General features: G+C 42.3%; 35 protein-coding genes, 6 tRNA genes and 2 pseudogenes. 11 read left to right on the forward strand and 32 right to left on the reverse strand.

What is annotated here, in order from left to right; genetic code table 11:
- Nucleotides 1-346 precede the first annotated feature (346 nt).
- Nucleotides 347-3196, forward strand: coding sequence for an alpha-amylase family glycosyl hydrolase (locus ABIA61_RS26110; RefSeq protein ID WP_283653431.1), 2850 nt, complete (start codon nucleotides 347-349; stop codon nucleotides 3194-3196).
- A gap of 402 nt (nucleotides 3197-3598) precedes the next feature.
- Here the strand turns inward: ABIA61_RS26110 and ABIA61_RS26115 are convergent, their stop codons facing one another.
- Nucleotides 3599-3958: a hypothetical protein gene (locus ABIA61_RS26115; protein ID WP_404581469.1), complete on the reverse strand. Its 360-nt coding sequence runs from the start codon at nucleotides 3956-3958 to the stop codon at nucleotides 3599-3601.
- Between the two features lie 85 nt (nucleotides 3959-4043).
- Nucleotides 4044-4445 (reverse strand): VOC family protein, encoded by a 402-nt coding sequence (locus ABIA61_RS26120; protein ID WP_028541752.1) that lies wholly within the window; start codon nucleotides 4443-4445, stop codon nucleotides 4044-4046.
- Nucleotides 4446-5811: 1366 nt separating this feature from the next.
- On the opposite strand from ABIA61_RS26120, the gene mprF reads away from it, so the two are divergent.
- Complete coding sequence (gene mprF, locus ABIA61_RS26125; RefSeq protein WP_283653432.1) at nucleotides 5812-8457, forward strand: bifunctional lysylphosphatidylglycerol flippase/synthetase MprF; 2646 nt, start codon at nucleotides 5812-5814, stop codon at nucleotides 8455-8457.
- Nucleotides 8458-8867: 410 nt separating this feature from the next.
- Here mprF and ABIA61_RS26130 read toward each other — a convergent pair.
- The 7 genes from ABIA61_RS26130 to ABIA61_RS26160 form a co-directional block, all read right to left on the reverse strand.
- Nucleotides 8868-9631, reverse strand: a protein-coding gene (locus tag ABIA61_RS26130; RefSeq protein ID WP_283653433.1) for an IS5 family transposase whose coding sequence is annotated in 2 segments (ribosomal slippage) — nucleotides 8868-9292 and nucleotides 9292-9631 — 765 coding nt in all. Because the reading frame shifts where the segments join, the coding sequence is not laid out codon by codon here.
- Between the two features lie 184 nt (nucleotides 9632-9815).
- Nucleotides 9816-10292 (reverse strand): RNA polymerase sigma factor, encoded by a 477-nt coding sequence (locus tag ABIA61_RS26135; RefSeq protein ID WP_283653434.1) that lies wholly within the window; start codon nucleotides 10290-10292, stop codon nucleotides 9816-9818.
- Nucleotides 10293-10385: 93 nt separating this feature from the next.
- The gene (locus tag ABIA61_RS26140; RefSeq protein WP_283653435.1) at nucleotides 10386-11600 is read right to left on the reverse strand and encodes an ABC transporter permease; all 1215 of its coding nucleotides are present in this window, start codon (nucleotides 11598-11600) and stop codon (nucleotides 10386-10388) included.
- Nucleotides 11597-12334 (reverse strand): ABC transporter ATP-binding protein, encoded by a 738-nt coding sequence (locus ABIA61_RS26145; RefSeq protein WP_283653436.1) that lies wholly within the window; start codon nucleotides 12332-12334, stop codon nucleotides 11597-11599. The genes ABIA61_RS26140 and ABIA61_RS26145 overlap by 4 nt, the downstream gene beginning before the upstream one ends.
- Nucleotides 12331-13785: an efflux RND transporter periplasmic adaptor subunit gene (locus ABIA61_RS26150; protein WP_404580126.1), complete on the reverse strand. Its 1455-nt coding sequence runs from the start codon at nucleotides 13783-13785 to the stop codon at nucleotides 12331-12333. Before ABIA61_RS26150 ends, ABIA61_RS26145 begins: the two co-directional genes overlap by 4 nt.
- A 33-nt stretch (nucleotides 13786-13818) precedes the next feature.
- Nucleotides 13819-14925: a TolC family protein gene (locus ABIA61_RS26155; protein ID WP_404580125.1), complete on the reverse strand. Its 1107-nt coding sequence runs from the start codon at nucleotides 14923-14925 to the stop codon at nucleotides 13819-13821.
- A gap of 210 nt (nucleotides 14926-15135) precedes the next feature.
- Complete coding sequence (locus ABIA61_RS26160; protein WP_283653439.1) at nucleotides 15136-15810, reverse strand: phosphatase PAP2 family protein; 675 nt, start codon at nucleotides 15808-15810, stop codon at nucleotides 15136-15138.
- 454 nt (nucleotides 15811-16264) lie between these two features.
- Between ABIA61_RS26160 and ABIA61_RS26165 the strand changes: the two genes are divergently transcribed.
- The 3 genes from ABIA61_RS26165 (at nucleotide 16265) to ABIA61_RS26175 (ending at nucleotide 18765) form a co-directional block, all read left to right on the forward strand.
- A complete protein-coding gene (locus ABIA61_RS26165; RefSeq protein ID WP_283653440.1) occupies nucleotides 16265-16855 on the forward strand; it encodes a class I SAM-dependent methyltransferase in 591 nt (196 codons plus the stop codon).
- Between the two features lie 88 nt (nucleotides 16856-16943).
- The gene (locus tag ABIA61_RS26170; RefSeq protein ID WP_404581470.1) at nucleotides 16944-17624 is read left to right on the forward strand and encodes a winged helix-turn-helix domain-containing protein; all 681 of its coding nucleotides are present in this window, start codon (nucleotides 16944-16946) and stop codon (nucleotides 17622-17624) included.
- Nucleotides 17617-18765 carry a sensor histidine kinase gene (locus ABIA61_RS26175; protein WP_404580124.1) on the forward strand — a complete coding sequence of 383 codons (1149 nt, stop codon included), beginning with the start codon at nucleotides 17617-17619 and terminating at the stop codon, nucleotides 18763-18765. Before ABIA61_RS26170 ends, ABIA61_RS26175 begins: the two co-directional genes overlap by 8 nt.
- Nucleotides 18766-18958: 193 nt before the next feature.
- Here ABIA61_RS26175 and ABIA61_RS26180 read toward each other — a convergent pair whose 3' ends face one another.
- The 7 genes and pseudogenes from ABIA61_RS26180 to ABIA61_RS26210 form a co-directional block, all read right to left on the reverse strand.
- A complete protein-coding gene (locus ABIA61_RS26180; RefSeq protein WP_283653443.1) occupies nucleotides 18959-19657 on the reverse strand; it encodes a polysaccharide deacetylase family protein in 699 nt (232 codons plus the stop codon).
- Nucleotides 19658-19703: 46 nt separating this feature from the next.
- Nucleotides 19704-20873 (reverse strand): MGDG synthase family glycosyltransferase, encoded by a 1170-nt coding sequence (locus ABIA61_RS26185; protein ID WP_023990452.1) that lies wholly within the window; start codon nucleotides 20871-20873, stop codon nucleotides 19704-19706.
- Between the two features lie 549 nt (nucleotides 20874-21422).
- Nucleotides 21423-21548, reverse strand: a pseudogene (locus tag ABIA61_RS26190) (winged helix-turn-helix domain-containing protein); the annotation flags it as partial.
- 1 nt (nucleotide 21549) lies between these two features.
- The gene (locus ABIA61_RS26195; protein ID WP_068938306.1) at nucleotides 21550-22146 is read right to left on the reverse strand and encodes a DedA family protein; all 597 of its coding nucleotides are present in this window, start codon (nucleotides 22144-22146) and stop codon (nucleotides 21550-21552) included.
- Nucleotides 22147-22692: a class I SAM-dependent methyltransferase gene (locus ABIA61_RS26200; protein WP_404580128.1), complete on the reverse strand. Its 546-nt coding sequence runs from the start codon at nucleotides 22690-22692 to the stop codon at nucleotides 22147-22149.
- Nucleotides 22693-22757: 65 nt separating this feature from the next.
- A complete protein-coding gene (locus ABIA61_RS26205; RefSeq protein ID WP_404581471.1) occupies nucleotides 22758-23195 on the reverse strand; it encodes a DedA family protein in 438 nt (145 codons plus the stop codon).
- Nucleotides 23102-23347 (reverse strand): hypothetical protein, encoded by a 246-nt coding sequence (locus ABIA61_RS26210; protein WP_404581473.1) that lies wholly within the window; start codon nucleotides 23345-23347, stop codon nucleotides 23102-23104. The genes ABIA61_RS26205 and ABIA61_RS26210 overlap by 94 nt, the downstream gene beginning before the upstream one ends.
- A 941-nt stretch (nucleotides 23348-24288) precedes the next feature.
- On the opposite strand from ABIA61_RS26210, the gene ABIA61_RS26215 reads away from it, so the two are divergent.
- The 3 genes from ABIA61_RS26215 to ABIA61_RS26225 all read left to right on the forward strand — a co-directional run bounded on the left by ABIA61_RS26215 (nucleotide 24289) and on the right by ABIA61_RS26225 (nucleotide 26796).
- Nucleotides 24289-24855 carry a class I SAM-dependent methyltransferase gene (locus ABIA61_RS26215; RefSeq protein WP_283653446.1) on the forward strand — a complete coding sequence of 189 codons (567 nt, stop codon included), beginning with the start codon at nucleotides 24289-24291 and terminating at the stop codon, nucleotides 24853-24855.
- 164 nt (nucleotides 24856-25019) lie between these two features.
- The gene (locus ABIA61_RS26220) at nucleotides 25020-25700 is read left to right on the forward strand and encodes a response regulator transcription factor (RefSeq protein ID WP_023990458.1); all 681 of its coding nucleotides are present in this window, start codon (nucleotides 25020-25022) and stop codon (nucleotides 25698-25700) included.
- Nucleotides 25693-26796: a sensor histidine kinase gene (locus ABIA61_RS26225; protein ID WP_283653447.1), complete on the forward strand. Its 1104-nt coding sequence runs from the start codon at nucleotides 25693-25695 to the stop codon at nucleotides 26794-26796. The genes ABIA61_RS26220 and ABIA61_RS26225 overlap by 8 nt, the downstream gene beginning before the upstream one ends.
- Nucleotides 26797-27286: 490 nt before the next feature.
- Here ABIA61_RS26225 and ABIA61_RS26230 read toward each other — a convergent pair whose 3' ends face one another.
- Nucleotides 27287-27634 (reverse strand): helix-turn-helix domain-containing protein, encoded by a 348-nt coding sequence (locus tag ABIA61_RS26230; RefSeq protein WP_283653448.1) that lies wholly within the window; start codon nucleotides 27632-27634, stop codon nucleotides 27287-27289.
- Between the two features lie 728 nt (nucleotides 27635-28362).
- The gene (locus ABIA61_RS26235; RefSeq protein WP_283653449.1) at nucleotides 28363-29304 is read right to left on the reverse strand and encodes a zinc-binding dehydrogenase; all 942 of its coding nucleotides are present in this window, start codon (nucleotides 29302-29304) and stop codon (nucleotides 28363-28365) included.
- Nucleotides 29305-29430: 126 nt separating this feature from the next.
- Here ABIA61_RS26235 and ABIA61_RS26240 point away from each other — a divergent pair, with 126 nt between their 5' ends.
- Nucleotides 29431-30309: a hypothetical protein gene (locus tag ABIA61_RS26240; protein WP_283653450.1), complete on the forward strand. Its 879-nt coding sequence runs from the start codon at nucleotides 29431-29433 to the stop codon at nucleotides 30307-30309.
- Nucleotides 30310-30409: 100 nt separating this feature from the next.
- Here the strand turns inward: ABIA61_RS26240 and ABIA61_RS26245 are convergent.
- Nucleotides 30410-31189 (reverse strand): annotated as a pseudogene (locus ABIA61_RS26245) (transposase); the annotation flags it as partial.
- Nucleotides 31190-31498: 309 nt separating this feature from the next.
- Here ABIA61_RS26245 and ABIA61_RS26250 point away from each other — a divergent pair.
- Both ABIA61_RS26250 and ABIA61_RS26255 read left to right on the forward strand, forming a co-directional pair.
- Nucleotides 31499-32500, forward strand: a complete 1002-nt coding sequence (locus ABIA61_RS26250) for an IS110 family RNA-guided transposase (protein WP_283653452.1) — start codon at nucleotides 31499-31501, stop codon at nucleotides 32498-32500.
- Nucleotide 32501: 1 nt separating this feature from the next.
- A complete protein-coding gene (locus ABIA61_RS26255) occupies nucleotides 32502-32642 on the forward strand; it encodes a hypothetical protein (RefSeq protein WP_283657359.1) in 141 nt (46 codons plus the stop codon).
- 569 nt (nucleotides 32643-33211) lie between these two features.
- On the opposite strand, the gene glmS is transcribed toward ABIA61_RS26255, so the two are convergent.
- The 13 genes from glmS to ABIA61_RS26320 all read right to left on the reverse strand — a co-directional run bounded on the left by glmS (nucleotide 33212) and on the right by ABIA61_RS26320 (nucleotide 45161).
- A complete protein-coding gene (glmS, locus tag ABIA61_RS26260) occupies nucleotides 33212-35044 on the reverse strand; it encodes a glutamine--fructose-6-phosphate transaminase (isomerizing) (RefSeq protein WP_404581472.1) in 1833 nt (610 codons plus the stop codon).
- Between the two features lie 632 nt (nucleotides 35045-35676).
- On the reverse strand, nucleotides 35677-37017 hold the full coding sequence (glmM, locus tag ABIA61_RS26265) for a phosphoglucosamine mutase (RefSeq protein WP_014278283.1): 1341 nt from the start codon (nucleotides 37015-37017) through the stop codon (nucleotides 35677-35679).
- 58 nt (nucleotides 37018-37075) lie between these two features.
- A complete protein-coding gene (locus ABIA61_RS26270; protein ID WP_283653454.1) occupies nucleotides 37076-38545 on the reverse strand; it encodes a CdaR family protein in 1470 nt (489 codons plus the stop codon).
- Nucleotides 38542-39375 carry a diadenylate cyclase CdaA gene (cdaA, locus tag ABIA61_RS26275; protein WP_283653455.1) on the reverse strand — a complete coding sequence of 278 codons (834 nt, stop codon included), beginning with the start codon at nucleotides 39373-39375 and terminating at the stop codon, nucleotides 38542-38544. The genes ABIA61_RS26270 and cdaA overlap by 4 nt, the downstream gene beginning before the upstream one ends.
- 221 nt (nucleotides 39376-39596) lie before the next feature.
- On the reverse strand, nucleotides 39597-40217 hold the full coding sequence (locus ABIA61_RS26280) for a zf-HC2 domain-containing protein (RefSeq protein WP_283653456.1): 621 nt from the start codon (nucleotides 40215-40217) through the stop codon (nucleotides 39597-39599).
- Nucleotides 40218-40366: 149 nt separating this feature from the next.
- Entirely contained in the window at nucleotides 40367-40933 is a 567-nt protein-coding gene (gene sigW / locus ABIA61_RS26285) for an RNA polymerase sigma factor SigW (RefSeq protein ID WP_149096482.1), read from the reverse strand.
- A 189-nt stretch (nucleotides 40934-41122) separates the two neighbouring features.
- Entirely contained in the window at nucleotides 41123-43915 is a 2793-nt protein-coding gene (ppc, locus tag ABIA61_RS26290; protein WP_283653457.1) for a phosphoenolpyruvate carboxylase, read from the reverse strand.
- 739 nt (nucleotides 43916-44654) lie between these two features.
- Nucleotides 44655-44725, reverse strand: a tRNA-Gly gene (locus ABIA61_RS26295).
- Nucleotides 44726-44734: 9 nt separating this feature from the next.
- Nucleotides 44735-44808 (reverse strand) — tRNA-Pro (locus ABIA61_RS26300).
- A gap of 18 nt (nucleotides 44809-44826) precedes the next feature.
- Nucleotides 44827-44903: transfer RNA gene (locus tag ABIA61_RS26305), tRNA-Arg, on the reverse strand.
- A 5-nt stretch (nucleotides 44904-44908) separates the two neighbouring features.
- Nucleotides 44909-44983, reverse strand: a tRNA-Gly gene (locus ABIA61_RS26310).
- Nucleotides 44984-44993: 10 nt separating this feature from the next.
- Nucleotides 44994-45074 (reverse strand) — tRNA-Leu (locus ABIA61_RS26315).
- Nucleotides 45075-45085: 11 nt separating this feature from the next.
- Nucleotides 45086-45161: transfer RNA gene (locus tag ABIA61_RS26320), tRNA-Lys, on the reverse strand.
- Nucleotides 45162-45176 lie beyond the last annotated feature (15 nt).

The raw sequence follows: 45176 nt of genomic DNA on the forward strand, positions 1-45176 counted from the left end.
AGTTGAATCTCGTATTTTTTGTTCATGTGATCCCCTCCCAATTTTTTCTTATAGGGAGAGTTTAAAAATTAAATCAGAATTGGTCAAGGTACTAGCAATTCATTGACCAGTAAAAGTATGGATGATATAATCATAAAAGGAAAAAATCATTGGTATAGAGCCATGCGTGAATGGGCTTTTCTCATAATTTCTTTTGTAAGCGCGTACAATGATTATTTTCCATATATACCACGGAGGAGGCGATCAAAGAATCCATTTTATCAAAATAAATGTTTTCTTTTTTTTTATTTTTAATGCAACCGGTTGCATTATTTATTCCACTAAATATTATCAGGAGGTTGTTAACTTGCTAGGAAAAAAAACTGGGAGTTTTATTTCTTGGTTGATTATTTTGTCGCTTTGCTTCAACTTCTTCGGTTTACCCGGCGTAGCTTCGGCCAGTAGCACCGATTATACAGCCACCTACACGAATTCCACAGCGACTACCCTTCCCTCTACAACCGCTTCGATCACGTCTACCGTTACCGCAACGTATGCACCTACCACAATACCTAAATCAACTCAAACTGGGTTAACGGTTCACTTTAAGAAACCTTCAAGCTGGAATTCAGCGATTCGAATCCATTACTGGAATCTGAATCCGACAACCGTTCCGATAAGCGGAGCGTGGCCGGGAATCCTGATGAAGTCGGATGGAAACGACTGGTACAGCTACACCATTGCCGAGGCCACAGGCTCAAGTCTCATCTTTAATGACGGTAGCGGCAAACAGACGGCCGACTTGTCCCGCAGTGTGAAAGAGGGCTGGTATTACACAGATAACACATGGTATGATACCAGCCCGGAAATGCCTAAAATTCCGGCGATTTCCGCCTCTCCTGTACCCAAAACATATGATTCGTCCCAATCGGTGACGCTTTCCAGCACCAACAGTGACGATAAGATTTACTATACGATAGACGGCTCGACACCTACGACATCCTCTACCTTGTATACCTCTCCAATCCAAGTTGCTTCCTCTTTGACCATTAAGGCCTTCGGTGTCAACTCAATCGGTCAAACTGGAAATGCATCCTCTTTCGCTTATATGATTGACCTGAATTCAGATCTGCAAGCTCCGACAATCACAGCGAATTTGCCTACCAGACATTCCGATTCCTCGGTGACTGTATCCTTCAACCTAAATGATAACAAGGCGGCAACGACCAAGGCATACTACACGGACGATGGTACGGAACCAACCATAAGCTCGAAAGTATATATCCTCGGCAACGCTATGGCCGGATTGACCGGACCGTCCATCCTTATTTCCAAGACCACGACATTAAAATTTCTCGTTATAGACGGCGCTGGCAATCAAACCAAACAAAGCTTTGTTTATAATATTGGAAATAAAGGTGATTTTCGGGAAGATACTATTTACTTCGTGATTACTTCCCGGTTCTATGACGGTGATCCGAGCAACAACATGCACGCATGGGATGATGCCAAGGCGCGTAATCCGGATTCGGACCCGGCTTGGAGAGGGGACTTTAAGGGGCTGATTCAAAAGCTCGATTATATCAAAGCCCTCGGATTCAGCGCCGTCTGGATTACACCTGTTGTGCAGAATGCCAGCGGTTATGATTATCATGGTTACCATGCAATAAATTTCGCCAAAGTAGACCCAAGATATGAATCGGCGGGAGCTTCTTACCAGGATTTGATCAATGCGGCCCATGCCAAAGGGCTGAAGGTTATTCAAGACATCGTTGTCAATCATACCGGTAATTTCGGTGAAGAGAATCTGTACCCCATGTTCAAGAAAGATCCGGCTAAACCGGATACGGCTAACAACTTGGTGAAAACTACGGATAAGCTGCCGTCAAACTATGATACTATGACACCCGATCAGCAGTATCAGGCAAGGCTCGCTTTAATGAAGAACGCGGAAACGAACAATAACATTTACCATACAGAGAAAAGCCTCTCCTGGGAATCCTATACTGTTCAAACTGGTCAGATAGCGGGAGATTGCGTGGATTTGAACACGGAAAACCCTGCAGTTAACGAATATTTAATTGATACCTACAATCACTATATAGACATGGGTGTTGACGCTTTCCGTGTCGATACGGTGAAGCATGTGAGCCGGTATATTTTCAATAAATACTATATTCCTGCCTGGAAGACAAGAGGCGGCTCGGATTTCTATATTTTTGGAGAAGTAGCCACCCGTTACAGAGATGTCTGGAACAGTGGAATTCCGGCGATCTCGACGCCATTCTATACTTGGAAAAGCTCGAAATCGTATCCGGGCGATGGAAAGAATGATTACGCCTCCAATAAAGTGTCGGTTGAACAAGAGTGGGCGGACAACTCTACTACAGCAGGACAGCCAACCTCGAACAATGCTCTCTTAAACGGAAATACCTATCATACGCCTGACTATTCAATGAAATCGGGCATGGATGTGATTGATTTTCCGATGCATTGGGCATTCAAGACCGCGCAGGAAGCATTCAATATGAGAAGTGGCGATCAATACTATAATGATGCTACCTGGAATGTAACCTATATCGACTCGCATGACTATGCGCCCGACCAGGCTCCGGAAAATCAAAGATTTGCGGGCACACAGGACACTTGGGCCGAGAATCTCGATCTGATGTTCACCTTCCGCGGAATACCCGCTATCTTCTATGGTTCCGAAATCGAATTCCAAAAGGGGGCTGTCATTGATCCGGGTCCAAACGCACCGCTAAGCAAAACGGGACGGGCATATTTCGGCGATCACATGGAAGGCAATGTTACAGTACAAGATTACGGCAAATACACAAATGCTACCGGCACGCTTGCGGAATCGCTCAACCATCCTCTGGCCAAACATATCAGACAGCTTAATTTAATCAGAAGAGCTGTTCCCGCCTTGCAAAAAGGACAGTATTCCACAGAGAATGTAACGGGCAATCTGGCGTTTAAGAGAAGATATACCGACAGCGCCAAAGGCATTGACAGCTTTGCATTGGTCACGATTTCAGGAAACGCCACATTTACCGGAATTCCGAACGGAACCTATGTGGATGCGGTGACTGGTAATTCCAAAACCGTTACTGATGGCAAGATCACCCTGACATGCTCCGGCAAAGGAAACGCAAGGGTATATGTATTGAATGGCAGCGGTGGAATTGGAGAAACGGGAACCTATCTGAAGTAAACGGCAGTATGTCTTAGTTAACTGAAGCAACCTCAGTTCGGTATTGCACCGTGCTAAGGTTGCTTCCAATTAAAAAGTATATCCAAGAGAGAGAGTCAGGATATTGCTCTGGACTAAATTTTTAACGGATGGGAGTGAACCAAGATGCACCAACGACAGCTTCTATGTGCGTACATTCCTCCGTATATTTAATGACCAACAACCATCAAGTATTAACGGGTTCTGGCCGGTCATCCGGATATGTTCTACTGCATACAACGGGTACAAGCGTTAGACCAAAAGTACCTAAAGCATATGATAATTGAGGATGTCCTTCATGAATGTATAATGCTATTGCCATAATAATGATAGGCAAAACTGTAATACAATCATTATAGTTGTTTCCTCCATTTGCATTGTATTTCACACACGTTTCTTTAACAATTTTTTCAGCTGTGTGTTCGGGTCAGCAAAAGACTGAATAATCTCCTTCATACCTTCTAGAACGTTTTTTGAAGTTGTTAGATACAAATCTATTACTTCCGCAGGCCAGCTGTTAAAGTTGGCCGTGATTTTTATAACTTCTGTTCTTAAAGAAAAAGCACTTAAATTATTAGGGTCTAATCCCGCATTATTAAGCAAATGGGTCAATCCATGCACAAGTTCTACTCTTGAGCGAACGAGATTTTCAAAAGGATTGAAAATATCTAATATATCCCTTAGCTTAGGGATAGCCCAGGTGATTTGTATAAATTTAACCCACGAATTTTTCCTTCTAAGCAACGATTTTGATTTGAATTACGGATATGAGATTATAGGGGGTGTAAAAAACACCGGTGACCTTAAGCAGGTGACCGGTGTTTTCATATTAGCGTTTCGGCATTTTGCTCTCATCCATGTACAGCAGGTTCCAGCGGTGACCGTCCAGGTCGGCAAATCCTGCGCCGTACATCCAGCCGTCAATTTCACTCGGTTTGCCAAAGATGTTTCCTCCGGCAAACTCTACTTTTTGAATAAAGGCATCTACTTCTTCTCTGCTTTCAGCGCCAATGGAAAATATTACTTCTGCGGTATGGGAAGTATCTGCGATTTTTGAACCTGTAAATTTCTCAAACGCCGCATCCGGGAACAGCAGAATCGTTGTTTGGCCTATAGCAAGCTTGGCTCTCTCGTTACCAACGCTAGCCGCATGTAATCCAATCTCATTGAAAAAGGCAGTTGACCTCTCAACATCTTTGACCGGCAGATTAATCCAGATCTCCTGTGACATGGCTGTAGCCTCCTGGAATATATTTTCAACTACTCCTACTATACTCTACTTCTGGCAGCAGAAGCGAATCTTATAAAAGAAACCGCAAGGTATGACATTCCTGTCATTCATTCTGCGGTTTCCTTAGTAAACTTATTTACTTGACTGCTCCAGCATCGTCTCCGTCAAGGTATCGATTTTCGCATCAAAGTAATGACTCTCTTACAACAATTCTGCACTCTTCAAGTTCTTCGGGATCCGTATCTAGGTAAAGAAACTTCCAGTCAGTTGGGTATATTGAATGCGCATGCTGATAATGGATAACCAAAGGTGTCACTGAAGCAAAATCATATATTTTCAAAGAATCTGATTTTAGGGGCATCATCGTTCTTCCCTTTAGCTTATAACTATATTTATTGGCAATAAGATTTTTTATATTCAAAAAACAATAAAATATTCGAGTATTAATAAATTGAATACGATTCAGTCAAGAATATATTCAACTCTTCATGCGTAGTTAGAGCTTTCACACTGAATTCCGTCTTTTAACCGAGATGGGGGGCGCTGAAGCTTAATCATGGAGCTTGCAACTGGAGCACTTGCGTAGGAAGCCCTGTTCAACTTTAACGGTGGAGAGTCTTAGCGAAAGAATCTCCATTTCAAGTTATTACTTAGTTATACAAATTCTTTAGATTTTCTTTAGAAATATACTCATTAATTCCTTAGTTTTTTTTATTATGCTTTCTGAAAGAAAAAGAGAGAAGTTCAAAATGGTCAGTAATAACTTAATAAATCTAATTAACACTATGCCTATCTATTCTTATTTCGCCCTCTCTCTGAGTTCTTTTAGAATACAATCCCATATGAAACTACATCTAATATCCTCGTATCTGGCCCACGGTAAGGATGAAGCGTACGTAGCCACAATAATTGAACATAAACCCGCTTGCATACTCCCATCAACAATGCCGATCGTACGGAGTTGTTCATAGAGATTGCGCTAGGTGTAATCATCACACAGTACCCCGCAGGCAGCTTATTCACAGCCACTGCTAACTGAACCAAGTAGTTTGCTTGCTAGGCGGATATGGAAGCTATACTTAACCTGCTAGTTTATTTTGCTGACGCTATTTGTCCTAGCAACGCGGTTTGAATGAAAATGCTAACGGTTTACTGCTGGGTTCCTCCCCAAGAGTACTGATGGCTTGGGTCACGGATGAAGATCTCCTTCATTTACTGGATCTAATTAACCACCGACCCCGAAAATGTCTGGATTGGAGGACCGCTCACGAATCTTTCACAGAAGTCCTGTCGCATTTGGTTTGACAATCCGTCTTGTATTAAAAATATCGATATTATTTTGTCCGAAGGTGGAGTCGACGACACAATGAGAGAATTGCTTCGAAAGCTTAAAATTTTACAGCTATTTATGGCTTTGTACCGTGCTAAAATTATTAGGATACTGATTCCTGTAGCTGTTTTAGTCATTATCTATGTATATGGAAGACACGAAATTCAGAATATTAACTTAGCTAAAATTATTCATGAATTACGCATGATGCCCGTTCATGTCGTTATTCAATTGATCATTGCTTCTTTTATAGCGGTATCTGTAATGAGTACTTATGATTATTTAATACGAAAACAATTTAAGCTTGATATCAATTGGAAAACGACTTATCGATATGCATGGATAGCCAATACATTTAATAATATGATTGGGTTCGCTGGTCTTACCGGTCTAGGACTACGTACATTACTGTATAAGAGAAGTGGCGTTCCTATGAAAACAATGGGAGCTGCTGCACTCTTTTTATCGCCTATCGTATTAGTCGGTCTATCTTTACTTGGCTGTCTTGTACTGGTCGGTGTTTTTCCTGTAGAACCTATTTTTGAACAACTTCCTTGGCTTCGTATCGGTGTATGGGGAGTTTCATTGTACTTACCGTTCTTCCTATTAATGCAACGATCTTCCCTGTTCGCCAAATGGTTTCATAAGGGCGATGGCAAGTTACCTTGGAAAGTAGTCATCGCTTCTCTAGGTTCCTCTGTTCTAGAGTGGGCTTGTGCAGGGGCATTATTTTGGTTATTCACTTTTTATGATCTGAATCATTTACCGTTTGCCCCGGTATTCGGTGTGTATATTGTAGCAGCAATTGCAGGGATTATTAGTATGGCGCCAGGTGGTATTGGAGCATTTGATCTGATCGTGTTGCTTGGACTTCAGACATTAGGTGTTGATCCATCACGTGCACTAACGATTTTGTTATTGTTCCGCATTTTTTACTTTGTAGTTCCTTGGTTGATCGGTCTTGTGCTAGCTACGTTTGAGATGAGTCCGAACAGTAAACAAATGCGTGAAATGATTACAACTAGTCTGGACGCTTCACGTAACACATGGGTCAAATTCTGGGGCTGGCCTTCTCATTTCGGTCTACTTAGTGATCTAGGAGCATGGGCGCTTGGAAAGTTAGTATTCACCAGTGGTATCATATTACTACTTTCTGCGGCTACCCCAGGCCTAATTGCTCGCCTACGTTTTATGGAACATGTGTTATCTTTACCTATTATGCGTTTTTCAGAACAGTTATCTGTGACTATCGGTATTATGCTTATTGTCGTATCACGTGGTATTTCAATGCGTACTCGTCGCGCTTACATATGGACGGGAGCATTGTTGTTAGCAGGTGCTATCTTCACATTTGCCAAAGGGTTCGATTACGAGGAAGCTATTATTTTACTTATTGTTGCATTGGTGCTATGGATATCTCGGGCTCGATTTAACAGTGAAAGTGCTAGTATTTCTTTACGTAGTATCTGGATTTGGGCGTTCCTTGCTTTTATCTCATCGTTATCGTATTACGTTATTGGTACACATATTCATCCAGCTATTTTGCGACATCTACCAATGCGTGCTCAACAATGGTTTTTGAACCCGCATGAATATGCAGTGACGGCTCTTGTTGGATTAATCGGTGCTTTAATTTTAATGGCATCTATATTCACATTACGCCCGCATCGCTACACAGGAATACGTCCAGATGAGGCGGGTATAGAGAAATTAACTCAATTTATTGCCAAAGAAGACGGTAATCTTTTGACTCATCTTCTCTATCTAGGAGACAAAAATTTTTATTGGGCGCAAAATGATCAAATTTTAATTCCCTATTCTCGAATGCGTCACAAATTAATTGTACTTGGCGACCCAGTTGGTAATAAAAATCTTGTCTCTGCTGCGATTCAAGAATTTCAGAGGTATGCGGATCAGTATGCATTAACCGTTGTTTTTTATCAAGCAACACCTGAATATCTATCGATCTATCATGAGAATGGTTACAAATTCTTCAAACTAGGCGAAGAAGCTTTGGTTCCTCTAACTACATTCACATTAAGTGGGAAAAGTAAGCAGAACTTGCGAACTGCTAAAAATAAATCAGATCGTGAAGGTCAAATATTTGAAGTGCTTGCCCCACCCTATCATTCAGAATTACTGTCTGAATTACGTCAGATTTCGAATGAGTGGCTAGGCGATCGTAAAGAAAAAGCTTATTCTTTAGGTTGGTTCAACGAAGCGTATATTCAACGCTCTCCCTTAACCTTGCTTCGTAATGCTGAGGGTCACATTTTGGCTTTTGCAACATTAGCTCCAGCTTATGACCAAAATAAAGTGATCTCAATTGATCTGATGCGCCATTTGAATGATACACCGAATGGAACGATGGATGTGTTATTTGTACGTATAATTGAATGGGCAAAAGAACAAGGTTATTCTTATTTCAATTTGGGTATGTCTCCGCTCTCCAGTGTGGGTGAAAATCAGAATGCGCATCGTGAAGAAAAATTAGCTCGGCTGGTGTTCCGATATGGTGGGCACTGGTATGGATTTGAGGGATTGCGCCGTTACAAGGAAAAATTCTCACCTGAATGGCAAGCAAGATATTTAGCTTATCCGGCAGGTATGACACTTCCAATGCTTACGCTGGATCTTGTCCGACTGGTATCTCGTCGTCCAGAACAAGTAGAGCTTCTTTAACCTTCAGAATAAATTCTTTGGATAGGCTACAGTTACGTGGACTGAAAAAATGAGGGCAGTAGAATGAAAGCAATAACCAAGGAGAGAATCTCTGGCCCTGGTCGGAACTGAAAGTCCGTATTGCATGCCAACGGTGGAACGATTAGGTTATCTCAACGAGTAAGTAATCGATTTATACATCCATGATCTTTTTTTAATGTCAATGCGGTTTTCTCCCGAAACGTTCTTTGCTCTCCTGGATCTGCAGTAGCCAAGTTAACTTTGTTATCTTTGTTATTTTTCACGGTTAGATATTGGGAAGACTAAGGTGGTCACTTGACCACCTTTTTAATGTTTTGACTTAACTATTCTGCCTTCACTCTTCTAGACATAAAAAATTTGGTTTATTGTATTAGGGCGTGTATTCAAACCTAAGCAAGCCAGATCATAATCGAGGCCAACGTCAAAAAAGCCTTGAAGGTGCATGTCAATTTATCAAAGCGAGTCGCTAGGCGACGGTAGTGTTTGGTTTTGTTGAAAAAGCACTCCACTAAATGCCGTTCTTTGTAGATTGCTTTGTCCCATTTTCGCTGTACTCGACGGTTTTTCTTGCTGGGAATCACTGGAGTCGCCTCTTGCTCTTCTAGGAGTTGGAGAATCCGGTTCGTGTCATATGCCCGATCGGCCAGAACTTGCTTTTGGGTTAAATCCATCGACTTCAGCATTTCATAGCCCATGACCGAGTAGTGACGTTGTCCGGCCGTCAACTCTAAGCGCAACGGGTTGCCTAAAGCATCCACAATAGCGTGAATTTTAGTGGTCAGTCCGCCTCGGGATCTTCCTATGGCCTGGAGATACTGCCCCCTTTTGCCCCGGCTCCATGCTGATGAACACGAACAATAGTCGCATCAATCATTACACTTTCGAAGTCAGGTTCAATCGAAACATGCTCTAAAACTCGATCCCAAATGCCAGCGATTTGCCAGCGGCGGAACCGGGTGTACACTGAGGACCAAGAAGGATAATACTCTGGCATATCGCGCCATGGCGCTCCTGTCCGGGCGACCCACAACATCGCGTTGAGCATCACCCGATTGTCTGTTCCAGGTCGACCTCCTTGTTTTTTTCGTTCCGGTGGCAGCACGTCTTTAATCTTTTTCCACTGATCATCTTGGATTTCGTATCGTCTCTTCATACTTCTTAATTTACCACGATTTAACTTTGTTTTGTAGTTTGAATACACGCCCTAGATAACAGATAAACTAGAGGTATTTGTTGGATCAATAAAAAGAAATTTAAGGATCAGAGCTTGAAAAAAAGCTCTTTCAGCAAAAAGAATACTGTCAGTCCTACTGCTTATTAGGTTCTTCCCAATCAGTTCATGAAATATATCTTAATTTAATATGTTTAGAAGCTCTGTACAGCGACGACTTCACGGCAGCTTCGCTCTTTTTTAAAATTTTTGCTGTTTCTTTTATGGAGTATCCTTGGACTAGGCGCAATTCGAGTACAGTCCTTTGCTCGTCATTACTTATCATCAAAAGAATTCGCTCGACTTCCTCTTGAATTTCAAAATCGATGGTATCACAGTGACAATAAATAAGTTCCCTATGTGTAAAGTATCCTGCCATCTTTTTTCGTTTTCTTAATACATCTATAGCAAGATTTTTGGCAATTCTCAAAAAATAAAATTTGATACGATCTTTTGGCAAGTCAAGGGAAGCTCTTATAAACCGAATAAAGCATTCATGCAACAAATCTTCGGCATCCTGTTTGTTATGCAATATTCTAAAAAGGTATCCAAAGAGTTCTGATTTATAAGATAAATATAGATCCTCCAATTCTTTAATATCCATATCATTACTTTTCCTTCCTGTTTCGATTGCTTTTCAACAAATACTGAACTCTCATCACTACTATTTACGTTTCATGAACACTTTTCAATAAAATTATTCGTATCTCAATGCATCTATCGGCTTCAATCTCGCTGCTTTATAAGCTGGGTATACCCCAAACAAGATACCTATACCTGCAGAGCTGAGAAACGAATATATGATCGGCGAGACCGTGAATTCAATGGTCATACGAGTTGTTGCTTCAATTATTTTAGACGCTCCTATGCCAGCAGCAACCCCAAGTATACCTCCCATTAGACCGAAAATGACTGCTTCGGACAGGAATTGAATCATAATATCTCTAGGCTTGGCACCAATCGCTTTCCGAATACCGATTTCTCTTGTACGCTCTATAACGGAGACCATCATAATATTCATAATTCCTATTCCCCCTACCACGAGCGATATTGCGGCTACACCTCCCAGCAATTTGCTCATGATATTATCTACACCCAAAGCTGCACCTGCTGCTTCGGACAGACTCATAGTTTGAAATTGATCCGGTTCTGAGGGTTTTAGCTGATGCGTCACACGCAAGCTCCCCAATATATCTGAACGAGCTTGATCCATCAGAGCTGGTGACTTGGCGGAGACATCCAGGCTGGTGATATTTCTCTCACCCAGACGGTTCATCATGGTTGTAGCAGGGATGTAAATTTGATCATTCGTACTGCGGCTTAAATTCGTAACGGGCTGAGAATTCAATACTCCGATCACTTTGAAGGGGATCTGTTTAATTTGAAACGTTCGTCCCACCACGTTTTTGGTATCCCCACCAAAAAGACGTACAACCGCTTGGCTTTCCAGAATAGCAACATTCATACGTTTATCCAACTCATCGTTGGTAAATGTCCTGCCTTCAGCAAAGGAAAGCTTTTTAACTTTATAAAATGAAGCGGATGTTCCTATAATAGTTGCATTATAGTTATATCGACCCCATACAACTTTTGAATTACTCGAAATACTGGGCATTAATGCCGCAATCGAACTCTTTTGTTCCATTGCCTTGATATCAGCCCACGTAAAGGAGGGCAAGTTGTCCCCATTGACTTCTTCCTCGGTCATTGGCATGGCTGGAGCAACCATAATCACGTTATTCCCTAGACTATTTATTTCCTCCTTAATACTGGCTTTAGAACCGTTTCCGATTGCCATAATGGCAATAACCGCTGCCACCCCAATAATAATACCGAGTATCGTTAAAAATGAACGCATCTTGTTAGTGGTTAAGCTATTCATGGATACACGGATCGTTTCCATCACATTCATAGGCTTACCATCCTTGATGAAATTCGTCTATTCGTAATTTGCTCATCCCGCTCAATATTACCATCCCGAAAACTAATCAAGCGTTTGGCATATTCAGCGATTTCCAGCTCATGAGTAACCAGAACTATAGTTTTTCCCAGCTCATTCAACCCTTGAAACAGTTCCATAATCTCAATACTCGTTTTCGTATCCAGTGCGCCCGTAGGTTCATCTGCCAGCAGAATAACAGGATTATTTACCAATGCACGTGCAATGGAGACACGCTGCTGCTGACCACCAGAAAGCTCGTTAGGCTTGTTATACATCCGTTCGGCAAGGCCAACGCTTCGTAGCGCCTCCACGGCTCGTTCCCGGCGTTCCTTGGCAGGTATACCTGCATACATCATAGGTAGCTCTACATTGGCTAATGCTGTAGTTCGGGGAAGTAAATAAAATTTTTGAAACACAAAACCTAGTTTCTGATTTCTAATCTCCGAAAGTTCGTTCTCACGAGCATCCAATATGGAATACCCATCCAGGTAGTATTTTCCGGTATCCGGATGATCCAGGCAACCAATGACATTCATCATGGTAGACTTGCCTGAACCAGAGGGTCCCATGATAGCAACAAACTCACCTTCGTTAATAGATAAGTTCACACTACGTAGAGCCTGAATCTCCTGACCGCCTACTTCATACATTTTTTTCAGTTCTTTAATTTCGATCACCGTTTTATTGGATTGAGTTTCGCTCATTGTGCCTGCCCCCCTCCACTGCCATTCGGATCAGCACTGCTGTTCTGAGGAGGAATAACAATAGTTTCTCCTTCCTTGACACCAGACTTGATTTCGGCCTGATCCGCCGTATAGACACCTAGTTTCACCGGTCTAAACCCATAATCAGCAGGATTTGCCGCGTTCTTCGCCACATATACTCCATCTACACCACCTTCAGATCTCAGTGCAAACAATGGCACAGACAGCGCATCTTTGTGTTCAGCTAACAGAAGGGATACATCCATGTTCATCCCTGGTTGCAGCTTTATTTTTTGACTATCTAAAGACAATTCAACTTTGTATGTAGTCACATTGGATTCCACAACTGGCTCTGGAGAAACAAAGAGAACTTCTCCTTTGAATTGCTTGTCCGGGAATGAATTTGTATGCATTGTAGCCTGAAGTCCAGTCTTCAATTTGGCGATATCACTTTCGTTAACCTTGGCACTAACCTTCATGACCCCTGTGTTGGAGTTATTCATTATGATAAAAGGTGTAGTAGGACTGGTACCCACATCGCCGTTGACCTTCAAAATGATCCCGTCCCACGGCGCTGTAACCTGTAATTTGCTCAGGACACTTTTCTTCTGCTCTAATGCCGTTTCAGCCTGCTGTAAAGAAGCCTGTGCAGATTGAATGTTGGAAGCTTCAGGCGGGGACTGTGCTGCCTTTAATTGAATCAAAGCGGTTTTATAGCCCATTTCAGCATCTTCAATAGCCTGGTTTTGTCTGATCTGTGCCTTCTTGTATTGAAGCTCGGCATTACTCATATCCAATTTTGCCTTATCCAAGCTTTGCTTGGCCGTCGCCAGGTCACTTTCTGCGGCCGCATCATTCTGAACTAGATAAGTCTGGTCATCATAATCCTTCTGGGCTTTATCCAAGGTCACCTTGGCAACCTCTTTTTGTGCAGCGGCTTCCTCTAACTCCGTCTCGTCCTTGGCTGTTTTAATCGCCATCTGTGTCTTTAGGACATTTGCCTTCTGGAGCTCAATATCACTTTGCTTTGGTCCACGCTTGGCTTCCTCTAGCTTGGCCCTTGCAATCGCAACATTGGACTGGGCATCTTTAATTTGTAATTTGGCATCTGAATCATCTAAACGAGCTAAAACCTGGCCCGCCTTAACACTATCTCCTGCTTTGACATTGACCGCAATGAGCTTGGCACCCTCGACATTTGTAAAATTAATATTCACTTCCTTGGAAGCCTGAACGGTCCCAGTCACGGCAAGCGATTCGGTTATATTGGTTTTTTTCACCTGAACAATCTGATTCGCAGGACCCTCCACGGGCTTTTCCTGCCCCCTATTCATATAAACAGTACCACCGATTCCCACTATAATGATCAAGGCCAGAATACCTATGATCACTTTTAATCTTCTTTTTTTTCTTAATATTTGCAATGCATCTTTTTTTACTGTTTCCGGCAATGTCATATCCCCTTAAATATATTTTTTTAAATCCTATACACTCCACGGTTTGTTTAAAGCATGTTGTAACTGTGTCATTTGAACAATCAATTCATCCATATTCCGTTCTATTTGCTTCACTTTTAACTGATTAGTAGCGACCTCCGTACCTGTGGCAAATCCCCGTTCCTTTTTTTTACGAGAAATGTTTAATACTTTATTAGCGTTCTGCAGATTACTTTGCAGTTGTTCGTATTGCTCATCATTTTGCTGTAAATTAAAGTACATACTCTTCAATGTTTCTGCCAATTGGTCTTTGGTATTTTCCAGTCCGCCTTGTGCTGAATCTACATCAATCTGTTTAATTTCATAATCATCATTCCCTGAGTTCCACGTGTAATATTTAACTTCCATCTTTGCCAGCTTGACAGCCTCCTCCTGTCTCCATACCGAAGGACTCGCCGAAATGGCACGTGTCACAAGCGTATCCAAATTCGTGCTATCCATTTTTCGGTAAACAGGTCGATCCACCAGTTCATAGACCGTACCTTGCAGTTGCCCCATTTGGGTATTTAGTGAATCCATCGCTTTTTGCAACGCAGCTTTTGCAATCTCTATATTTTTTTGTGCTTCTATACGAGTCTGAATAATGCTGCTTTGATCGCTTGGAGAAATTTTCCCACGGTTGGCTTTTGCCTCAGCAGCTTTTTCCTCCAATAATGCAAGCGAAAGTGCATCCTCACTGCTCTTCACCTTGTTATCAGCCAGAAGTACCTCATAATAGTTCTTCATTGTAGTGTAGTCTGTCTGATCTTGGGCAAGCTCGATTTGCTTCTTGGATTCCAGATAAGAAACCGTCGATGAGGCATACCCCTTCCATGCTGAACTACTGGCCGCATCCTCTTCTCCATTACCTGTACCTGCGGGAATGAAGTCCAGATTCTTACCTGCATTTTTCAAGTTAATCCGATTGCGATCTATCGTTTGCTGGGCCTCCTTCAAGCTAAAGCTATTGGATCGTGCCCATTGCTGGGCTTGACTCAATGTTAGTTGCACACTTGCATTGGAAGCCAATTGCTGCCCCTCTGCTTGAACAAAGGACCCTGAAAAAGAACTGGTTGATAAGGCCAACAGCAATAAAATGAACATACGTTTTTTCATAGAACCCCCTCTTTCTATTTTTAAATAATTGTACAAACACATTCTTATATGAATTATCTATTGTTCTCTTTTGAGCAACTACAAATGAATCATAGACACGTGCAGATTGCTTTCTGCTTTGGCTAAAAGTATTTCGGGATGAAACGATCTAGCAATGTAATCATATGTCAGGGTTTTCTCATAAAATGAGATATGAATGAGCGTCTCTCTTTACTCAGCAGAAACATGACGCTCGCCTCCTTTCAGAGTCAGGCGATTTCTATGTCCCCGTAGGTATGATAAGGCTATGCCCGCAGATCGGTACAACAGCTCTCCGGCTAGAATACCGCCAACGACATCCGCTAGTACATGCTGCTTGACCAGCAAAGTGGACGCTATAATGACAATAGACATCGCGGTGACTGCCCAGCGAATCGTTCTTCCGAATACCCTTGCTCCACGAAGCATCAGGTAGCTGGTTAGCACATGAATGCTCGGGAAACAGTTAAACGGCTGGTCATGGCTGTACACCAACCAGACCAAACGGTTGATGACGCCTGTCTGGGCTAGATTGTCTGGACGGTGAACAGCCGTTTGGAAAAGGGCATAGACGATATAAGAAAGGATCAGCCCTCCACAGAGCGAAAGTAGCGTCCGGTAATAAGCTGTTCTGTCCTTGAACGCAAGTCCGATCAGTACGGCTGCAATGAACGGGTACCAAAGAACATAAGGAATAATAAAGGACGGAACGAATGGCGTTAGGCGATCTAGATCCGTTACGAGGCTATAGACGTGTTCGGTAGGATGGTTAAGTATACCGTAGAAAATATACAATAACGGAACCACTGTAAGCCATAGAAGAGACAGCCAAGTTGAAAGGAAGGATTGTTTTGTAGGGTGAGTCACGTTATCATCTCCTGATTAGGTTTATCTATAGCAATGAACCCATCATAATGATAAACTCTGAAGAACTTTAGAGGATTTTTCTAAAGAATTTCTTAACATTAGTTGGTAAGGGGTATTCCCTCTCGCATCTTATTTATAGGGAATCTTATCAACAATTTACGTAATAAAAAGCCTCGCCAACTTTTTTGTTGGCAAGGCTTTTTGGGTTCTTCAATCAGATCAGCTTTCTGATTTTCATGCACTTCTTGCAGACTTCGAGTCTGAATAGTGTACATATCTTCAGATTTTCTTTAGATATATCCTCGTAAAATCCTTAGATTTTTTCGTTACTATTTTTATATTGATATAAATAACAAAACGAGGAGATATGGCAATATATTTTGGATTATTCCTTCCAGTTGTTCGGTATATCATCCCTTTATTTGTTGGGTACCCAAAAGGGAGAAATTAAATAATGGGGGAAAAACAGTTGAATATCAGTGAATGTCTACTTTTTTTGCAAGGATTTCTCACAAATCCACAACGAGTAGGAAGTGTTATACCTAGCTCCCGATTTCTAGCAGCTAAAATCGTTGAGTCTATACCATGGAATGAGGTAAAGGCAGTCGCAGAACTCGGGTCAGGTACAGGTGCTATTACACGTTTCATGAAGCCACATTTAACCGGATCAACAAAAGTGCTATTGTTCGAAAGGGATAAGAAAATGAGAGCTACTTTGAAGACAAAATACCCGAATTTCGCGTGTCATTCAAACGCTTGCCAATTAATCAAAAAATTGAATCAAGATGACATCGGCCAGCTTGATTGTATTATTAGCGGATTGCCATTTTTTAATTTTACGAGTGAAATGCGAGAAACCTTACTTAATCAGATTATTAAGGCACTAAAACCAGAAGGAATTTTTGTCGCTTATCAGTACTCACTTCAAATGAAAAAAAAATTTGCCGAAGATTTAATCATCGAAAAAATCGAGTTCGTACCTTTCAATTTCCCTCCAGCTTTTGTATATACCTGTCGCAAAAGGGGAGGCAATAATCGGTATTAATAAACTTTTCATAGCAATCATTGGATTTGTCTTAATTATAGAATTTTAGTAGCCGTAATCATAAAAAGTAGGAAAGGGGCATCATGTAATGGATACAATACTTGTTGTAGGTGACGGTACAGAGATTCGAGATGTCATTCACGTTTATTTGCGCAATGAAGGATACTTTGTCATAGAAGCTGCAAATGGTCTGGAAGCGTTAGATTTAATAAGATCAATCTCTTTCGAACTTGTCATCTTAGATATTATGCTGCCACATATGGATGGCATTAATGCTTGCATTAAAATAAGGGAAATATCGAACACCCCCATTATCCTGCTATCGGCCAAGGAAGAAGATATTGATAAAATTGTGGGTCTTACTCCCGGTGCGGACGATTACATGATAAAACCCTTTAATCCGTTAGAATTACTCGCTCGAGTAAAAGCTCATTTGCAGCGACAATCATTAATAGGAAAAGAAGAATTTAATTCTCTTATATTCTTCAAAGATCTTGTTATCGATAAAACTAAATATTCCGTTACATTGAAAGAAAATAACATTTCACTGACCCCTCTTGAGTTTTCAATTCTAGAGTTGCTTGCAAGCCACCCTGGGCAGGTATTTAGCTTTGATAAGATTTACGAAAGTGTGTGGAAAGATCCTATTGGGTATTCCGATAATACCGTGATGGTCCATATTCGTAATTTACGAGAGAAATTAGAGAAATCCCCCAGAGATCCTCAGTATATTAAAACGGTTTGGGGAGTTGGTTATAAAATTGACTGAAAATGTGCAAAAGCCAAAACGAAAAAAAAGGATGATTCAGGTCAATATTTTAATCAGAATGATGCTAAGTCTTATTATCGCCACAACCATAAATAACATGTTCATTTTTACTTTTACTGGAGATTGGCTATGGCATGAAATCCGAGTGGCTCCTCAATTTCATTCCGTATATTTTCCCCCCTTGTTTATGGTTTTCTTTATTATTACTTTCCTCGCTTTGACTCGAAGAATCGTAAGAGACTTAATTTCGTTAGAGCAGGGGCTTCAAATTATATCCGAGGGTAATTTAAACTATCGAGTACCTGTCATGCGAAAAGATGAACTCGGGAGGGTTGCGTTTAATATCAACTTGATGGCGGAACGTCTGCAACAGCAGATCGAAAAGGAACGTAAACTAGAAAACTCCAAGTTGGAGATGATAACAGGCATATCACACGACTTGCGTACGCCACTTACAAGTATTATTGGCTATATAGAACTTTTAAGAACAAATTCATTTCAGAATAAAGATGAATATACGCGGTTTGTTCAAAACACTTATAACAAAGCTATTCATTTAAAAAAATTGCTCGATGATTTGTTTGAATATACCCGACTTACTTCGGTCGATACCCGTCTGGACCTAAATAAGATCGATGTATTCCAGCTTCTAGATCAATTAATTTTTGAATTTGAACCGATCGCTCAAGAGAACGGTATCCATATTATTAAAGACTTAGGTAACTCTCCTATTATAACCGTTATTGACAGTAAAAAAATTGCCAGAGCAATCGATAATCTACTCATGAATGCCCTTAAGTACTCTGTAAAGCCAGGAACCGTTCGTATTTTAATGAAGTTGGATAATAAGCAAATTAGTATTGAGATCGAAAATAAAGGGAATCCCCTCACACAAGAGCAAGAAAATAAACTCTTCAATCGTTTTTATAAAGTAGACCATTCAAGAAGTAGTGAAGGCATTCAAACGGGAGCAGGTCTGGGCCTTTCTATTGCTAAAAACATTATTGAGTTGCATGGAGGAACCTTAACGCTCATTCATATAAATAACATATTTAAATTTACTCTTACTTTGCCTTTCGAAGGAGTTCTGACCAGTTCCATTGGATCAGAAGAAGGCCACTCCGGCAACCTTGATGTATAAGTTAAAAAACTTAAGCCCCGAACAATACTTTGTCCCGGGCTTAAGTTTTGATTTTTAGTATCCAAATTAAACTTACTCTGTTTTTTAAGTATAATCTTCGAGAGTGCTGACAGATAATGTGTTTATGTAAAACAAAAAAGCCGCGCTTATCACGGCCGTACCATAATTAATGCTCATATATTTAGCCTGTTCATTATGCAGCTCTTTTCTCATCTACTCTCTGAAAACAATATCCCGTATATAATGCTTCAATGATAAATTCATTTAATGCCTCCAACATGTATGCAGGTGCATCCCTGTCTGCTCCAAACGTTTGCCCGCTATCATGAAGAACGATAACAGCTCCACCCTTTAGCTTGGACAGCAGCCTTTGCTTAACTTTTTGCTTGCCGCCAGAGCTCTTCCAGTCACCTACAATAACAGACCAAAGAATCATGCGAAATTGCTTCATCAGAAAAAAATCAAATAGGTTAATGACTCCCCACGGGGGCCGATAATAGAAGGCTTTCTCTCCAATAATACGATTAATGACATTGGCCGTTTTGTTTACCTGCTCGCGAACCCTCTTAGGACTCATTAAAGCATTTGACCAATGTACATAATTGTGGATTCCGACAAGATGTCCTTCATTGTGCATCCGTTGGATTAAATCGGGATATTTCTCTGCTTTGCGACCAAGGACAAAAAAGGTACCCTTTATATTATATTTCTTTAATAAATCAAGCAAAAGAGGCGTAAATTCTGGGTCCGGACCGTCATCAAAAGTTAACGCAATGGGCTGCTCGCCCGTTCCCCTTTTATAAACTCCGATTCCAAATAGTCGGATTATAAGGGTCGGGATAATCGTGTAGACGAGTAATGCACTAATGAGAATTATCAATGTCTGCTTCATGATCCTGCTCCTTTTTAACAGTAATAAATCCATGCTTGCCTTTTTTCTAGGAGCATATCTTTATTTCACTGGATCTATTATTCATTGCAATAGTTCCAAAAATAACTTCTAATGAAGCAAACGCGGACTCTTTAGGATGGAACTGTTTAGTATTTTCTATCATATGTTGAAGAAGTTTTGCATCATCTAGTAATTCCGATAGGCGCTCGGTTAGATCCCCAGATGTCTCTGCATGAATGGCTACCCCAGAACGAACTAAAAATTTGGCATTATCCTGTTCTTGACCAGGAATTGGTTTACAAAGTAGCATCGGCAGTTCCATAGCAATCGCCTCAAAAGTCGTGACTCCTCCTGGTTTGGTAATCATAATATCAGATATAGCCATTAACTCATGAACATAGTTAATATAACCTGTTAAATAGATGCGATGTTTGGAAATTTTCAGACTCTCATTCAATTTCATTCGAAGTTTTTCATTATGCCCACAAACAATGATGAATTGTACAGGCTGTGACAATAGATCAAATTTCTGAATAGTAGAGCTTCCATCGCCAATCATGCCGCAACCTCCTCCCATCACAAGCACAGTAGGCATATGAGGATCTAAACCATACTTCTTAGCTGTTTTCTCTCTTTCTATGGACTGAGAAAATTGCGGGCGAATGGGAATTCCCGTATCTGCAATCCGAGTCTCTTCAACACCTAATTGAATTAAAGAATCACGTACACTTCTGGAACCCACAATATATTGATCTGTATATGGATAAATCCATGAACTATGATCCGTGTGATCGGTAATGATAGTAACAGTATGAATATCGATTGAACCATATGATTTCAACTTCGACATCACGCCTGCCGCCAAAGGGAAGGTGCATACTACAATAGCAGGCTGTATTTCATTAATCAATTTCATCATTCGTCCGATTCCTGTAGAAAAAACGGTCTTTATAATATAGGATAGGGTGTTTTGTCTCCGCGTTTTCTGATATAGATATCCATAAACTTGAGGGAATGTTTTTACGGCTTGGAGATAAACATTTCGACTCAAATGATTCATATAAGGATGGACCCATTCCATAAAATCAATAATGACAGGTTCCATATGAGGAAATCGAATTTGCATCGCATCTTGTATCGCTTGGGCTACTTGAATGTGACCATCTCCATAATTTCCGGTAAGAATCAACATTTTTTCTTTCGTTCCTTTTTTCATGGAACACAGCTCTCCTTTTCAAAAAATCAAATCTCAGAAACGGTTAAGAACTTACTTTCCTTTTATGTTAAGAGAAATCGGCATAAACTGAAGGCACAGAAAGGATGCTTTCATATGCCAAAGAAACGATTCTTATTATTGATGATGAAATGAAATTCGGGAGTTGGTGGGGGTATATCTAACTACGACGATTAATATTTTTAAATCAGCATTTCGCCTTATGTGAAAATCGTTTGAGCTGCTAGAATATATAGCAACAGTGAAATCATAACTTTGTTGTATTTCCTTTAAATCTATCAAAAGTGAACTTGCGAACCTTCGGGCAAATCAAAAATGTATTTAAACATGTTTCGGGTCAGTTTAAAAAAAGGGGAAAATAAAGGCTGGTCTAGCTTTAGAAAAAAATATCCCGCTTGTAATCGATTTACAAACAAATTGATACAAGTTATTACAATGGCGAAACTGAGATATGCAATGACGAGACTGAAAACTAACGCCAAAAAAATCTCAAAGCAAACATTTCTTTTGCCGTTTATCAGTTTCAATTTTCTACCCAACTCCCCAAACGGTTTTTATATATCGCGGCTCTCTTGGGAGATCATCTATTTTCTCGTGTAAATTCAGAATTTGAACTACTACCGTATTATCTAAATCTCCTAAAGGTTGATTCCACACATCATGCTTTGCTCCTTTTCCGACTTTTAAGAATCATGAATATGACAATTCCTATGATTAAGGCAAGTCCCACATATATACCGTAGTGATAAATCATTGTCCCGATTGTTTCCACATGACCACCTGCAAATTGGCCAACTACAAAAAAGACAGACGTCCAAACAAGACCGGCTGTATAGGAATAAAGAATATAACGGCGAAATGACATTTTATTAATTCCGACTAAATAGGGAACAATATGCCTTACCACCGGAAAAAAGTAGCTAAAACTCAATGCAATATTTCCATATTTATTTAGAAGGTGTTCTGATGTTTGTATATGCTTCCCCAAATTTTTTTTATGGCGAAGTTTATCCAGCACCGGCGAACCGAAAAACCTGCCTAGAATATAACCAAGAGATAGCCCGGAGATAACTCCTAAATAAGTGATAATAAATGCTGGGAAATAATGGAGTAATCCTACTTTGCTAACGGCTCCGCCGGTCATAACGACAACCTCGTCCGGTATTGGCATTCCAACAATTCCGAGCCATAATGCAAAGAATAAAGCAGCATAACCAAACTGCGCAATCCAATGAATTAGTGTGTCATAACTCACTTAAATCCCCTCCTTCTTACGGCATGTATAAACAAAAGCAGGAGGAAAATTGAGGGGCACAAAATCGATTTTATCAATAATGAATTTCTCAGATAAATGTTTCTTCATCTGAAGGGAGTATTGAAAAGCGATAAATTTGCCCTCTGGTTTTAAGGATTCGGTAATTTGATGGAGTAAAGTTTCTCTTAATTCGCTCTTAAAATTAAAAAAGGGTAATCCGCTAATAATACAGTCCAACGAATCAATACCTTTTTGATTCATTATTTTTGTTAAATGACAAGCGTTTGAATGACATGAGAAGTTTGGGTAGGTTGTTTGCAAAACCCTCCTCATCTTATCGTCCATTTCAAACAATAACACCTTAGCAGATCGATTTACTCGCAGTTCGATAAAGCGTGTGATAGCTCCTGTCCCAGAACCGAATTCTGCAATTGTGCTCACATCATCCCATGACACAGATTGAACCATTTTACTCGCCAGAAACCGTGAACTGGGCAAAACACTTCCAACTCGCTTTGGATTTTTAATAAATCGTTGCAAGAACATTGCATACTGATTTGAAATCAAATAACTCTCCCCCTTTCATCTATTTTTTTCATTTGTCCACCAGCTTATGCAGTAAGGTCGGATAATTTCGACTTGAACCACTTGGTTGTGATAAAGGTGCCAACGGCTATGATTAAAGCAACCACGGCCAATTTAGGATCGATCAAATCTAGCAAATTCAATATATAATGTCCAAGGAACTTGCCAAAGGCAAAGAACGTAGCGGTCCAAACAAACGCGCTGGAATACGAAATCAAAGCAAACTTCTTGTATGAGGTACCGTTTAGACCAACGAATACAGGCAAAATATACCGAATGACTGGTGTGAAATGTCCAAGACACATTGCGATATCTCCGTGTTGTTCAAAAAATTTCTCTGCTTTCTGAAAGTGACGGTTGTTTTGAAACTTTAGTTTAAATTTTTCTCCAAAGATTCTGCCCGCAAAATAAGCAATTGTAATTGCTGTAAATAAGCCAGCGAGAATAACATATATACAATCCACGGGTTTAAAGCTCCGTTGTTACTCAAAATTCCACCTGTTAGTATGGTTATTTCATTTGGAACCGGGACGCCGAATGGGCCTAGACAGAAGGCTAAGAAAAAAAAGAGATATCCATAATGATCGACTAGCTGTAAGACGATATCGCTAATCATGTTCTAACCTCCTCGTTAATGTCGATGAAAGTATATTATTATAAAAATCTTAGGAGCTTATAGGGATATTTCTAAAGAAATTCTGAAGTAATGCAAAAACGCCTTTAATTCTCCCCTCCAAGCCATGGCTTGACATCTTAAACTGTTTTACGCCCAATGTAGGAAAGGTCTGATCAGCTTTTAACCAAGCTAATCAGACCTCAACTTTATCCTAACACTTTGGTAATTCTACTTCTTTAGCACTAATGGAAATTGAAAAAGAGAGAATTCTCTCTCCTATTCCCGCTCGTACTGACATTGAAAGAATGACAATAGCAATTAGTTATCTTCTGATCAAAGTTATTAAGTACTCCACTGAGCCCGGGATCATCACCTTGTAATGAAGTGTAACAAAGGCATCCCATTTTGAGAGTGAAAGCAAAGCTTCACTCTACATATAAGTAGAAGAAAATACACGATCATAAACGATCACAAACATCCTCCTCCCCAACATTATGAAGGGATACAAATTAGAGTAGCGCTTGGCCTTTCTATAGCCATAAATATCATTGAATTGCGTGGCGAAACAGTTTGCCCTTATAAAAAAGCCTTACCGACTTGGTCGGTAAGGCTTTTTGGGTTGGATGATATAGATTTTAAACCTTCTATAGATGAATCTTTAGATTTTCTTTAGAAATATACTCATTAATTCCTTAGTTTTTTTCATTATGATTTCTGTATCGAAATAATAAAGAGGTGCAGAAATAGAGGGGATTGGGCCATGTGCATCGGTGTGTTCTTCCCAATCGTACGACATTTCCTCCTTATGTCTTTTCTTCAATTTTCTCATTTTTAATCGTTTCGGTATCCATCCGTTTCGATAAAAGAAATAATTTTGTTTAATATTTGTACCTTATTCAGCATTGTTCCTGACAATAAAAACAGTAATGGAGGAAAATCAGTTGAAACTTAATGAATACCTTTTATTTTTGCAAAGCTTTATTCGCAGCCCAAAAAATGTAGGCAGTGTTATACCAAGCTCCCGATTTCTAGCGACCAAAATGGTGAAACAAGCCCCCTGGAACGAGTTTAAGGCAGTCGCAGAACTCGGATCGGGTACAGGTGCTATCACCCGTTTTATCAACGCCCAGGTGAGCGAACCCACGAAAGTATTATTGTTTGAGATGAATGAGACTATGAGGAAAAATTTACAGACAGAATACCCAGACTTCTCCTGTCATCCGAACGCTGCTCAGTTAGTAGAAGCAATGAAGCAAGAGAACATTCATCAGTTAGATTGTATTTTTAGCGGACTACCTTTTTTTAATTTTGATCGTGAATTGAGAGATACCTTGGTTGAACAGATCTATAAAGCACTCAAACCTGGAGGCTTGTTTATCGCCTTTCAATATTCGCTTCAAATGAAAAAGCAGCTTTCCGAAAAATTTATCATTGAAAAAATTGATTTAGTGCCTTTCAATATCCCTCCCGCTTTCGTTTACGTCTGTCGCAAAAAGGAAACAATTTAAATGATGATGACACTTTAATTTACTCAATTAAATGTTTTTCTTATGCATATGTAGAAAAAGTGAAGACTTTACCTTATCATCAAGATATCTATACTAGTTGCAGTAATTTCAGGAACCTTAGATACGCTAATTCTACCAAGTCAAAAAAGAAGGAGCAGTCAGTAATGAATACCATTCTTGTTGTGGATGATGATTCCGAGATTCGGGATGTCATTCATGTATATCTTCGTAATGAAGGATACCATGTAATTGAAGCAGCCGATGGTGAAGAAGCCCTGGATGCCATAAAGACAACACCGATTCAACTGGTTATCCTGGATGTCATGATGCCACGAATGGATGGAATCAGAGCATGCCTTAAAATAAGGGAAATATCGAATACTCCGATTATCATGCTGTCAGCCAAGGAAGAAGATATTGATAAAATTAACGGATTGACCACTGGGGCCGATGACTACATGATTAAACCGTTCAATCCATTAGAATTGCTTGCTCGCGTAAAAGCGCAGCTACGTCGTCAAACATTAATAGGAAAAGAAGAATTTAATTCCCTTATTCTTATTAAAGACCTGATCATCGATAAGAGTAAACATTCCGTGAAGTTAAAGGGCAACGAAATTTCGTTGACTCCTCTTGAGTTTGCTATTCTGGTCTTGCTTGCCAGCCATCCTGGGCAGGTTTTTAGTTCGGAGCACATTTACGAAAATGTGTGGAAGGCGCCATACGGATTTTCTGATAATACCGTAATGGTTCATATTCGTAATTTACGAGAAAAATTAGAGCAGTTCCCAAGAGATCCTCAGTATATTAAAACGGTGTGGGGAGTTGGCTATAAAATTGAATGAACATGTACAAAAGTCAAAACAAAAAAAACGAATTCAAGTCAACATTTTAATCAGAATGGTACTAAGTTTTATTATCGCCATTGCTATAAATGATATTCTCATTTTACTTTTCTTGAAAATTAGCAGTGCTATGGAATGGCATTGGTTTCGCAATTTTTTTCCTTATCTTCTTACCCCCTTGTTTATGGTAACGTTTATTTTTACTTTTTTAGTTTTGACACGGCGAATCGTTAGAGACTTAATTACATTGGAGCAAGGGCTTCAGATTATTTCCGAAGGTAATTTAAAATATCGGGTACCTGTTGTTCGGCAAGATGAACTTGGACGGGTTGCGCTCAACATCAATCGAATGACAGAACGTTTAGAGCAACAGATTGTAAAAGAACGTGAAATAGAGAAATCCAAGATGGAGTTGATCACAGGTATTTCACATGACTTGCGCACGCCTCTGACAAGCATTATCGGCTATATCGAGCTTTTAAGAACAGACTCATATCAGGATAAAGATGAATATACGCGCTTTGTTCAAAACACCTATAACAAAGCAATTCATTTGAAGAAGTTGCTCGATGACTTGTTCGAATATACTCGGCTCACTTCTGTCGATACCCACTTAAATCTCAGAAGCATCAATTTATTTCAACTATTGGATCAATTGCTATTCGAGTTCGAACCCATTGCTGAAGAAAACGGTGTATATATCGTGAAAGATATCGGTGACTCCCCGATCGTTACCTCCATTGACAGCGATAAAATTGCTAGAGCAATCGATAATCTTCTCATGAACGCCTTAAAGTATTCCTTGAAGCCGGGAAGCATTTGCATTCGACTGAAAACGAGCCCTGAGCAAATTACGATTGAGGTCGAAAATAAAGGAGCTCCTCTCACGCAAGATCAAGAGGAGAAGCTATTTGATCGTTTTTATAAAGTTGACCATTCAAGAAGTAGCGAAGGTATTCAAACAGGAGCAGGACTGGGCCTTTCCATTGCTAGAAATATTGTTGAGTTACATCAAGGTACCTTAACGCTTAATCATAGTAATAACGTATTTACATTCCAATTGAAATTGCCTTTTGAAATTAGCTCAAGTAGCTAACCGTATCAATTAAAGTTTTTTCTAAAGACTTCTATGGAATGCGGAGAAGCTCCGCTTCCTAAACCTCTTATTTCAATCCCCCATTTCTTACACAATTACTCATAAGTTTTCGTTAAGTTTCTAAGGTACGCCGAGTACATTGCGTTCTCCGTTCCAGTTGTCTGGTATACTGTGCTTTCACTTGTTGAAATACCAATACAGTCCTTAAAGAATAATTATACAGTGGCGGATTATTTTGATTTTACATCTTCATTTTCATAGTCTACAATTTTATTTTCCATATTCCCCTGGTTAATAATATGATATTTCTATAAATTGATTACAAACAAGACCCTCGAAGATTTTAAGTCCATACGACTGATGATCGATAATCATCATCTGCTTCGCCTGTATGATTGTCAACTCGTAATTCAGTTACACCTCAAAGATACTCCCCCGTTATAATCAAATAAATCCATTTGCAGCGACTAAGTATATTCCTAATTTATATTTATTTATATTTATAACGTTTTAGCTTTAAATTTATGATTTCCTGAATTTCATGTTTGTCTCCCACATTTAACTTTCGAAATTCTGAAATTAAATTTGATTCAAGATTATCTAATTGTGTACAAAACAACGTACTATTAGAACTTATATACTCCTCGATTAGCAGCCACTCCAAGTTAACATTAAAGTTTAGTTTTAGGGCAACTATGGTTTCTAATGACGGCTTATATTTATCTTGTTCCAATTCACTCAATGTCCCTTGTGATACGCCAATAATCTGTGAGAACTGAATTTGATTGAGTTTATTCGTTTTCCGAATACTCTTTATTTTTTCTCCTATAGTCTTCATTGTTCCACCTACTTATCTATAAAAATAAAAACAGTCCCGATATAAAAACTTTTCATCGGGACTGTTTGAGTTAATGTACTGTATTTTCTTGTAGGTAATATTTCAAATTAAGAATGGTGTTGTATTTATAATGGCAAAAAAGTCATAAAAGTAACTTCATAACTATAATGTAAACTTCACAACTATAATGTCACTGGACATGAACAATTTGTTCTCTTCGGACAATAAAGTTGTGTACTAGTACCCCTTGGTGTATCAACGTTTTTAGTTTATTATGTGATTCTATATATACAATAAAGTTGTGTACTAGCGAGTCAATTACAAATATTTTCACCTGTGTGATATACAATAAAGTTGTGTACAAAAATCCAATATATGTGATTTATATTTTTTATTAAAATTCTAAAAATATGAACGTTAATTCCTTATAAATATGTTGTCCTGTTGTCCGAAAAAAATAAAGTGTTAGACTGGTGAGCACTTCATTAAGCCAACTGGCAGAATAGTGAGAGAAAATGAACATTCTTAAAGCGGTGCCACTGAGGGTAGAGGAATAACTGTGTTGCTATTAAAGCTGGATGGATTACTATACGAAATATAAAGGTCAAATAGCCGGGTTCATTGAAAGGCAGCGGTACTCCCACTCAAACGAGTAAGGGTGTACTACTGCCGTTTCTTTTTCAGATTCGTTTTTAGATTCCTGGGATTATAGTTACAAACTTATATAATCAATCTAAGTGAAGCACGGCTTTGCCCGAGAATTTCCGTTCCATAAGATTACGGGCAACGGTGTCAATTTCGGTCCAAGGCGCCTCCACTTGGATTCGTGGGATTAACCGCTCATCTGTGACCAGCCGGGCCAGCAAACTCAGATCGTCCGCGGCTGATTGACGAGTGAGTTCCTCACCTAAAAAGAAGCTGTACAAGGTTCTTCCTCCGCTGGTCACCATATTCTTCATATCGATCATTGCGGTATTTGAAGAGGAAAATCCTACCGCAACGCAAATCCCTTGGGGCGCTAGCTGCGGCAGCAACGCCGCCAGTGCATTGCCGCCTACTGAATCGATGATCAGATCGTACGGCCCAAATTTGCTGGCTGATGAAATTGCGGTATATCCAATGATCACTTCGTCGGATCCGACCTCCCGAACAAGCTCAGCCTTCTCTTCCGTGCTTGCCGTACCTACAACGTATGCGCCGGATTGGGCTGCAAGCTGATGGGCGAATAGCCCAACTCCGCCGCTAGAGCCTGTAATGAAAATCCGTTTGCCAAGCAGCATGCCGCCTTTTCGAAGTGCATAAAGAGCCGTGAGCCCTGCTACGGGGAGGGTAGCCGCCTCCGTAAAAGTGAGTTTGTCTGGGATTTCGGCCAACAACGATACGGGAGCAGCCACTCGCTCGCTCCAGGCTCCCATCGGGAGCAAACCAACAACCCTAGCCCCTTTTTGCGGTCCTGCGCCGTTCTCTGCCGGCTCGATGACAATCCCGGCGAAATCCCAGCCAGGACGGCTATATATTTCCTGATTTTTAGCGTCACTCACTTCACCGCGGTTGAGTGAGACGGCCTTCACTTGCACAAGCGCTTCCCATGGCTTAGGCTGCGGGGCGTCAACTTCCTTGAAGGCCAAATGAGACGGGGCATGCGGATCAACAACAATAGTACGAATCATATCGGTTTTCCTCCATATTGGTTATGGTCATTAGATGACCTTCATTTCAATGAGGAGTATACTTTAAATAAAGGTTCGGCCCAAGTGCAGAATTACACTTCATAAGAGAAGGGAAGAGAAGAGAAGATGGATATAGATACGGAGAATTCCAGACATAGAATCGTAATGGGAGAAATTGAAGCCCTGCGGATAAAACGCCAGCAAAAGCTTGTCGATCGACCTCAACCGTCCTTGAAACGATTTACTCAACAAGAGCTGAACGACGAGGCTTTTCCTTCGTATAAAAATCTGCTGGTTGGACGTACCCGCCGCATACCGACCCGCCAGACGATAATAAATATTGCAGAATATCTTGAGTGTACATCCGACGAGCGTAACGATTTGCTTTTGGCAGCCGGCTTTCTTCCAATTCAGACCGAATTGTATGGACGGTCGTTGGAGCGTGCATTAGAGTGGGCTCAGCAAACGATGAGGAGTATTCCTTTTCCCGCCATGGTCGTAACACATACTCAGGACATCAAGGGATTAAATGAGCCGTTTCATCAATTGTTCGAAATCCCTCTCGACCGTTCATATGACGGTTTAATGAATAGGGTCGATTTACATTTTAATTCTGGTTTTCCTATCCGGTCCCGCTCCACGTTTGACAAGACGTCGTTTAAGCAGTGGGAGGAGCACATCATAAACGGAATACAAGCCTTTAAGAGTGAGCACATGCTCTCGCGTTATGATGCGTGGTATCAAAAATTGCTGGATAGAGTTCAGAAATATAACGCGTGCGAATATCTGAGTGTGCCGGATGTAGGGGGAAATGTTGATCAAATACAAACAATTCTAGCCAGAATAGAAAGCTCCGGAGACCTTATTCCCGTACGCTACAAACAGGTTTCGATTTCCGCAGGCGGCCGCTTATATCCGCAAATTGAGGTTTTCCTGCCGGTAGATTCTGCCGCGCGCACAGTTTTCGAGAACCTGGGATGTCCAGCCGATTGTGCATTTGTCTAATCCGATACTTACAAGAGGATGGAATCGAAAAGTTATTGGTAGCTAATAATTCAGAATAGGTGGTTTATTAAACTCCCTCAATATGATTTAGTTTTCTCGCTTTCCACGCCCTACTCTTCTCTTTGTGGTAGCTGCCGTATTTCACGACAGCCTGGATCTCTTCCTTTTCCAGATCGGCATAGTTTTCTTCACTGCCATAACCCGCGTCGGCAATGACCGTCTGTGGAAGTGTCCCCAGGATCTGCCGAACTTTTTCCATGTGTGGCTGTAAGCAGCGGGTATCCGTTGGTCTTTGGTGGACACTGTAGGCTAAAATAAACTGATTCTCCGTTCCGATCTGCACATTGTAACCCGGTTTTAGCTGTCCATTTCGCATGTGGTCTTCTTTCATACGCATGAAAGTCGCATCCGGATCGGTTTTGCTGAAGCTACTGCGGTTCCGGAGCAACTCCTGGTAGTTCTTGTATTTGTACAGTCGGGGAAGCAGATCCTTACGAAGCTTACGAACGGCTTTCTTCAGTGGCTTGCTTTTGGGCTGGTCGGCGAGCTCTGCCTCCAGTTCCTGTGTCAGTTGTTCCAGTTTCTCACTGCGGATTTCGGAAGGCTCGCCAAGTTCAGCGAGATCTTTGCCTTGATGCTCGCGTTCTTCTTGATGCTCTGCGGCTTCAATGCTGGTAAACAGGGTATGTACATTCTCTTGCAATTTGGCCTTGTGTTTAGTTACGGCCTTGCTCCAAACAAAAGTGTAGCGATTGGCATTGGCCTCAATCTTGGTACCATCTACGAAGTAATGCTCCAGGGAGATATATTTTTCGTCTGCGAGAAATTGAAGAACGGCGATAAATACGGTTTCGAGGACATTCCTCATCCGCTCGCTCCTTTTTGAGATGGTTGGTGGTACTTCCATTTTACCAAAAAGGGCGATTTCTTTTTTCGTGTTTTTTAAGTATTGTAGACACTTATTGTGCTCAAAGCAGCGGAGAGAACGGAACGATTGTGGAAAAGCGGCAGCGGTCGCCTTTGTCCCCGGATTTTCACCGCTAAGGAGAATAAATAAAATCTGGGGATAACAGTTATTATGAACGAGACAGACTCCCCGTAATTGCAACTTCTTAGGTTACTTTTGGCAATAATGGTGTAGTGGAGCTATACCAAAAGCAGAGCTAAATTACAAAGGAGAGTCTGTATTATGCAGGATGCCATGAAATACGTAGGATTAGACGTGTCAAAGGAAAAAATTGCGGTAGCCGTTGCTGACGAAGGCAGAGAAAGTGCCCGATATTGGGGCATGGTTCCTCACAACGAGTATCAGATCCTAAAGGTACTCAAAAAATTGGGTCCACCTGAAGAACTAAGCATTTGTTATGAAGCAGGTCCAACGGGATATCCGCTAGTGCGCTTGTTAACAGCACATGGATACCACTGCATCGTTATTGCACCATCCCTTATGCCAAGCCGTCCTGGAGAACGGGTGAAAACAGATCGCCGGGATGCTTTGCGTTTAGCCCAATTACTTCGGGCGGGTGAGTTAACAAGCATCCATGTGCCTACTCCGGAGGAAGAGGCTCTCCGTGAATTGGTTCGGATGCGTGAAGACATAAAGGAAGATCGAACCCGAATTCGGCAGCGGATCGGAAAATTTCTCCTTCGGCACAACATTGTGCCGGAGGAGTCTCTTCGGCGATGGACAGCGAAGTATCGACTATGGCTTGGGCGTATTCCATTGGAGTCTACTTCACGGCGCCTGGTATTGCAGGAAATGCTGTATCAGATGGATGAAAATGAAGAACGACTAAAACGTATCGAGACGGCTATTCACGAAGAAGCGACCAAAGGAAATAATGCTCCGTTAATTCAAGCTCTTCAAACCTTACGTGGAGTTGCTGAAACCACAGCAACAGGCATCGTAGCTGAAGTATGTTCATTCACTCGATTTGGAAATGCGAAAGCATTTATGGGTTACACCGGTTTGGTTCCTCGAGAGTATTCGAGTGGTCAGAGCCGATGGCAAGGAAAAATCACAAAATCCGGTAACACACATCTTCGTCGATTGTTGGTAGAAGCTGCTTGGAGTTATCGCTACAAACCGGCGTTGCAAGGTGAGTTAAGGAAACGTCAGCAAGGTCAGCCAGTCTGGCATTCAATCTATATCTTGGAAGGCTCAACATCGACTGCATCGAAAATACACTAAAATGTTGTCCCAAGGTAAGCCAAGTGGAAAAGCGGTTGTAGCCGTGGCACGTGAATTAAGTGGTTTTATTTGGTCAATTGCCCGGGAGATCGAGGAAAAGAGAGGCATGGATGAGGTAACCTACAAGTTAGACCGTGCCTAAAATTGAGCGTTATTATTTCGAAATAACATGACCTAATAGACAAGTGGTGATTGAAAAGCTGAGTTAGAAGGCAAAGGGAAAAGCCGTAAGAGAGAATCCACGTAATCGCTATGTGCCTACTCCTTCCCTAAAAGGAAAGATGCACGACAACAGTTCGTGGTGCACTCTCTACAGACGGAGAGAAAACATGCGGTATCCAACCCGCGGATATCAGACTGCTCACCGTTGATAGCTTTTGCCTTCTAGTTCAGCTTGTTCAACCCCCGTGTTAAAAAGGGAATGAAGAGGAAACCAGGTGGAGTTTCAACCGCTGATTGACAGGTCTCGTTCATATCAGCGATTGGAACAACGGTCTGTTCGCGGAGCGTCCACCCATGTGCTCACGCGCAGCCTACTCAAAAAACCAAGGGGCGTCCCAAGCAGCCATTTCATGGCTTTTGGGACACCCCCTTTTGATTTTACTAAAAGTGATTCTTTTATTATGTTTCCTTGATATTTAGTACACAACTTTATTGTTTAGTACATAACTTTATTGTCTGTAGACATTTGTGTTTAGAATTTACTAAAGCTTATTCTACAGTAACACTTTTCGCCAAGTTACGTGGTTTGTCAACATCATGACCCAGTGCAAGGGAAGCGTAGTAAGCCAGCAGTTGGAGAGATACAACCGAAATCGCAGCAGACAGGATTGGAAGTGTCTTCGGAATTGCAAATACCTGATCCACGGACTTCAACAACTCAACAGCGTGCTCTTCGTACGTAATCGCAAGAACATCTGCACCACGTGCCTTCACTTCCTTGATATTGCTCACGGTTTTCTCCAACACGGATTCCTGTGTTACCAAAGCGATAACCGGAATACCGTCTTCGATCAATGCCAGTGTACCATGCTTCAACTCACCCGCAGCATAAGCCTCGGAATGAATGTAAGAGATTTCCTTGAGCTTCAGGGAGCCTTCCTGTACTACAGCATAGTCCTGACCGCGACCAATAAAGAACAGGTGCTTGTGGCTGGCGATTTGCTCAGCATAGGCTTTGATCGCATCTGCTTTACCCAGCATTTCTTCCACTTGCTCTGGCAGTGATTCCATAGCAGCCAACACTTGAGCTACTTGCTCATCCGTTTGTGTGCCACGTACTTGAGCCAGATACAGACCAAACAGGTAAAACGCAACCAACTGCGAAGAATATGCCTTGGTGGAAGCTACGGCAATTTCAGGTCCTGCCAGTGTAACCAACACATCATCTGCATCGCGGGCAATGGAGCTGCCAACTACGTTTGTAATCGCCAGTACATGAGCGCCGTTCGCTTGTGCTTCACGCAGTGCTGCCAACGTATCGGCAGTTTCACCGGATTGACTCACTACGATTACCAATGTCTCTGGTGTTACGATTGGCGAACGATAACGATACTCGGAAGCCACGTCGTTTTCCACCGGAATACGAGCCATGCTTTCAATAACCGTACGACCAATCAAACCAGCATTGTAGGCTGTACCACAAGCAACGATTTGAATATTGCGAATATTTTTAATTTGTTCTTCTGTCAGCTTCAACTCAGGAAGAACAACTCTTTTAGTTTCTTTGTCGATTCGGCCCAACATTGTGTCACGGTAAGCCTTAGGCTGTTCGTGGATTTCTTTCAACATGAAATGTTCATAGCCGCCTTTTTCCGCTGTTACAGCATCCCATTCGACATGAATCATTTCCCGAGAAATAAATTGGCCTTCGATTGTCATTAATTCGACGGCATCACTGGTCAAAACAGCCATTTCGCCATCGTTCAAAATAAATACATTGCGTGTATATTTCAGAATAGCCGGAATATCGGAACCGATAAAGTTCTCGCCTTCTCCCACACCAATAACCAGCGGGCTAGCTTGACGAACAGCTACCAGCTTATTAGGCTCGTGCTCTGTCAGCACACCCAGTGCAAAGGCACCGCGCATAAAGGTAATTGCTTTTTGTACCGCTTTGACGATATCTCCTTTATATTCACGCGCAACCAGATGGGAAATAACTTCCGTATCCGTTTCGGAAATAAAGGTATGACCTTCGCTGATCAGCTGTTCTTTCAGCTCCAGATAGTTCTCGATAATCCCGTTATGAACCACGGAGAACTTTTGACTCTCATCCAAATGTGGATGGGAGTTTTCATCTGAAGGCTTACCGTGTGTTGCCCAACGTGTATGCCCGATGCCTGCATGGCCTACCAGCGGCGCACCATCCAGCTTCGCTTCCAGATTCGCCAAACGACCTTTTGCCTTGGCTACTTTCAGTCCTGAATCTGTAAACACGGCAATACCCGCAGAGTCATAACCGCGGTACTCCAGCTTTTTCAACCCGTCAATCAATACCTCTTGCGTATTCTGATCACCAATATATCCTACAATGCCACACATATTCGTTATCCTCCCGATCATCATTTCACAGGGCGACTCATCACAGGACTAACGTGTGCGGTAGATTGCGGAATAAAGTTCATTCATCTATGAAGTTGTCAATGATAACTATAGAAAATTACAGGCATCTCTTCACGAATGTAACGAAATTCCCAAACCGCGCACGCCAATGATGATGGCCGCACATTCATGAAATGAATCTTATAATTTAGGTTATAAAATAAAAGCATCTATCGGTGCGTTGTGTAAACAGTTGCCTGCTTATTTTCCGCTGCCGATTTACGGGTCGATGCCTCACCGGAAGGTCCCCGCCGAATGTTTCGAACACCTTCACCTCGTCAGCTCGCTTTGCCGTGAACCCATCTGTGAGCAACATCATCGAAATTGAATGATCTGCCTCACCAACAAGTTCCCCCGCGCAAAATCAAGCTCTGGCGCTTGTATTACATTACCTTACAACCCTCGCTTTCTCTTTCTGAGTCACAACATCCCTATATTATATTCAGCTCAGCATCATTTGGCAATGACACTTTATTCATATTAGCAAGTTCTGGTAAGTATTCAATTAAAAATAATATCTGCAAACGCGGTTGCCTGCTTACTTTGAACAGGCAACCAACGTTTACAAAATTTTAAACTAATTCTTTTTTTACAACATCTACGATCTGTCCTACAAATTGCTCCAGCTCATCCTTATCTGGCCCTTCAGCCATAACACGAATAAGCGATTCTGTACCGGAAGCACGAACCAATACGCGTCCATTATCACCCAATTGCTGTTCCACCTGCTCAATCGCTTCTGCAATGGCAGGATTGCCCTCGTAATTGCGTTTGTCCTGTACACGCACATTAACTAGCACTTGCGGATACTGCTTCATGAGCGATTTCAGCTCACTCATCTTTTTACCGGAAGCTTTCAGAGTATCCACCAGTTGAATCCCGGTCAACATGCCGTCGCCCGTCGTATTGTAATCGAGGAAAATAACGTGACCAGACTGCTCACCGCCCAGATTAAAGCCGCCCCGGCGCATTTCTTCCATCACATACCGGTCACCAACCGCAGTTTTTGCAGTCTTGAGCGCCAGCTTTTCTGTTGCTTTGTAAAAACCAATATTACTCATCACAGTCGATACAATAGTGCTGTCCTTGAGCTTTCCAGCGCGGTTCAGCGCATCCCCACAGATACAAAGGATATAGTCGCCGTCTACCTCTTCACCGTTTTCATCAATCGCGATCAGACGGTCTGCATCGCCGTCAAAGGCCAGACCAATGTCGGCTTTCAAACGGCGTACTTCCTCTTTCAGCTTTTCAGGATGAGTTGAACCGCAATGATCGTTGATATTCAGCCCGTTTGGCTCCGCACCGATGGTGTGCACTTCGGCTCCCAATTCCGCAAAAAGCTTCGGCGCCAGCTCATAAGCCGCTCCGTTCGCACAATCCAGTACGATTTTGAGCCCTTCAAAAGAATGGCTAATCGTTGTTTTCAAAAACTCCAGATAATCGTAGCGAGAATGCTCGTCTACAACAACCGTACCTAATCCGCCACCAATTGGACGAGGCAATTGATCCTCCTTGGCATCCATCAGCTCTTCGATTCTCAGTTCCGTTTCATCTGTCAGTTTAAACCCGTCGCCGCCAAAAAACTTAATGCCGTTGTCTTCCACCGGATTGTGGGAAGCCGAGATCATTACACCAGCGTCCGCTTTCAATTGACGTGTAAGATAAGCGACTCCCGGCGTTGAAACGATACCCAGACGAACCACATTAGCCCCGATAGACAGCAAACCGGCTACAAGCGCCGATTCCAGCATCAGACCGGACACCCGTGTATCCATACCGATAACAACTGTTGGTTTTTCTACATTCCCTGCTAAAACATATCCGCCGCAACGGCCAATACTATATGCCAGTTCTGCTGTAAGTTCCTGATTAGCAATGCCTCGTACACCATCTGTACCAAAATATTTCCCCATGATAATGACTCCCTTTTTTGTCTAATGAACCTTAAATATTTACTACAGATAAATCATGTTATGGCTGACCGCTCTCCGGGGTTCCATTTGCAGAAGAATCTGCGCCGTTATGAGGATTTGTTTTATCCTCCGCAGCCGCATTGTCCCCGGGTTTCGCATCAGAGGAGCCGCCTTGACCGCTCTGGCCCTCCTGTGGCCTCTCCTGCCCCTTATTACCGCTGCCGGAAGGGGTTGATTCATTCCCACTGCTTGGATTCGTTACAGCCGGCGTTGAAGGGCTCTCAATGTTCACCGTTGCCGTTAGCTGGCTGGCGTTTCCGGATTGCGTAATGTATTTGGGCAAGCCTACCTTCAAAGCAACCTCATGCTGACCAGCCTCCAGACCACTCACGTCTGCAACCAAACTAATATCATCGTTGGTTAAATTGCTGATCATATCCTGCGGCCCCTTCACAGTAACATCCATCGTCTTGTCTGCAGGCGTTGTAATCGTCGCAGTCGTCCCGTCTGCTGCCCCCTGCACAACAATCGGAATGCCTGACAATGTTCGCTCCGCATCGGTCACCTGATTAGATGGCACAACTGTCACCTGAATTTGTATCGAGCCAGGCTCGATTTTATCAGAACCGGCGGGCGCTGCCAAATTAGCTTGAACTGTGTGGGTCCCTGCTTCCGTTAATTGGCTCAGATCGAGTGTAGCCGTAACATAGGAGCTAAGGCTGCTCAAAACATCCTGCGAGGCGTATACGATCGCTTCTTTTACATTTGCATTTACTTTGGAAAGCGCCAAACCGTTCGGCAGCTCTCCGGAATAGACAATTTTCACAGGCACGGACTTCGTTTGCTGGGTTACCGGGATTTCAACAGACACTGTGGAAGGCTCAATAACCGCTCCTGTAAGTTCCTGCCCCTTTTTGTTGTAAGCCTTCAGCTTCACCCGTTTCTGTTCAAACTTCTCCGAGATTCCCTCCGTATCAACAGCCCCCTGCACCGCAGCCACTGTACTCAACTGGCTTTTAGGCAAGGTGACCTTCACCGTTTGAGGGGCAACCACAGGCTCTCCGAGCTGCAAGCCGGTATCCGGTTTACCCTTGGAAACAATAGAAACATCAAATGATTTCGTTTGCTTTTCCTCAATCGTGACTGTCACACGACTAGGAGTCATAGATACCAACTCCACGCCATTGGGCAGATTCGCTACGAGTGGCAAGGTTTTGGTGCCTGCTCCCAACCCACTTAAATCCAATTGGGCCTGGTAATTATCTGCGAAAAAAGAAGTCAGCACGGAACGCTGTCCTCTAACCTCCATCTTCACATGGTCAGTATCCATTGTAGATAATACATATTTTGACTCATCCAGACCGCTGGCCTGAATACCTACATTATCAATCACTTTATTATCATAAGAAACGGTCAGCGTGGACGAAGGCGTACCTGTATCCAGATGAACCATTCCCCACAGCAGGACGGCAACCGCGAGTGCCAATATTTTAGAAATCGTATTGTTGTTAATCCATTTGTCCATCATGAATTTCCACGGCCTCCCCTCCGATTCCAGAATGAGCCGCGTTTTTCCTTCAAAGTCGGTGTCGGCCGCAGCTCCTCATACAGCTTGGATATTAAGGATTCTTCTTTAATATCGCGCACGACCTGCCCATTGATAGCCAAAGAAATTTGCCCTGTCTCCTCTGATACCACCACAGTTACGGCATCCGTTACCTCACTCACCCCAATCGCTGCCCGGTGACGAGTTCCCAGCTCCTTGCTGATAAACGGATTTTCCGACAGTGGTAAGTAACAGGCCGCAGAAGCAATCTGCTTATTTTGAATAATAACTGCACCATCATGCAGAGGCGTATTTGGAATAAAGATGTTGATAAGCAATTCGGAACTGACCACTGCCTGTGTCTTGATACCAGACTCCGTGTATTCGTTTAGCCCCGTTTCGCGTTCAAATACGACCAAAGCCCCTATTTTTCTACGTGATAAATAATTCAGCGCCTTAATCATTTCCCCGATTAACTTGTTTATCTCCTCATCATCCGCAGACGAACGCCCAAACAGCTTGCCTCGCCCCAGTTGTTCCAAGGCACGGCGCAATTCAGGCTGAAAAATAATGAAAATAGCTACCACACCAAAGGTGAACATCTGATTCATCAGCCACTTGAGCGTATACAGATCAAACCACGTGCTAACTGCCCAAATGACGACCAGGAACAGAATTCCTTTAAGCAATTGAACTGCACGCGTTCCGCGAACAAGTAAAATAAGCTGATACATAATATAGGTTACGATCAGGATGTCGATAATATCTTTAATGGACTCTTTCCAAGTCAGGTCCGCGAAATAATCCAACATGCGCATGCCCCCGCAATTTTCTGTAGTGAGTGAGTGTAATATGTACACAGTATGTTCTCTCTATCTAGGTTATAACGATAAGGCCCGCGTTGCAAGCCGCACGACAAAAGAACCACTAAAATCAGTAAAATACAGTACAAATCGCCAGCTTCATATACAAAAAAAGCGCCTTTTCCAGCGGAAGAGGCGCTCGATATCATTCTTGCCAGTTCAAGCTTCTTTTATGGAGAGAACGTATCTCCGAACAAATCAGTAACTTTATACCAAATCCAGTCCAAGGTTTGATCAATACTTTTGACCTGTCCTGCAATGTGTGCTGTAGACGCTTGATAGTAAGAACCGTCAATTACAGTTACATTGCCTTCCACATCGCCATATACCCGAGCCTTGCCATTTTGCACGGTCAAATCTCCAGCAATGGATTTACCCTCAGGCACAATTACAGTATCCCCTTGAATAACAACCTGATCCAGATGGCTTCCCTTGACTACCAATTGATGGTCTGTGGTTGAAAAGCTTGCCATACTTGAGCATATAATAACAAGAAAGAAAGCTGCGGCCGTAACAGCCGGGTGCCTTTTTACCCAAGTCAGCATAGGCACAATTGGCGCTCTTCTATGCGGCGGCAAAGCATTCATAATGCGAAGTGTCAGCTCATCCGATACACACGGCACTTGATGCCGTGTACCATAAAGCATCGCATCCGTCCGCTCCAGCTCTTTAAAACGCATGCGGCATTCCGGGCAGGTGAACAAATGATGCTCTAATTCCTGTTTGTCCTGCTCGGACAGGTCGCCATCCAGATAGTCATGCATAAAAGAGACGGCTTGTTTGCAATCCATATGAGCCAATCCTTTCTAATATTCTTCCGTGTTTCTCTACATAACATGCTCCGGCTTAGAAACTTTGCTCACTTTACATACGCTACAACGAGCAATATGTTTCACAAAAACATCTGTGCGAGCACTTTTCAAGACCCTGAACACATGATTTACAGCTTGTGCTCCAATTTTTTGCGTAGAAAATCCCGGCCCCTGTGAACCCTTGTCTTAATGGTAGTGACCGGAAGATTAAGCACATCGCTAATTTCCTGCAAGGAAAGCTCCTGCAAGTAACGCAAAACCATAATTGTCCTGTATTTGTCTGGAAGGCTGTCAATGGCATTATGAATTAAGGATTGTGTCTCGGACAACAGCGTATGGCCCTCAGGTGTGAGCTCTTCGCTGGCGAGCATTGCATAGCCATCCACACCTTCCTGCTCATTCATCTCAGCATCCAGTGAATATGTAGGCTTTCTCCTTCGCAGACGATCAATGCACAGATTCGTCGCAATCCGGTAAATCCAGGTTGAAAACTTCTGCCCATGATCATATTTTTCCAAATTACGATATACACGCAAAAAAGTTTCCTGCACCAGATCCTCCGCCTCATGGCGATTACCTAGCATCCGGTAGGAAAGATGAAAAATCCGATCTTTATATAACTCGACTAACTCCGCAAAAGCTCGCTGATCACCTTTCTGCACCAGCCTAACCAAGCGGCTTTCCATATTATCCACTCTATACTCCCCCAGACTTGCTGATGGGTTGCTCATTACATTGTTATGATAATTCATCGTAGTTCAATTTTATTGGAAAATCAACTGTAGCGTTGACCCAATAGGACTCCTGCTCCGTCATATGCATGCAGACAGCACAATCGGGCACCCATAAGCGCCCGATTGCCTGTATTCATGCGCCAAGCTGTATCAGCCTGTGTTTCTCAGCCCTGCGGCGATTCCGTTAATGGTTAACAGTACCTCACGCAGCAGCTCCGTATCGTCCCCGTTCTGGTCACGCAGTTCGCGTAGCTCACTAAGCAACTGAACTTGCAAGTAGCTTAACGGATCGACATAAGGATTACGCAGCCGGATGGACTCCTGAATTACCGGCACATCGTCCAGAATTTCCGATTGTCCTGTTATTTTCAAAATCAGCTCGGACGTCAGCTTGAATTCCGCTGAAATTTGTCCGAAAATGCGCTGGCGAGCCTCTTCATTATCGGACATCCCTGCATATTCCTCTGCAATCAGTAAATCCGCCTTCGCAATCGCCATTTGCAGTGTATCAATAAGGGAGCGGAAGAAAGCTGATTCCTTAAACATTGTTTGCAGCACCTTGAGGTTATCCTCATTGTTCTGATAGAAGCTTTGCAGCCCAGTTCCGGCCGCGTACCAAGCAGGCAGCAAGTAACGGCTTTGCGTCCATGCAAAAACCCATGGAATTGCGCGCAAGTCCTCAAAACGTTCACTGTTCTTACGCTTGGACGGACGAGAGCCGATATTCAGCTCACCCACCTCAGGCAATGGCGTTGATTCCTTGAAGAAAGTGAAGAAATCAGGGTCGCGGAAAATCAAATCCTGATACTTCTCCAGCGATACCTCGGAAATACGGGCAATGATCTCTTCCCAGCTCTCCTCGAACACTTCCTTCTTACCGGAACGGTTATATGCTACTGCGGTAATCAGAGCTGACGTTGCCTGTTCCAGGCTCCGATAAGCGATGCCCTTGAGCGAGTATCTGGATGAGAGTACCTCACCCTGCTCCGTAATCTTGATGCCGCCTCCGATCGTATGAGGAGGTTGGGCCAAAATGCTGCGATTAAGCGGCATTCCTCCGCGTCCCAGTGCTCCCCCGCGTCCGTGGAAAAACTTCACTTTTACGCCGAACTCATTAACCACTTCCGTAATGCTGTTCATCGCAACCCGAAGCTCCCAGTTCGCCGTCACCACACCGCCGTCCTTGTTACTATCTGAATATCCCAGCATGATTTCCTGAAGCTGATCCATTGCTGCCACAGATTGGCGATATACAGGCAAATTCAGCAGCCTCTTCATAATACTAGGGGCAGCATGCAGATCATCTATCGTTTCAAATAGAGGAACGGATTGCAGTGTACATACGACTGTGCCATCTTTCTCGATACGGAACAGACCCACTTCTTTAGACAGCACCATAACTTCCAGCAAGTCGCTTGCTCCCTGAGTCATACTGATCAAGTAGCTTGTAATGGATTGCTTGCCAAATTCCTCCTGAGCCAGATAAATCGTACGATATACATCAAGACATTCCTGCGTGCTGTCGCTATATTTCAAATACGGCGACGTGATCGGACGAGGCTCGTTCAGCAGCTTTTCCAGCAGGTCTATTTTTTCTTCCTCAGGGAGCTTGCCATAATCCGCAACAATATTCATTTTAGAGAGGATTTCAGTCATTGCATTTTCATGCTCCTGACTATGCTGACGTACATCCAGCGTAGCCGTATGGAAGCCGAACAGCTCTACCTGACGAATCATCTTTTGAATATAAGTATCTGCCACATAATCCGCAAAATGATGACGCAGGCTGTCGTCAATAACGTTCAGATCCGCAATAAGCTCTTCAGCAGAGCTATAACGTTCCTTCGTGCCCTGCTTGCTTTCATCCAGGATATTATTCACCTTGGCTATCATGTAGGCCAGCTTGATGCGATAAGGCTCTTTTTCGTTATGCCACACTTCCATCTTTTTAAGCGTAATATGGGTCCGGTCTTCCTCAATAGAAGCCAGCAAATCATCAGAGACACGTATAATGCTAGTGCTAAAGCTCAGATAACCCATAAATTCCTTCAGCGTGTGCTGATATTCTCTCAAAGCCAGCTTACGCTGCATACGTAACGTTTCCCAAGTAACATGAGCCGTAACAGACGGGTTGCCGTCCCGGTCCCCACCGATCCAGGAGCCAAATCTCAAATAGGTCGGAATATGCCATTTCTGCTCAGGATAATATTTGCCTAAACATCGTTCCAATTCTTGGTATACGTCCGGCAGCACATGAAACAAAGTCTCATGAAAATAATACATCCCGTTTCTAACTTCATCTAACACAGTTGGCTTACGATCACGAAGTTCGTCTGTCTGCCATAGTGTAATCACTTCATTCAGCAGATTTTCCCGCACCTGTTCCCGCTCCCGCAAGGTAAGCATAGGATTATCCAACAGCATGACGTCCTCGGAAATGCGCTTGTGAATGTCCAAAATCACCCGTCGCGTGGCTTCTGTAGGATGTGCGGTCATAACCAGCTCCAGTGAAAGCTCCTCCAGCAGACTGCTAACGTCCTCAGCCGAAAATCCACCCTGTTTAAGCTCCTGAACAGAGCTTTCAATTGAACCACGTTGAACATCTTCACCAGCAGAATGCTCATAGTCCCGTTTGCGGCGGATACGATGATTTTGCTCGGCAATATTCACTAACTGAAAATAAATCGCAAACGCGCGAATAACCTGGTGACGAATGTCCGTATCCAGTCCGCTAACGATTTGTTTGAAATTCTCATACAACTCCGGCTGATACCCGGCACGTAACGATTTACTTGTCTCACGTATCTTTTCCACGATATCCAAAAGTTCGTTGCCACCCTGATGAACCAAAACCTCACCAAGAATATTCCCCAGAAAACGAACGTCCCGCCGTAGCAGATTGTTGGATTGGTTTTTGTTAGCGGTTAACGTAAGCTCAGTCATGCTTTTCCCCCCATCTGATCTGTTCACACCAAATACAGCTTTGTTGCAAAGGTACGTATACACACGAAATTTGACACTTTCTTAACATCATACAATAAAAACGCGTGAAAAGCTGCAAAATTTACAGTAAAAAGTCACGCTTTTAAAATACTTTTTTTGAGAATATATTGGTTTTTTATGCATAAAAATGAAATTTAATAAACGAAATTTCTTTATGGCCTAGAGAATCATCGAAACTTTATGCACAGGTGTTATAAACAGCATGATTTCCTAAACAAAAAAACATGCATCATTATCTGCATATGCTTATTATTTGTTGACAAAGTGAAACCCAATAAGCTTCTATCCACAAAGATATACACAAATCAACCATAATTTCAATATTTCCGAGCTATTTTTCCTTCCAGACTCAGCTATACCCACATAAAAAGAAGCCATTGTGTACAACTCAATACAGCTGCCTTGGAGTTATCACCATGAATCCGGATCGTTAATGGTCATAGGATTCCTATATCGAAGGAATTTGATCACAAAATTAGCCTTACTACAGGAGAAAGGGATACGTAAAAGGGGAAATACGGGATCTGGGTGTTAAAAGTAACGAGCGCCTATGTACAATATGCACAAGTCATCCCCAACTGTGCATGACAGGAGATTTTTGCAATAACCTATACACAGAGAAAGCTCATGTAATGTGGACAAAATAAAAAGAAGCCTCTCGGCTTCTAGGTAATCAGTAAGCGGGTGATGGGAATCGAACCCACGCTATCAGCTTGGAAGGCTGAAGTTCTACCATTGAACTACACCCGCAAATTAATATCGGGATGACACGATTTGAACATGCGACCCCCTGGTCCCAAACCAGGTGCTCTACCAAGCTGAGCTACATCCCGACGTATAATTTTTTAAAATGGCGCGCCCTGAGAGATTCGAACTCCCGGCCTTTTGATTCGTAGTCAAACGCTCTATCCAGCTGAGCTAAGGGCGCAAATATGGAGCGGACGACGGGAATCGAACCCGCGACCCTCGCCTTGGCAAGGCGATGCTCTACCGCTGAGCCACGTCCGCAAAAACAAGATGCGCGTGGAGGGACTTGAACCCCCACGTCAAAGACGCTAGATCCTAAGTCTAGTGCGTCTGCCAATTCCGCCACACGCGCATGTAATAAAATGGTGAGCCATGAAGGATTCGAACCTTCGACACCCTGATTAAAAGTCAGGTGCTCTACCAGCTGAGCTAATGGCTCTTAATGGCTGGGGAT

It is taken from the genome of Paenibacillus sp. RC21, assembly GCF_044907935.1.
Lineage (GTDB): Bacteria > Bacillota > Bacilli > Paenibacillales > Paenibacillaceae > Paenibacillus > Paenibacillus terrae_A.

What these genes read in the sequence shown, in the direction of transcription:
- ABIA61_RS26120 (WP_028541752.1), bottom strand. Translation starts at nt 4,445, where the DNA reads ATGTCACAGGAGATCTGGATTAATCTGCCGGTCAAAGATGTTGAGAGG.
- mprF (WP_283653432.1), top strand. Translation starts at nt 5,812, where the DNA reads ATGAGAGAATTGCTTCGAAAGCTTAAAATTTTACAGCTATTTATGGCT.
- ABIA61_RS26135 (WP_283653434.1), bottom strand. Translation starts at nt 10,292, where the DNA reads ATGGATATTAAAGAATTGGAGGATCTATATTTATCTTATAAATCAGAA.
- ABIA61_RS26140 (WP_283653435.1), bottom strand. Translation starts at nt 11,600, where the DNA reads ATGAATGTGATGGAAACGATCCGTGTATCCATGAATAGCTTAACCACT.
- ABIA61_RS26145 (WP_283653436.1), bottom strand. Translation starts at nt 12,334, where the DNA reads ATGAGCGAAACTCAATCCAATAAAACGGTGATCGAAATTAAAGAACTG.
- ABIA61_RS26155 (WP_404580125.1), bottom strand. Translation starts at nt 14,925, where the DNA reads ATGAAAAAACGTATGTTCATTTTATTGCTGTTGGCCTTATCAACCAGT.
- ABIA61_RS26165 (WP_283653440.1), top strand. Translation starts at nt 16,265, where the DNA reads ATGGGGGAAAAACAGTTGAATATCAGTGAATGTCTACTTTTTTTGCAA.
- ABIA61_RS26170 (WP_404581470.1), top strand. Translation starts at nt 16,944, where the DNA reads ATGGATACAATACTTGTTGTAGGTGACGGTACAGAGATTCGAGATGTC.
- ABIA61_RS26180 (WP_283653443.1), bottom strand. Translation starts at nt 19,657, where the DNA reads ATGAAGCAGACATTGATAATTCTCATTAGTGCATTACTCGTCTACACG.
- ABIA61_RS26185 (WP_023990452.1), bottom strand. Translation starts at nt 20,873, where the DNA reads ATGAAAAAAGGAACGAAAGAAAAAATGTTGATTCTTACCGGAAATTAT.
- ABIA61_RS26200 (WP_404580128.1), bottom strand. Translation starts at nt 22,692, where the DNA reads ATGTTCTTGCAACGATTTATTAAAAATCCAAAGCGAGTTGGAAGTGTT.
- ABIA61_RS26210 (WP_404581473.1), bottom strand. Translation starts at nt 23,347, where the DNA reads ATGATTAGCGATATCGTCTTACAGCTAGTCGATCATTATGGATATCTC.
- ABIA61_RS26220 (WP_023990458.1), top strand. Translation starts at nt 25,020, where the DNA reads ATGAATACCATTCTTGTTGTGGATGATGATTCCGAGATTCGGGATGTC.
- ABIA61_RS26230 (WP_283653448.1), bottom strand. Translation starts at nt 27,634, where the DNA reads ATGAAGACTATAGGAGAAAAAATAAAGAGTATTCGGAAAACGAATAAA.
- ABIA61_RS26235 (WP_283653449.1), bottom strand. Translation starts at nt 29,304, where the DNA reads ATGATTCGTACTATTGTTGTTGATCCGCATGCCCCGTCTCATTTGGCC.
- ABIA61_RS26240 (WP_283653450.1), top strand. Translation starts at nt 29,431, where the DNA reads ATGGATATAGATACGGAGAATTCCAGACATAGAATCGTAATGGGAGAA.
- ABIA61_RS26250 (WP_283653452.1), top strand. Translation starts at nt 31,499, where the DNA reads ATGCAGGATGCCATGAAATACGTAGGATTAGACGTGTCAAAGGAAAAA.
- ABIA61_RS26255 (WP_283657359.1), top strand. Translation starts at nt 32,502, where the DNA reads ATGTTGTCCCAAGGTAAGCCAAGTGGAAAAGCGGTTGTAGCCGTGGCA.
- glmS (WP_404581472.1), bottom strand. Translation starts at nt 35,044, where the DNA reads ATGTGTGGCATTGTAGGATATATTGGTGATCAGAATACGCAAGAGGTA.
- glmM (WP_014278283.1), bottom strand. Translation starts at nt 37,017, where the DNA reads ATGGGGAAATATTTTGGTACAGATGGTGTACGAGGCATTGCTAATCAG.
- ABIA61_RS26270 (WP_283653454.1), bottom strand. Translation starts at nt 38,545, where the DNA reads ATGATGGACAAATGGATTAACAACAATACGATTTCTAAAATATTGGCA.
- cdaA (WP_283653455.1), bottom strand. Translation starts at nt 39,375, where the DNA reads ATGTTGGATTATTTCGCGGACCTGACTTGGAAAGAGTCCATTAAAGAT.
- ABIA61_RS26280 (WP_283653456.1), bottom strand. Translation starts at nt 40,217, where the DNA reads ATGGATTGCAAACAAGCCGTCTCTTTTATGCATGACTATCTGGATGGC.
- ppc (WP_283653457.1), bottom strand. Translation starts at nt 43,915, where the DNA reads ATGACTGAGCTTACGTTAACCGCTAACAAAAACCAATCCAACAATCTG.